This is a genomic window from Pseudomonas sp. 22085 (assembly GCF_052045815.1).
Lineage (GTDB): Bacteria > Pseudomonadota > Gammaproteobacteria > Pseudomonadales > Pseudomonadaceae > Aquipseudomonas > Aquipseudomonas glycinae.
Window position 1 is genome coordinate 167125 of record NZ_JBQEQA010000007.1, and the last position, 53930, is coordinate 221054.

A 53930-nucleotide genomic window follows, 5' to 3' on the forward strand; every position below is an offset into this window, starting at 1 on the left:
AGTATTCGGTGGAGCTGTTCTACCGGGGCGGCCGGCGCCTGAGTGTCAGCGACGAAGGCACGCGGCTGTTGCCGATGGTCAAAGCCTTGTTGCAGCAGGAAGCCGATATCGAGTTCTTCCTGCGCAACAGCGGCCAGGTGCAGGGCACGCTGCGCATCGCCGCCACCGCGCCGTATTACATCCTCGATCTGGTGAAGACCTTCCGCGAGCGTCTGCCGCAGGTGGAGGTGTCGGTGGAAATCGGCAACTCGCAGCAGGTGCTCGAAGCGCTGGAGGATTACCGGGTGGATGTCGCGGCGTCGTCGCAATTGCTCGACGATTCCCGGCTGATCCGCCGTGTGCTCGGCAGCGACCCGCTGGTGCTGGCGGTGCATCGCAATCATCCGCTGGCGGCGCACGATCATGTCACGCTGAGCGCGCTGGCCGGGCATACCTTGCTGATGCGCGAACCGGGTTCGACCACTCGACGGCTCACCGAAGAGTTGCTGGCCAGCGCCGGCGTCAGTTTCGGCCCGTTGCTGGAAATCGGCAGCCGCGAATCGATCCGCGAAGCAGTGCTGCGCAACATCGGCATCAGCATCATCGCCCGCCAGGAAGTGCCGCACGATCCGCAGTTGCGGGTGCTGACGCTCGAAAATGCGCCGCAGATCCCCGAATACCTTTACTGCCTCAAGGAACGCAAGAACGCCCGGTTGCCGGCGGCGTTTCTCGGACTGGCGCAGGAAATGTCCCCGGCTTGATCGTAATGATCGTTCCCACGCTCTGCGTGGGAATGCCTCATTGGACGCTCTGCGTCCGCTCTTGGGACGCGGAGCGTCCCGGGCTGCATTCCCACGCAGAGCGTGGGAACGATCCGCGATCCGCGGTGAACCAAAATCCCTGAATACCACTATCGGTCGTTTTTGCCTCACTGCCATATGACCGACGCATTACAACTCTAGGATTCGTCTCATCTGCTTGATGAGGCCTGTCCATGAACCCTGCAATCGCAACTGCCCTGACCAACCCCGGCGCACCGATGAAAGTGCGCGGCGTGCAGAAGCGTTTCGGCGCTTTCACGGCGCTGGATAACGTCTCCCTCGATGTCGCGGCCGGTGAGCTGGTGTGTCTGCTCGGCCCGTCGGGCTGTGGCAAGACAACATTGTTGCGTTGCATCGCCGGCCTGGAGAAACAGGACAGCGGCGAGTTGTATCTCGGCGAGCGCGACGTTTCCCACCTCGCGCCCCAGGCTCGGGACTACGGCATTCTGTTCCAGTCCTACGCGCTGTTCCCCAATCTGACCGTCGAAGCGAACATTGCCTACGGCCTCGCCGGCAGCGGTCGCGATGAAGTGCGCCGTCGCGTCGGTCAGATGCTGGAACTGGTCGGCCTCACCGGCAGTGAGAAAAAGTACCCGGGCCAGTTATCCGGTGGCCAGCAGCAACGGGTGGCGTTGGCCCGCGCCCTGGCCCCCGCGCCGTCGCTGTTGCTGCTCGACGAACCGATGTCGGCCCTCGATGCCCGGGTTCGCGAGCATCTGTGCACCGAGCTGCGTCAACTGCAACGCAACCTCGGCATCACCACCCTGATGGTCACCCACAATCAGGACGAAGCCATGTTGATGGCCGACCGCATCGCCGTGATGAACAACGGCAAGGTCGAGCAGTACGCCACCCCGCAGGACATCTACAACCGCCCGGCCACGCCGTTCGTGGCCGAGTTCGTCGGCAAGGGCAACTGGCTGCCGTTCCAGCGCAGCAGCGACAGCCACGCCAAGGTCGGCGGGATGAACCTGCGCCTGGCCGACGGCAGCGTCCACAGTCCGTCGGGCCGACTGTTCTGCCGCCCGGAAGCGATCAACGTCAATCCGCTGGTGCACGAAGAAAACCTGTTCCCGGCCAAAGTCCGCGAGATCACTTTCCTCGGCAACCGCTGCCGCATGAGCTTCGAGCTCGATCAATTGCCCGGCCACGCCTTGCTCGCTGAACTGGCACCGGAAGCCATGCCGCGCCTCGGCGCCCAGCAGATCATGGTCGCCTTGCCGCCACGCAGCCTGCAGGTGTTTGCCTGATGAACAGCAACTTCGCACTGCCGCTACCGCAAAAGCAGGCGCGGCAGATGTCCGGGGCCGAGGTCGGCGACCGGATCTTCGTCCTCGGCGGCAAACTCCTGCTGCTGGTGCTGCTCGGTGTGGCGGTGCTGTTGCCATTGCTGGCGATCTTCTGGCGCGGCTTCAGCAGCGAAGCCGGGCAGGGCGGTGGCTGGCTCGCCGCCAAGGAACTGGTGAGCAGCGACAATTTCCACTGGCTGCTCGGCAACAGCCTGAAGGTTTCCCTCAGCGTCGCGGCGATCGTCGTACCGCTGGCCTACCTGTTTGCCTACGCTTTGCAGCGCACGCTGATTCCCGGCAAAGGCCTCTGGCGCGGGATTTCGCTGCTGCCGCTGATGGCGCCGTCGATGTTGCCGGGGATCGCGTTGGTCTATCTGTTCGGCAATCAGGGGATGTTGCGCGGGCTGCTGGCGGACAACATCTATGGTTTCTGGGGCATTGTTCTGGGTGAGGTGATCTACACCTTCCCACACGCCTTGATGATTTTGCTGTCAGCCCTGTCGCTGGCGGACGCGCGACTGTTCGACGCTGCGTCGAGCATGGGCGCGGGGTCAGGGAAAGCCTTCCGCAGCATCACCTGGCCGGCGACCCGTCAGGCCGTGTTTGCCGCATTCTGTCTGGTGTTCACCCTGACCATCACCGATTTCGGTGTACCGGTGGTGGTCGGTGGCGACTATCAGGTGCTGGCGCTGGAAGCCTACAAAGCGGTGGTCGGCCAGCAGCAGTTCGGTCGCGGCGCGTTGATCGGCATGGTTCTGCTGCTGCCGGCACTGTTCAGTTTTGGCGTTGATGCCTGGCTGCGCAGGCGTCACGGCGACGCCATGAGCGGCCGCGCCCAGGTGTTCAAACCGGCGCCATCGAGGAAGCGCGATGCCTTTTATCTCAGCGTGGTCCTGCTGATCAGCGCCGCGTTGCTGCTGGTGTTCGGCATGGCGGTGTTCTCGTCGCTGGTGAAGTTCTGGCCGTACAACCTGTCGCTGTCGCTCAACCACTACCAGTTCAACGAGACCGCCGGCGGTGGCTGGCTGGCCTACGGCAACAGTTTGAAGATGGCGCTGGGCACGGCGTTGATCGGCAGCGTGCTGATCTTCACCGGCGCCTACCTGATGGAAAAGACCCGCAGCCAGCGCGGGCTGAATCTGACACTGCGCATGCTCAGTTTCGTACCGATGGCGGTGCCGGGCCTGGTGTTGGGTCTGGGTTACGTCTTCTTCTTCAACCTGACCGGCAACCCGCTGCACGTGCTGTACGGGACCATGACCCTGCTGATCGTCTGCACCATTGCTCACTATTTGACCACCGCGCAGATGACCGCCACCACCGCGCTGCGCCAGCTCGATGCCGAGTTCGAAGCCGCCGCGCTGTCGCTCAAGGCGCCGCTGTACCGGCATTACCTGCGGGTCACCGTGCCGATCTGCCTGCCGGCGCTGCTGGACATCGTGCGCTATCTGTTCGTCTCGGCCATGACCACCGTGTCCGCCGCGATTTTCCTCTACAGCCCCGACACCCTCCTCGCGGCGGTGGCGGTGCTGAATATGGATGACGCCGGCAACGTCGGCGGCGCGGCGGCGATGTCGACCCTGATTCTGTTCACCTCGGCGGGCGTGTCCTTGCTGCTGGCGTGGGCTTCGCGCGGCTTGCTGCGCCGTTCCCAGGCCTGGCGGCAAACGGCGCCCGGCCACTGATTCCATCCCGTTCAACTCCCCCTCAACTCAAAAGACAGGAAAACGATCATGTTCAAGCCTATGGCCCTGGCCGCTGCTGTGCTCGCTGCTTTCAGCCTGAATGCCTTCGCGGCAAAAACCGAGTTGACGGTGTACACCGCCCTCGAAGCCGAGCAGTTGAAGGCCTACAAAGAGGCCTTCGAAAAGGCCAACCCGGACGTCGAGATCAAGTGGGTGCGTGACTCCACCGGGATCATCACCGCCAAACTGCTGGCCGAAAAGGATCGCCCGCAGGCTGACGCGGTGTGGGGCCTGGCGGCGTCGAGCCTGGCGATCCTCGATCAGCAAGGCATGCTGCAAAGCTATGCGCCAAAGGATCTGGGCAAGATCGGCGCGAACTACCGCGACGCCGCCAACCCGCCAGCCTGGGTCGGCATGGACGTCTGGGCCGCAACCATTTGCTTCAACACCGTCGAGGCCGAAAAACAGGGCCTGACCAAACCGGTGAGCTGGCAGGACCTGACCAAGCCTGAGTACAAAGGCAAGATCGTGATGCCGAACCCGGCCTCGTCCGGCACCGGTTTCCTCGACGTCAGCGCCTGGCTGCAAACCTTCGGCGAGAAGCAGGGCTGGGCCTACATGGACGGCCTGCACCAGAACATCGGCCAGTACGTTCACTCCGGCTCCAAACCTTGCAAACTGGCGGCAGCGGGCGAATTCCCGATCGGGATTTCCTTCGAATACCCGGCCGTTCAGCTGAAGCGCCAGGGCGCGCCGTTGGACATCATCCTGCCGAAGGAAGGCCTGGGCTGGGAGATCGAGGCGACTGCCGTGATCAAAGGCACGCCGCATGAAGAAGCCGCGAAGAAACTGGCCGACTTCTCCGCCAGCGCCCCGGCGATGGACCTGTACAAGGAAAACTTCGCTGTCCTCGCCCAACCGGGCATCGCCAAGCCGCAGACCGAACTGCCGGCCGACTACGAGCAGCGCCTGATCAAGAACGACTTCGCCTGGGCCTCGAAGAACCGCGACGAGATCCTGAGCGAATGGCGCAAGCGCTATGACGGCAAGTCCGAGAAAGTCGCTGCCAAGTAAATCTTCTTACCCGATCGTTCCCTGACGGAACTTTGATCGTTCCCACGCTCCGCGTGGGAATGCAGCCAAGGACGCTCCGCGTCCTCTGTGACGCAGAGCGTCACGGTATTCATTCCCACGCAGAGCGTGGGAACGATCAACGTGGGAACGATCATTGAGGTAGCTGCATGACACAACACAAAGACTTGCTGATCGTCGGCGCCGGCATCCTGGGCCTGTCCCACGCTTATGCCGCCGCCCGGCGCGGTCTCAATGTCACGGTTTTCGAGCGCACCGCCACGCCGCTCAGCGCTTCGGTGCGCAACTTCGGCCAGGCGCTGGTCACCGGTCAGCCACCGGGTCCGATGCTCGAACTGGCCAAGGCCAGCCGCGACATCTGGGGCCAGTGGGCGCAGCTCGCCGGCCTGCAACTCAAGCGCAACGGCTCGTACCTGTTCGCCCGCTCCGAAGCCGAAGAGCTTCTGCTCGAAGCGTTCTGCGCCGGGCGCGCCGTCGAGCACGACTACCGCGTCGAGCTGCTGCGCGGTGCCGCGTTGCGCGATTTGTACGGCGGTCAGTTCAGCCATCACCGCGCCGCGCTGCATGGCATGGACGATCAGCAGCTGTATTCCCGGGAAGCGATTCCGGCGCTGATCGAATATCTGCGCCGCGAACTCAAGGTCGAGTTTCACTTCTCGACGCTGGTGCGCGACGTCGAACCGGGGCGTCTGCACAGCACCGCCGGGATCTTCTCCGCCGAACAGATCATCGTCTGCTCCGGCCACGATTATCAGACCTTGCTGGCCGAGCCGATTGCCGCCCTCGACCCGCAAATCTGCCGCCTGCAAATGCTCCGCGTCCGGCCGCAGATCGACCTGAACTTGCAACACGCCTTGCTCACCGGCCTCAGCTGCGTGCATTACGGCGCCTTCGCTGACCTGCCGGAAGCAGCGGAAGTGCAGGCGCAAATCCTGCGCGAACAACCGCACCTGCAGGCAAACGGCATTCACCTGCTGATCAGCCCGACACCTTATGGCGAGCTGATCATCGGCGATTCGCACCATTACGGCAGCGATCCATCACCGTTCAACGCCGAGCAGGTCGACAACTGGATGCTCGAACTGGCCGAGCACACCCTCGGCTGCAAGGTGCAAGTGGTCGAGCGCTGGCAGGGTGTCTATGGTTCCCGGGGACCGGGGCCGTTTTCATTCCTGCGTCCGGCGCCGGGGCTGAGTGTGGCGCTGATGCACAGCGGCGTCGGCATGAGCGTTGGCCCGGCCATGGCCGAGCGCAATGTTGCACAGCTTTTTGGAGAGCACTGATGTTGAGTCATGAGCAAGTCATCGATCGGGTGTTCGGCCTCTATGAGCGCTTCGGCGCCAGCGACTACATCGGCGAACCGGTGTCGCAGATCGAGCACATGTCCCAGGCAGCGCAACTGGCCATTGCCGAAGGCTTTGACGACGAAGTGGTGCTCGCTGCGTTCTTCCACGACATCGGCCATTTGTGTGCCGAAGGCGCGGAGAACATGGGCGGTTACGGCGTGGTCAGCCACGAACGCCTCGGCGCGGATTACTTGCGTGAGGCCGGCTTCAGCGAACGCATGGCGCGGCTGGTGGAATATCACGTCCAGGCCAAGCGCTATCTGACGCTCAGGAAATCGGGCTATTACCACCGCTTGAGCGAAGCCAGTCGCCGCACCCTGGAATATCAGGGCGGAGTGATGACCGAGGCTGAAGCCGATGCGTTCGAGCAGGATCCGTTGTGCGCCGTCAGTCTGCGGATGCGCCAGTGGGATGAGCTGGCGAAGGAGATGGCCGTGCCGGTGATGGATCTTGCGTTGTTGAAGGGCAAGGCTGTTACCGTGCTGTCCCGCGAGGCGCGCTGAACCTTCTTACGCCAAACCGGGAAACGGTGCATGGCGCGTGTTGCCCCTTCGGCCCAGACTGTTTTTTTGCCGAAGGAGCGCACGGATGCGTTTTATGAAAGTGATTGCCCGGGATCGATCCGGCAGCGGCGCAGGGGAAACTGTCCAGTTGCGCTTTCATCACACCGAACAGGATTGGCGCGAAGCCTCTGCCCGTGAAGTCGCGCAACTGCGCAGCTTCACCCGAACCTATCTGAAATGCGCCTGGTTCAACGCGGCCGACGAGGACACGCGACATCTGCGGATCTTCGCTCTGAACCCCGGCAGCGATGGAACGCCGGAATCAGTGAGGCTGCACTTTCACCAGGGCGAAACCATCGCTTACAAAGCCGCCGTCCACGACCTGGATAACGATGGCCGCTTCGAGGTTGTCCTGTGTTCGGACGTCGACAACGACGGGCGGGCCAATCGCACCGATCGCAGCCGGGTGACGGCGCTGGTCAAACAGTTCCTCAAGCTCGGCTGGTTCTAGAGTTCGAGAACCTTGCCGACCAGCTCGTCGATCTGTTCCTGACGCTGTGCCTGATTCAGTTTCGGATGCGAGTTGAGCGACGACCATTGCGGGTGGGCCCGGGCAATGTTCAGCGCCTCCGGCAACTTGCCCTCGCGCCAGGTCTTGTCCTGCGGCGTCGCCACCTGAACGGCATCCATCGCCGCATGGCCTCGGGCGTTCAGCGCTTGCAACAGTTGCCGCTGACGCAGGGCCAGCAGGCGCAACACGTTGTCGTCGACCGTCAGCTCTCGCTGCCCTTTGATCTTGCCGAGCAGGCGGTTGCCGTAGCTGCGGGCAGTTTGCAGGGCGCCGCCGGCAATGGCACCGGCCAGGGCGGCGGCACCCAGGGTGATGCCGCCGACCAGCAAATCCACACCCGCACCGGCTGCGGCTCCGGCGGCAATCCCGCCGCCGACCCGCACGCCGAGTTGCTTGAGGGTTTCCGGGTTGAACAGGTCATCGCCCCAGCGCCCGTCGAGCAGCGGCAGATCGCTGGCGGCGGCGTCCTGCGGGCGGAAGGCGTAGAGCTTGAGCAGCGCCTCGACGCAGCGTTGTTCGCGCTGGCGCACGGCTTTGCGCAGTTCGCTGATGGCCTGTTGTTCCTGCTCGGCGTTGCTCGCCACACTGCGTCTGCACGCGGCGCAGTCGATCAGCAATTCGGCGATCAGCCGTGCGGCGCTCTGCTCGCGGGCGAGGCGTTGGGCCTGTTGATCGGCGATCAGCCGTTCAAGTTGTGGGCGGGCGTTTTCCAGCAACAGTGCGAGGCTTTCATACAGCCGCCGCTCGCCATCTTCCGGCGGGGCGACGCTGTCGAAACGCACCAGCGCGTGCAGGCCGAGGCGTGCCAGTGCTTCACGCCAGTCCGGTTCACGATGGTTGGCGCTGCTGACGAAATTCAGCACCGGCAGCAGCGGCTTGCCGCAACTGGCCAGCACTTCCAGTTCGTCGCGGTACTTGGCCAGCACCGGTTCGCGGGCGTCAATCACGTACAGGCCGGCATCGGAATCGAGCAGTTGCCGCAGCACCTTGGCTTCCTGTTCGAAACGCTGGCGCGCTTCACTGCCATCGAGAAACCGCGCCAGCCGTGCCGGGCCGTCGAGGCGTTCGCCGGGGCGTTCCAGACGCTCGAGAAAATCCAGCAGGGCGATGGCGTCCTCCAGACCGGGCGTGTCGTAGAGGTCGAGCAACGGTTCGCCATCCACCGACAACCGTGCACCTTCGACATGCCGCGTGGTGCTCGGGCGATGGGAGACTTCGCCGAAGCCGACGTCGCGGGTCAGGGTGCGCAGCAGCGAAGTCTTGCCGACGTTGGTGTGGCCGACCACCGCCAGTTTCAGCGGCGCTTTCCAGGCATCAGTCATGTCCGTGCTCCAGCCAGTTCAACGGGGCGCAATCGGCGAACGGCAGTTCCAGTTGTTGCAACGCCACGTGCCAGTCACCGAGGCGTTCGGCATCCAGCGCTTGTCCTTGCGGCGCCTGCAACAACCAGACACGGGTCGCAGTGGCATTGCGCGCCAGCTCGGCAATCAGCGCCAGGCTGCCGCGATCCGGCGAACGTCGTGGGTCGCAGGCAATCGCGAGGCGCGCCGGCGGGAAGCGGCTGAGCTGTTCGAGCAGTTTGTTGCGCGATTCGCGACTGTCGAGGATGCCGGCGTTGCTGACGTTTTTCGGCAGTGTCGGCGGCCATGAGTGTTGATCGTCGAGTTCGATCGCCACCAGCAGCGCGCCGTCGCTGGCGTGTTCGCCGACGGTGCTTTCGACGCGGTGCAATTGCGCAGGCTCGGGGTCGGTGATGCCGAGGCGTTCGCTGGTCGGCATCAGGCGTTCGCGCAGTTGGGCGTAGCCGGGCAGGTTCAGGTCCAGCCGCAACGCCGCTTTGCCGCTGTTCCAGCGCCAGAAGCAAAACAGCGCCAACAGCAGGCGCGGCAGTACGCCGTACACCACCAGCACGCCGACCAGCCAGGTCGCCCAGGCCTGACGGGCGCTTTCGATGTTCAGCGCGGTGTCGCCGCTGGCGCGGATCATGTCCACGGTCGGCACGTTGAAGCCCAGCAGCGCCGGCAATGCGCCGAGGGCCTGGGTCATGTTGATGAACGTGTCGGCGCTGAGAATCGTGGTTTCCCAGACGAAGCCGTAGCGCCGGGTCGCCATCAACGTCAGCAGCAAAACCAGCGCGCTGACCATCGCCAGCAACCACAGGCCATTGACCAGCGTGCCGAGCGCCCAGCGATTGAGCTTCTTGCGTTGCAACATCAACAGCAGGGCCGGCGCCAGTTGGGCAGCCTTGGCATCGCGGGCGAGTTTTTCACTGAGCCACAGCCACAAGCGGCCGAGGGTGGTGCCGTGTTCGCCAGCGAAGATCAGCCCCAGCGACCAGCTCAGCAGCAGAATCAGGTTCAGCCCGAGCAGACTGCCCAGCGCCCAGAACACATTGACCGGCGTCTGGCCCAGTGCGGCGAAGGCCAGCCCTGCGCCGCTCAACACGGCGAAGATCGCCAGCAGCACCAGCGCCAGGCGTGCGCCTTGCAGCCAGTGCTTGAGTGCGGAGGTCAGGCCATCGCGCTCGGCCAGCCACAGGGCGCGGCGTTGAATGCGTCCCGGCAGATCGCCGCCGGCCGCGCGGGCCAGGCGATTGGCTTCCAGATCGTCAAGCGGGCCTGCGTGTTCTTCGCGCAGGCGCACGGTTTCGGTGAGCCAGAGGTTTTGCAGTGAAGTCAGTTCAGTCACGCGGCATCCCGTTGCTTGATTGAGCCGTGAGCATAACCGCTGTGGCGCTTATCGGGGTAAGGGCGGCTCTGGTATCCTCGCCGGCATGACTAAATCACTCCCCCTCAGCCTGATTGCAGCCCTCGGTGAAAACCGTGTGATCGGCATCGACAACAGCATGCCTTGGCACCTGCCGGGGGACTTCAAATACTTCAAGGCCACGACGCTCGGCAAGCCGATCATCATGGGTCGCAAGACCTGGGATTCGCTGGGTCGTCCGCTGCCGGGCCGCTTGAACATCGTGGTCAGCCGCCAGACCGATCTGGTGCTGGAAGGCGCGGAAGTCTATCCGTCGCTGGAAGCGGCCGTGGTTCGCGCCGAAGCGTGGGCGAAAGAGCAGGGCGTCGATGAGTTGATGCTGATTGGCGGGGCGCAGTTGTATGCGCAGGGGCTGGCGCAGGCGGATCGTCTGTATCTGACCCGTGTGGCACTGAGCCCGGAAGGCGATGCGTGGTTTCCGGAGTTCGATCTGAACCAGTGGAAACTGGTGTCGAACGTGCCGAATCCGGCTGAAGGCGACAAACCGGCTTACAACTTCGAAGTCTGGGAGCGGGTTTAGCTCAATGTGATCGTTCCCACGTCGAGGCGTCGAACCGTCCGCGTGGGAATGCAGCCCGTGACGCTCTGCGTCACTGGACGCGGAGCGTCCCTAGAGGCATTCCCACGCAGGAGCGTGGGAACGATCAGTATCAAGACTTATGCCTGAGCAAGCTCCGCATGCTCATCGGCATCCAGCAGTGCCTTGTCGGTCTGCTGCATCGCCTGGCTGGTAATCGCGCCAGCGGTGATCGAACCGCTCACGTTCAGCGCCGTGCGACCCATGTCGATCAGCGGCTCGACCGAAATCAGCAACGCCACCAGCGAAACCGGCAAGCCCATGGCCGGCAGCACGATCAGCGCGGCGAAGGTCGCACCGCCACCCACGCCCGCCACACCAGCCGAACTCAGGGTCACGATCGCCACCAGCGTCGCGATCCACAGCGGATCCAGCGGGTTGATGCCGACGGTTGGCGCAACCATTACCGCCAGCATCGCCGGGTACAGACCGGCGCAGCCGTTCTGGCCGATGGTCGCGCCGAACGAAGCAGCGAAGCTTGCCACCGATTGCGGAATGCCCAGACGACGGGTCTGCGCTTCGATGCTCAACGGAATGCTCGCTGCGCTGGAGCGGCTGGTGAACGCGAATGTCAGCACCGGCCAGATCTTGCGGAAGAAACGCAGCGGGTTGATCCCGGCCGCCGACACCAGCAAGCCGTGCACCACAAACATCAGGCCCAGGCCGAGGTACGAGACCACTACGAAACTGCCGAGCTTGATGATGTCCTGCAGGTTGGAACCGGCGACCACTTTGGTCATCAGCGCCAGCACGCCGTAGGGGGTCAGCTTCATCACCAGACGCACCAGGCGCATCACCCAGGCTTGCAGGGTGTCGATGGCGTTGATCACTTTCTGACCTTTCTCGACGTCATCCTTGAGCAGTTGCAGCGCGGCAACCCCCAGGAACGCAGCGAAAATCACCACGCTGATGATCGAGGTCGGCTTGGCCCGGGCCAGGTCGGCGAACGGGTTCTGCGGGATGAACGACAGCAGCAGTTGCGGCACATTCAGGTCGGCGACCTTGCCGGCGTAGTCGGTCTGAATGGTTTGCAGACGGGCCATTTCCTGCGTGCCGGCAACCAGGCCTTCGGCGGTCAGGCCGAACAGGTTGGTCAGGCCGATGCCGATCAGCGCCGCAATCGCGGTGGTGAACAGCAGCGTGCCGATGGTCAGGAAGCTGATCTTGCCCAGCGAAGAAGCGTTGTGCAGACGGGCCACGGCACTGAGGATCGAGGCGAATACCAGCGGGATCACGATCATTTGCAGCAGTTGCACGTAACCGTTGCCGACCAGATCAAACCAGCCGATCGAGGCTTTCAGCACCGGGTTGCCGGCACCGTAGATCGTGTGCAGCGCGACGCCGAATGCCACGCCCAGCACCAGCGCGAGCAGGACTTTTTTCGCCAGGCTCCACGAGGTGTGGCGGGTTTGCGCCAGGCCGAAGAGCAGGGCGAGGAACACCAGCAAGTTGAGAATCAGGGGCAGATTCATGAGAACTCCAGAAAAGACTTTGCCAACAGCCTTCCGGGGCTGTTGCGAACCGGCAAGCCTAACAGCTTGATTTCCAATGATTTAATACCGAAATCGAAGGTGGTTCGTCGTTTTTGGAATAAGCGCGTGTCGCTCTCGGGGATGCAACTGGCGCGAAACGGACGTGGACGGTCGCTGACAGACGAGGACTGTCACACATATTTGTTAGCGTCGAATTCTTTGACCCAGGGAGAAAGCGCCAATGAAGTTCACACCGAAATTTCTGGCTGTCGCACTGACTGTGGGGATGGGCCTGGCCACTCAGGCATTCGCCACCGACCTGAAACACTGGCCGGCCGATCAGGCCAAGGCGCTGGACGCGATGATCGCCGCCAACGCCAACAAGGGTAACTACGCGGTGTTCGACATGGACAACACCAGTTACCGCTACGACCTCGAAGAGTCGTTGCTGCCGTTCATGGAAAACAAGGGTCTGATCACCCGCGACAAGCTCGACCCCTCCCTCAAACTGATGCCGTTCAAGGACACCGCCGACCACAAGGAAAGCCTGTTCAGCTACTACTACCGCCTCTGCGAAGTCGACGATATGGTCTGCTATCCATGGGTCGCGCAAGTGTTTTCCGGCTTTACCCTCAAGGAACTCAAGGGCTACGTCGATGAGCTCATGGCCTCGGGCAAACCGGTGCCGGCGACTTATTACGAAGGTGATGTGGTCAAGAATCTGGATGTGAATCCGCCGAAGATCTTCACTGGCCAGAAAGAGCTGTACAACAAGCTGATGGAGAACGGCATCGAGGTCTACGTGATGACCGCCGCCTCCGAAGAACTGGTGCGCATGGTCGCGGCCGATCCGAAGTACGGCTACAACGTCAAACCGCAGAACGTGATCGGCGTGACCACGTTGCTTAAGAACCGCGAAACCGGCGAGCTGACCACCGCGCGCAAGCAGATCACCGCCGGCAAATATGACGAGAAAGCCAACCTCGGCCTCGAACTGACCCCGTACCTGTGGACCCCGGCGACCTGGATGGCCGGCAAGCACGCGGCAATTCTGACCTACATCGACGAGTGGAAAAAACCGGTACTGGTGGGTGGCGACACGCCGACCAGCGACGGCTACATGCTGTTCCATGATGTAGACGTGGCCAAGGGCGGCATTCACTTGTGGGTCAACCGCAAGGACAAATACATGACCCAGATCCAGGGCATGATGGCCAAACACGCGGCGGCCCAGGCGAAAGAAGGTTTGCCGGTGACGGCGGACAAGAACTGGGTGATCGTCAAACCGGAAGAAATCCAGTAATTGCTACGGTGATTACTCCCGAGCAGAGCGCGATGATCGTTCCCACGCTCTGCGTGGGAATGCAGCCCGTGACGCTCCGCGTCACTGGACGCAGAGCGTCCCTTGAGGCATTCCCACGCGGGAGCGTGGGAACGATCAAAACGATCAAACTGAAGGCAAAAAAATGCCCCGCACTTGGCGGGGCATTTTTATGCACGACGGTTAAGCATCACAGCCCGTCGAGCATCGCCTTGTTGCGCACCGCACCCTTGTCGGCACTGGTCGCCAGCAGGGCGTAGGCCTTGAGGGCAGTGGTCACTTTGCGAGGACGCTTCTCGACCGGTTTCCAGCCTTTCTTGTCCTGCTCGACCCGGCGTGCCGCCAGCTCTTCGTCGCTGATCAACAGGTTGATCGAGCGGTTCGGAATGTCGATCAGCACCTTGTCGCCGTCCTGCACCAGGCCGATCGCGCCGCCGGCCGCAGCCTCTGGCGAAGCGTGGCCGATGGACAGACCAGAAGTGCCGCCAGAGAAACGGCCGTCGGTCAGCAGGGCGCAGGCTTTGCCCAGGCCTTTGGATTTCAGGTACGAGGTCGGGTAGAGCATTTCCTGCATGCCCGGGCCGCCTTTCGGGCCTTCGTAGCGAATGATGACGATGTCGCCTTCCTTCACTTCGTCGGCGAGGATGCCGCGCACGGCGCTGTCCTGGCTTTCGAAGATCTTCGCGTTGCCTTCGAACACATGGATCGACTCGTCGACACCGGCGGTTTTCACCACGCAACCGTCCAGGGCGATGTTGCCGTACAGCACGGCCAGGCCGCCTTCTTTCGAATAGGCATGTTCGAAGCTGCGGATGCAGCCGTTTTCACGGTCGTCGTCCAGGGTTTCCCAACGGGTCGACTGGCTGAACGCGGTCTGCGTCGGGATACCCGCCGGACCGGCCTTGAAGAAATGGTGTACGGCTTCATCGTCGGTCTGGGTGATGTCCCACTTGGCGATGGCTTCTTCCATGCTGCGGCTGTGCACGGTCGGCAGGTCGGTGTGCAGCAGGCCGCCACGGGCCAGCGAACCGAGGATGCTGAAGATGCCGCCGGCGCGGTGCACGTCTTCCATGTGGTACTTCTGGATGTTCGGCGCAACCTTGCACAGTTGCGGCACCTTGCGCGACAGACGATCGATGTCGCGCAGGTCGAAGTCGATCTCGGCTTCCTGGGCAGCGGCCAGCAAGTGCAGGATGGTGTTGGTCGAACCGCCCATGGCGATGTCGAGCATCATCGCGTTCTCGAACGCCTTGAAGTTGGCGATGTTGCGCGGCAGTACCGACTCGTCGTTCTCGCCGTAGTAGCGTTTGCACAGTTCGACGATGGTGCGGCCGGCCTGCAGGAACAGTTGCTCGCGATCGCTGTGGGTGGCCAGGGTCGAACCGTTGCCCGGCAATGCAAGGCCAAGGGCTTCGGTCAGGCAGTTCATCGAGTTGGCGGTGAACATGCCGGAGCACGAACCGCAGGTCGGGCAGGCGCTGCGCTCGTACTCGGCAACCTTCTCGTCAGAAGCGCTGGAGTCGGCGGCGATCACCATGGCGTCGACGAGGTCGAGACCGTGGCTGGCCAGTTTGGTCTTGCCGGCTTCCATCGGACCGCCGGAGACGAAGATCACCGGGATGTTCAGGCGCAGGGCGGCCATCAGCATGCCGGGGGTGATCTTGTCGCAGTTCGAGATGCAGACGATGGCGTCGGCGCAGTGGGCGTTGACCATGTACTCGACGGAGTCGGCGATGATCTCGCGGCTCGGCAGCGAATACAGCATTCCGTCGTGGCCCATGGCGATGCCGTCATCCACGGCGATGGTGTTGAATTCTTTTGCAACGCCGCCAGCGCGTTCGATCTCACGGGCAACCAGCTGGCCCAGGTCCTTCAGGTGAACGTGGCCCGGTACGAACTGGGTAAAGGAGTTGGCAATGGCGATGATCGGCTTCTTGAAGTCGTCATCCTTCATCCCGGTGGCGCGCCACAGTGCGCGGGCGCCGGCCATGTTGCGGCCGTGGGTGGATGTTTTCGAGCGGTAATCTGGCATGGAGCACTCCGGGCGGCTAATCAGGTATCAAAGGGGAGTGAGCTTCTATTGACGTCTGGAACACTCAGAAATGGCCGTGTGTCCTGATGTTGCCGATGACGTTGCGGGATCGCCGCTGGTCTCAGCCTGAGCTCATAAACCCGCCGGGGATGAATGGCGATGAATCTCGCGATTCTACACCGCTGGCGTCAGGAGGGAATGGCGCAAAACGTTGTTCCAGTGCTGACGAAGCGTGCGGGATGACGACCGGCAGGGTTAATCGCTGTCCGGTTGCCCCACCAGATCGTTGCGACGGCTGATCCGCGCGTTCAACGCCAGTGCCACTCCGCTGAGTATCACGAAGCTGTAGCCCAGCGTGGATTGCAGGTTGGCAGGGCTCAGGCTGATCAACGCACTGATCAAGCCGCCGCAGATGAAGATCAGCGTGCTGCCGGCGGATGCAGACGTGCCAGCATTTTCGGGATACAGGCTCATAGCCCGCGACGTGGCGGCGGGCCGGGCGATGGTGGTGCCAGCGGTGCAGATCAACATCGGGATCAGCACCGTGGTCGGGGTCAGTGCGAAGTTCGATGCCAGGTACAGCATGGTCAGGCCGGCGAACAGGATCAGGCTCAGCCCGACAACAATTTGCTGGCTACCGTTGATGCGTCTGCTCAGTACGCTGGCGAGGATGCCCCCGATCACATACGCGGCGCCGTAGATCAGCAGGATCAGCGAGAAGTCATAAGCAGACAGTTGCAGGCGGTCCATGAAAATCAGCGGCGAAATCACGATGAACGAAAAGTGGCAGGCGAAGGCGAAGGCTGAAATCAGCCAGTAACCGACGAAGTCGAAGTCTCCCAGTACCCGCCGGTAAGCCCTCAGGAAATGGGTGGATGTACCACGGGCTGCCGGTCGGCTGTTGTCCAGAAACCACCATGCCTTGAGTAGCACGATGGCGGACAGTGCGGAGAACACCCAGAAGCTGCCGCGCCAGCCAAGCGCGGCCTGAAGCAAGGTTCCGGCCAATGGAGATACGGAAATGAAGATCCCGGTGGCGGTCACCATCAGGATCCGCAGGCGATCACGTTCCTCGCCTTCGAACAGATCCTGCACCAGCGCCTGTGACAGCACGAAACAGCCGCAACCCAGCGCCTGCACCACCCGAAAAACCAGAAACAGCGAATAATCCGAGGTCATCACGCATCCGAGGGCGCCGAGCATTGATACGCTCATGCCTGCGAGCAGCAGGCCTTTGCGTCCGATCACATCCGACAGGGGCCCGATCAGCAACTGGGCGAAGGCAATCCCGACCGCGAACAGGCTGATCGACAGGGCAATATCCGCCGGAGTGCTGCGAAAGTGCTCAGCCAGTGCCGGAAACGAAGGCAGCAGGACATCCAGCGGAAAGACGCCGAGCAGCACCATCGCCAGCAAAAGGCTGACAGCTCCGCGCCGCTGTCGTTGGGTCACCGCAGATTGTCCGTCATCCATCAATCAGTCCTGCCCTGGCAAAAAGTGTCTGGTTTTGAGGTTCGGCGAAAAATCCGGCTTTCTTCAGCGCGCTCATTGTGGCGAGGCTGCCGGTGCGTGCCCGCTGGCGACTGGCCTGGGCCGTTGTGATCGTGCCGAGAATCTCCATTACCGTGGTGCCTGCAATGTCCGCGCCGCAGAGGCTTTCCTGCAGCCAGTGCTCATCCACTTCGAAGAAGATTTCCAGAATGTCGAGCAAGGTCGTCGCGGTGAACGTTCGCTGCCTTGGGTCCAGGTGCAGCCAGAGATAGTGGAACACTTCGGTGAAATACCGGCTGTGGCGCGCTTCGTCGGTGAGGTGATCGCGCAACATGTCGTTGACGCCGGACACCAGACTGTCGCGGCAGACATCCAGCAGTTCACGGGCAATGATGGTTTCCGAGACGAAACCCAGTAAGAAGCACGCCAGCGGCCTTTGCTGCTGGTCTGTGCGTGCGATCAGCAGGTTCATCCGGGTGATTCGCCTGGGCATGACCGGACGCTTGGTGATGCCGTAGAGGCTGGCGATCTGCTCCGCCACCTGGTTGGAAAACAGGGCGTGGTAGCCCTCGTCGGTGTAGAGCTGGAGCGCGGCGGTTTTCATCGGCGCCGGCACCGCGACGGGCAGCTCGCCGTGGACAATGGTTTCGACGGCGCGATTGACGATCCGGTGTTCGAGCAGCGTGGTGTAGTCGAGAAAATGCACCAGATGCCGGGCCGTGAGCCGATGCAGCATCGAGCGGCCCGCTGCTTCGATGACCGGATGGGCCAGGTACGGTAGAAACGTCGGCGGAAACCAGTGCCGGGTCTCCAGTTGTTCCTGCACGTTGGCCGGCAAACGATAATCGTGGGTGCTGGTGCGGACCGAGGCGCGGGTGTTCCAGTCATTCAGGGAGAATTGAAAGACCGGCTCCCTGGAGAGAGCGCTCATGGCTGGGCCTCACGCAGCAGGTCGCGCATTTCCTGACACATCGCCTGGCCGTCGCTTTCCCCGCAACCGACGAAGAACAAGGGTTGTTCCGCACTGTTTTCGAACTTCAGCAATGTTTCGACCTGATCATCGGAAAACGCACCCGTGAGCCAGGTGTTCATGCCGAGCGCTGTAGCCACCAGTTGAAACGTCTGCGAAAGATGCCCGGCTTCGACGAGCGCCATTCGATAGGCGCGCGAGTGCGGGTATTTCCACCAGAGCCGGTCGAAGCGGGCGGTGATGAACAGCCCCAATGGCAGGTTATTGATGAAGTGCTGGCCCCCCAGCAGATTGCCAGGTGCGGTGTCGGGCAAAGGGTTGATGAAGCTCAGGGCGTGTTCGGCGGGGTGGTAGGCATAAACCCCAGGCGTCAGTCCGTCGACGTTCTGTACAAACACGAACCCGGCGCAGGCATTGAGGCCGCCCCCGGAAGGACTGCTGCGCCGCGCGCCAAGGCCTTCGGCGATGCTGTCGTCGCAGTCGGCTTCGCGCTCTCGCAGGTAACCGAGGGACAGGTAAAGCAAGGTGCCGACATCGTCCAGTGACACGGCGGTGCCGGTGAAGGAGCGGCAGGTCTTTCGCCGGATCAGTGAATTCGACAGGCTGTCGTCATTCAATACCAGCGGTGAGGGCAGGGCGATGAGTGCGTTCGGACCTGGATCCGCAAGGATGTCGTGCGCAGGTGCAGTGGCAAGCACTGTGTTGCAGTGTTCGAGGTATTGCCTGGACCATTCCTGAATGTTTCGGGGCGTGTACTCGCACGGAATATTCCGAGTCCCGATATGGTAGATCCTGGACAGTTCATCCCAGCCCCAGACAGGTGTCGGAACTTTTGAAGAAGTCAGTATTCCCGCATTCAATAACTGTGCGTCTATTATGTTGCTATTGTCATATAGGTCAGGGTCGTGGATAAGTTGCGCCAGTCTGGAGCAATGTTCCAGATCAAGTTCATGTTGAGTATGGTCTTTGTAATTCCAGACTATCTGGCCGGGCGTTCGTGGCAGTATGAATAAATAAGGATTTATATGCATGTTAGGGCACGCTGCTCTGGATAGGTGCTTTGTCAGAGGCGCTGGGTAGCCGGCTATACCCAGCGCCCACCTTACTTAACGGGCTTTAGGTGCGACCAGAAAAGCCAGGTTTGCGAGGGTGCGGGATTCCAGAGTAATTGCTTTCATGATTGAACTCCTTGTTCATTGTTGCTTCGTGGTTAGTGGGTGTCACCTCCGTGGTGACGACTTAATAATAGTTTGTAATGGATTAATCGCAAGCAAATATTAAGTAGGAATTGTCCAGTAATTTTGTCGGAGTGATCTATGGCTGGAAGTGAGTGTGTAAGTTAAATTCCAATAAATAAAACATGTAAGGAAATATCCTGCACATCGGCAGGACGATAAATGTAGGAAAACAAAGTTCAAGACAAAAAGAAGGGGAGCCCGTGGGCTCCCCTTTCGATAGCTTCAACGCCGTGCGTCTGTCAGCTGTTGGGCAGCAGGCGGCAGGTGATGCTCTTGATGTAGCGGGTTTCCGGGATGGCCGGGTGTACCGGGTGATCCGGGCCTTGGCCACCACGCTCCAGCAGCTGGATGTTGCGGTCCAGGTGACGGGCGCTGGTCAACAGGATGTTCTGCAGGTCATCTTCCGGCAGGTGCATCGAGCACGAAGCGCTGAACAGGATGCCGTCCTTGTTGAGCAGGCGCATGGCTTGCTCGTTCAGGCGACGGTACGCACCTTCACCGTTTTTCAGGTCTTTCTTGCGCTTGATGAACGCAGGCGGGTCGGCAACGATCACGTCGAAGCGCTCTTCGCTGGCCTTGAGTTCCTTCAGGGCTTCGAAGACGTCGCCTTCGATGCAGGTCATCTTGTCGGCGAAACCGTTCAGTGCGGCATTGCGCTCAACGCCGTCGAGGGCAAAGCCCGAGGCGTCGACGCAGAACACTTCGCTGGCGCCGAATGCGGCGGCTTGTACGCCCCAGCCACCGATGTAGCTGTACAGGTCCAGCACGCGTTTGCCTTTGGCGTAAGGGGCCAGGCGGGCGCGGTTCATGCGGTGGTCGTAGAACCAGCCGGTTTTCTGACCTTGAACCACCGGCGCTTCGAATTTCACGCCGTTCTCTTCCAGCGCCACCCACTCCGGCACCACGCCGAACACGGTTTCGGTGTAGCGCTCGAGGCCTTCGGCATCGCGGGCGGCGGAGTCGTTCTTGAACAGGATGCCGCTTGGCTTGAGCACTTGGGTCAGCGCCGCGATCACGTCATCTTTATGGGCTTCCATGGTTGCCGAGGCGAGCTGCACCACGAGGATGTCGCCGAAACGATCGACCACCAGGCCTGGCAGCAGGTCGGAATCACCGTAGACCAGACGATAGAACGGCTTGTCGAACAGGCGCTCGCGCAGTGACAGGGCCACGTTGAGCCGATGGACCAGCAGCGACTTGTCCAACGGCAGCTTGATGTCGCGCGACAGCAGGCGGGCGCAGATCAGGTTGTTCGGACTCATGGCGACGATGCCCAGCGGCTTGCCGCCGGCGGCTTCGAGAATCGCCTGGTCGCCGGCCTTGAAGCCGTGCAACGGGGTCGCGGCCACGTCGATTTCGTTGCTGTAGATCCACAGGTGACCGGCGCGCAGGCGACGGTCGGCGTTGGCTTTGAGGCGCAAGCTAGGCAGGGACATGACGTCGCTCCGGAAAAAAGAGCGGGAGTATACCGTGTTGCGCCTTATGCCGGGTTTGGTGTGCGATGAAACGCGGCAGACCCCGTCACGAGCAGGCCCGCCCCGCGTCTGTGGGCCTGAGCCCTATGCCGACAGCGCGTCGATCAGCGCATTGCTGAACGCCGGAATGTCGTCCGGTTGGCGGCTGCTGATCAGGTGGCCGTCTTTTACTACCTCCTGATCAACCCAGTTCGCCCCCGCATTCACCAGATCGTCCTTGACGGTCTTGTAGCTGGTCATGGTCTTGCCATTGACCAGTCCTGCCGAAATCAGCAGCCAGCTGCCATGGCAGATCACTGCGATCGGTTTGCCGGCGGAGGCACCGGTCTTGACCAGGTGCTGGGCGTCCTGGTCGATGCGGATGGTGTCAGAGTTCTGCACACCGCCCGGGAGCACCACGGCATCGTATTGATCGATGCTTGCGCTCTGGAAGGTCTGGTCGACCTTGAAGTCGTCCGCCGGTTTATCGTGGTTCCAGCCTTTGACGCTGCCAGCTTCGGCAGAGAGGATGTCAACCTGCGCTCCTGCCTGCTCAAGTGCCTGCTTGGGGCCGGTCAGTTCGACCTGCTCGAAACCATCGGTTACCAGAAAAGCGACGCGCTTGCCGCTGAGAGAAGTCGCCATCGTTAAGCTCCTGAGTCTGTTGGGAATACTGCCCGAGACAGACGTGAATCTGTTCCGGGCACTACAGATTCCGAAGGCTGGTGGAAAGTGAAAGTTCCTGCGAATTGCCCACTGGTGTGTCGTGCGTCGGTTTTTAGAGGTTAGAATCGCCGCCTGTCCCAGAGTGTGTACTTATGTCCCAAGAGCTGACCACCGAACAGATTCAACAGTCCCTGCAGGGCATCAGTGTGCCCGCGCAGCCGCAGATCATGGTGGATCTGCAAATGGAGCAGTACATGCCCGACCCCGACCTGGAGACGATCGCCAAGCTGATCTCCCAGGATCCCGGCCTGTCCGGCTCGCTGCTGAAAATCGTCAATTCGCCCTATTACGGCCTGAGCAACAAGATCACCTCGATCAAACGCGCGGTGAATCTGTTGGGCAGTCGCTCGATCATCAATCTGATCAACGCGATGTCGATCAAGGGCGAAATGAACGATGACACCATCGTCACCCTCAACCGTTTCTGGGACACCGCCCAGGACGTGGCCATGACCTGCCTGACCCTGGCCAAGCGCGTTGGCACCGAGGCGAGCGACGAGGCTTATGCCTTGGGCCTGTTCCACGACTGCGGCGTGCCGCTGATGCTTCAGCGTTTCCCCGACTACATGACCACGTTGGAGACGGCCTATGCCAATGCGAGTGCCGAGCGCCGGGTCGTGGACACCGAGAACGATGTCTACAACACCAACCATTCTGTGGTGGGTTACTACACCGCGAAGTCCTGGCGCCTGCCGGAGCATGTCAGCGCGGCCATCGCCAACCATCACAATGCCCTGGCGATCTTCAGCGACGAGACCTCGCGCAACAGTCAGATGAAAAACCTGCTGGCGATCCTGAAAATGGCCGAGCACATCTGCGCGTCCTACCGGGTACTGGGCAACCAGACCGAAGACTTCGAATGGCAGGCCGTCGGGCCGCTGGTGCTCGAATACATCGGCCTCTCGGATTACGACTTCGAAACGTTGAAGCAGACGATCCGCGAACTTGGCGCGCACTGATTCAAGAAGCTGATGATTCGAGGAACTGATGCCTGAACTGCCGGAAGTCGAAACCACCCGCCGCGGTATTGCTCCGCACCTGGAAGGCCAACGGGTCAGCCGGGTAATCGTGCGTGACCGGCGCTTACGCTGGCCGATTCCCGAAGACCTCGATGTGCGCCTGTCCGGGCAGCGCATCGTGCTGGTCGAGCGGCGCGCCAAGTATCTGCTGATCAACGCCGAAGTCGGCACGTTGATCAGCCACTTGGGCATGTCGGGCAACCTGCGGCTGGTTGAGGTCGGGATGCCGGCGGCCAAGCATGAGCATGTCGATATCGAGCTGGAGTCGGGCCTGGCCCTGCGCTACACCGATCCACGGCGCTTCGGGGCGATGCTCTGGAGCACCGACCCGCTCAATCACGAGTTGCTGATCCGCCTGGGTCCGGAGCCGTTGACCGATCTGTTCGATGGTGAGCGGTTGTATCAGCTATCACGCGGGCGCTCGATGGCGGTCAAGCCGTTCATCATGGACAACGCGGTGGTGGTGGGGGTCGGCAACATCTACGCGACCGAGGCGCTGTTCGCCGCCGGAATCGATCCGCGGCGAGAGGCCAAGGGCATTTCCCGGGCGCGGTATCTGAAGCTGGCGATCGAGATCAAACGCATCCTCGCGGCGGCCATTGAGCGCGGCGGCACCACGTTGCGTGATTTCATCGGTGGCGACGGGCAGCCGGGGTATTTCCAGCAGGAACTGTTTGTCTACGGTCGCGGCGGCGAGCACTGCAAGGTCTGCGGCACGGGCCTGCGGGAAATGAAGCTCGGCCAGCGCGCCAGCGTCTGGTGCCCGCGCTGCCAAAGCTGAACAAAGCGTCCGAAAAAGTCCTACGGTCTATAGTGAGTTGTCTCACTGTTCAGCCCGAAGGATCGTGCCATGAAGTCCTTGCAAACCCTCATCGTTGCCCTGCTGCTGTGCTTGAGCCTGACCGTTCAGGCCACGGAAGGCGGCAGCGGTGACCCTCGTTACGCCATCCAGAATCCACCGGCCTACGCCATGCTCGGCGATCTGCTGATTGCCCGACCATTGCTGGTGGTGGCAACGGTGATCGGTGCCGGGGCGTTCGTCGTGTCGTTGCCGTTCACCGCGCTGGGTGGCGGGATTGGCGATGCCGGGGAGGCGTTGGTAGTGGCGCCGGCGAAAGCGGCGTTCGTGCGTTGCCTGGGCTGCACCGGAGAGGGATTCGAGCAGCGTGAATGACACGATCGCAGCCGGGAGCTGCGATCGGATTCAGTGGCTCAAGCCTTGCCGGTGATCTTGCGGTACTTCTCCATCAACTGTTCTTCAGTCTCCGGATGGGCTTCGTCCAGTGGAATGCAATCCACCGGACAGACCTGCTGGCACTGCGGCTCGTCGTAGTGGCCGACGCATTGGGTGCACAGGTTCGGGTCGATCACGTAGATCTCTTCGCCTTGGGAGATGGCGGCGTTCGGGCACTCGGGTTCGCAGACGTCGCAGTTGATGCAATCGTCGGTGATGATCAGGGACATGCTAACTCCAGCCGGGGCGGGGAGCCCGGGCGCTATGAATCAATGCGCGCAATTGTGCCGCATTGGCGCCCGTAGTGCACGCGGGCGCCGTTTGAACGGTCGTTACTTCTTGAAGCGCAGGGTCAGGGCGTCGGCCACCGCCGGGTGGACGAACTTGCTGATGTCGCCGCCCAGGGCCGCGATTTCCCGCACCAGGGTCGAGGAAATGAACGAATAACGCTCGGACGGGGTGAGAAACAGGCTCTCCACATCCGGCGCCAACTGGCGGTTCATGTTGGCCAGCTGGAATTCGTACTCGAAGTCCGACACCGCGCGCAGGCCACGCAGGAACACGTTGGCGTTCTGCTCTTTGGCGAAATGCGCCAGCAGCGTCGAGAAGCCGACCACTTCCACGTTCGGCAGGTGTTTGGTGACCTCGCGGGCCAGCTCGACCCGTTGTTCCAGCGGGAACAGCGGATTCTTCTTGGGGCTGGCGGCGACGGCGATGATCACATGGTCGAACAGGCGCGAGGCGCGTTCGACCAGATCGCCATGGCCCTTGGTAATAGGGTCGAAGGTACCTGGGTACAACACTCGGTTCATCGCGTCGTCCTGGCGGGAATCCGTTGGGGAGTCGGATGGTATCGCAGCCGTCCCGGTGGGGAAAGTCGCCTGTTGGGTAAGAAAGCACTATAGACGATCGGAAATTTCGTCTTTTTCACGGGTTTCTCAACCGTTCGCCGAGGGATGTCGCCAGTTGCGCCGTCAGACCATACACCGACAACTGCGGGTTGGCGCCGATGCTGGTGGGGAACAGCGAGCCGTCATGAATCGACAGATTGCGCAGTTGATGATGGCGGCCGAGGCTGTCGGTGACGGCGGTTTTCGGGTCCTCGCCCATGGCGCAACCGCCCATGACGTGGGCGCTGCCCAGACGCGTGCGATACAACTCCAGACTCAGGCTGTCGATCAACGAGCGGGCCTCGGCCAGGCTGTTCACGTAGCGCGCATCGGCGTGCATCGGCATCACCGCTTTGGCGCCACCGGCGAACTGGATCTCGGCCATGCTGTGGAATGAGCGGCGCAGACCCTCCCAAGTGTAAGGCGACACCTGATAGTCGAGCACCGGCGAGCCGTCACCGCGCAGCTCGACACTGCCGCCCTGACTGTCCGGGTGAAAACCGTCGCGCAGCAGGGCCAGCATCGCGTGGGTGTGCGGCAGGTCCGCCATGTGTTGCGCGCTTTCCTGACCGAAACCGCCGAGCAATGTGGCAGCGAGCGCCGGGTGCAGCGGCGGCACTTCAAGTTTGTAGGCCATCGGGCCGGTGGTGCCGTCCCTCCACTGGAAATGGTCCGAGTAGATCGACTGCGGCGCGCCGTAGAACGGGTTGATGACCTCGTCGAAACGCCCGGCGGACATGTTCACCAGATGCAGGAAGGTGCGCTTGCCCAGCCGTTTGTGCGGATCCGGTGCATCCGAACGCATCAGCAGGGCAGGGCTGTTGATCCCGCCGCCGGCCAGCACGTAATGCCGCGCCTTGACGGTGATCGTGCGTCCAGTCGGCTCGACGCAACGTTCGTCCATCGCCACGCATTGCAGGCCGGTGACCTTGTCGCCGCGGATCAACAGTTTTTCGGCGCGGGCCAGATAAAGCAATTCTCCGCCCTTTTCCAGGGTTGCCGGAATGGTCGTGACCATCATCGATTGCTTGGCGTTGGTCGGACAGCCCATGCCGCAGTAGCCCAGATTCCAGCAGCCGCGCACGTTGCGCGGGATCACGTGCCAGCTGTAGCCGAGCTGTTCGCAGCCTTTGCGGATCACGTCGTTGTTGGCGTTGGGCGGCACCATCCACGGAGCGACGCCGAGACGCTGCTCCATTTTTTCGAACCACGGCGCCATGTCGGCGGGGCTGTGGCCTTTGACGTTGTGTTCCTTGGCCCAGTGTTCCAGGGTCGGCTCGGGGGTGCGAAAACTCGATGTCCAGTTGATCAGCGTGGTGCCGCCGACCGCACGCCCCTGAAGGATGGTGATCGCGCCGTCCTTGCTCATGCGGCCGATGCCTTCCTGATAGAGGCTGCTGTAGGCCTGGTCTTCCAGCAGTTTGAAATCGCTGCTGGTCTTGAGCGGGCCTTCTTCGATCAGTAGCACTTTGTATCCGGCGGCGCTGAGGATTTCCGCCGTGGTGCCGCCGCCGGCACCGCTGCCGATGATGGCCACGTCGGTTTCCAGGGTCAGGTCATCGTTCAGTTGTGCGCCGTTGTAGGTTTTCCAGCCACGGGCAAGGCCTTCGCGAAACGGGTCGGGTACGGGCATCGATCAGGTTCTCTTATTATTGTTTTGCGTGGGTCGCCAGGCTCAAACGGCGGGCGGGCCGGGGTAACCGCAATGGGCCCAGGATCCGTCGCGGGTGTACCAGGCCATCATCACCATTTGCAGCAATGAGCTGTGGCCCATGCGCAGCAGGTTCAGCGAGCTGTTTTCCCAACGTTCGAGGAAGTGGCGGATCGCTTCGGGGCTGGCGTTTTCCCAACTGCCCCAGATCCCGGTCAATGGTCCGCGCGTCACTGCCATGCCCAGCACATCGAACAGTTGCCGGGTGAGCTTGAGCATTTCCGGCGACAGGTGATCGAGGCTGTAATCCAGCGACTTCAGGGTGCCATCGACAGCGGCGGGCAGCTTTTCCACAGCAACGGCGCCATCCAGCATCACTGGAATCAGTGCGCGCAGAAACAGCAGATCGCCGCTGCGCAACGTGGCGAACCCGTTGGCTGAAACGCTCGAAGAACAGCCGCTGAGGCTGGCACCAAGGCCGGCGGTGGCGAGGAAAGCCGTGGCGCCGAGGCTGAATTTCAGCAGCCCACGGCGCGACAGGGCAGGTGTTTCGGTCAGGCTTAGGTGCATTGTTGTTATTACCCGGCGGTGACGTTAGCGAATGAACAGTTTCTGGATCAGTTTCTGAATGGATTTGCCGTAGGGCGGGTAGATCAGCTTCGCCGCGTTGAAGCGCTGTTTGACCAGCACGCCCTTGGCCTTGCTGAACGTCAGGAAACCTTCGTGCCCGTGGTAATGGCCCATGCCCGACGGGCCGATGCCGCCGAACGGCATGTCGTCCTGCGCCACATGCAGCAGCGTGTCGTTGAGGCAGACGCCACCGGAATGGGTTTCGCTGAGCACGCGTTTCTGTTCGCGTTTGTCGTAGCCGAAGTAGTAAAGAGCCAGAGGACGTGGCCGCTGATTGATGTAAGCAAATGCCTGATCCAGATCCTGATACGGCACGATCGGCAGCAGCGGGCCGAAGATCTCATCCTGCATCACCGTCATCTCGTCGCTGACATTCAGCAGCAAGCTGTGGGGCATGCGCCGGCCCTGGCCCTGGTCGAACAGCGGAATCAGCAGCGCGCCCTTGCTGGTGGCGTCGCTGAGGTAGCTGTTGAGCCGCGCCAATTGGCGCTCGTTGATGATGGCGGTGTAGTCCGGGTTGTCGGCAAGCGTCGGATAAAACCCGCGCACGGCCTGGCGATAGGCTTCGACGAATCCGCCGACGCGCTCTTCCGGCACCAGCACATAGTCAGGGGCAACGCAGGTCTGGCCGGCGTTGAGGGTCTTGCCGAAGGCGATGCGTTCGGCGGCGTCCTTGAGCGGAACGTCGCGGGAGACGATGGCCGGGGACTTGCCGCCCAGCTCCAGGGTCACCGGCGTCAGGTTCTCTGCCGCTGCCCGCATCACGTGCTTGCCGACGCTGGTAGAACCGGTGAACAGCAGGTGGTCGAAGCGCATTTTCGAAAATGCCACGCCGACATCAGCCTCGCCGAGCACCACGCACACCAGATCCTCGGGGAAGATCCGCGCCAGCAGTTCCTTGAGCAACAGGCCGGTGGCCGGGGTCGATTCGCTGAGTTTCAGCATCACCCGGTTGCCGGCCGCGAGGGCGCCGGTCAGCGGGCCGACGGCGAGAAACAGCGGGTAGTTCCACGGCACGATGACGCCGACCACTCCGAGGGGCTGATACACGACTTTCGCCGACGCCGGCTGGAAAGCCACACCCACTTTGCGTCGCGAAGGTTTCATCCACTGGCTGATGTGCTGGCTGGCGTAGTGAATGCCGTGCAGGCTCGGCATCAGTTCGGCGAGCAGGGTTTCATCGGCGCTGCGGTGGCTGAAGTCGGAGCTGATGGCGTCGATCAGGGCCTGCCGTTCGCTGCTCAGCAAATCGCGCAGGGCCTTGAGCCATTGCTGGCGCTGGGTTGCAGGCGGCATCGGGTTGGCGGCGTAGGCGGCGCGCTGCGCGTTGAACAGCCGGCTGAGCTCTTCCAGCGGCTGTTGCAGCGTTTGCAGGTAGGCAATATCGGCAGTCATTGTCAGCTCCGTAGGTATTGTTATGACGAGCTTTTTAGAGTCAATGCTCTAGAAAGTCAAATGGCTTCCTTGCGCATCCTGGTTTTATCCCGTTCCGGTTAGGTCGTAAGATGCCCCCCAACGCACTCTGAATTAAAGCTCAAGCCATGGCCCCACGGATCAAAACCAGCGAGCGCATCGTGCAGAACAGCCTCGAGCTGTTCAATCAGCAGGGCGAGCGCAGCATCAGCACCAATCACATCGCCGCCCACATGGAGATTTCTCCGGGCAATCTGTACTACCACTTCCCCAACAAGCAGGCGATCATCGCCGTGCTGTTCAGTGAGTACGAAAGCCTGGTGGACAGCTTCCTGCGTCCGCCCCAGGGCCGTGCCGCGACGGTCGAAGACAAGCGCTTCTATCTCAAGGAGCTGCTGTCGGCGATGTGGCGCTACCGCTTTCTGCACCGCGATCTCGAACACTTGCTCGACAGCGATCCGGATCTGGCCGCGCGTTATCGCCGCTTCTCCCAGCGCTGCGTAATCCAGGGCGCAGCGATCTACGAAGGCTTTGTCGCTGCCGGGATCCTGAAGATGGACCGAGTGCAGATCGAATCCCTGACCCTCAACGCGTGGATCATCCTCACCTCGTGGGTGCGCTTCCTGTGCACGACCCGGGAGAACTCCAATTACCTCAGTGAACAGGCCATCAAGCGTGGCGTGTATCAGGTGCTGGTGCTGGAAGCGGGGTTTGTCACCGAGCAGGCCCGCGATGAGGTCAACGCCTTGTTCGAAGAGTTCTACGTGCCGCTGGCCCAGGCCCTCGAAGAAAGACCGTAATTCCATTTCCTCACTGGAGTCGTTCGCTATGCCGATTGCGCAACTGATCAGCCCGACCGCACTGGATGCCCGCAAGGCGCAACCGGGGCTGGTGATTCTCGACTGCCGTTTTGCCCTCGAAGACCCGGATTACGGCCAGCGCAGCTACGCCGAGGGGCACATTGCCGGGGCACATTTCGCTGATCTTGAACGCGACCTCAGCGGCCCGGTCATCAAGGGCGTGACCGGCCGCCATCCGCTGCCGGAGCCGGCGGCGCTGATCGAACGCCTGCAAGCATTCGGCATCAACAATGACAGTGACGTGGTTTTGTATGACGACGGCCCGGGCGCCTATGCGGCGCGGGCCTGGTGGTTGCTGGCGTGGCTGGGCAAGCGCGACGGCGTGTTCATTCTCGATGGCGGGCTCAAGGCCTGGCATGCGGCGGGGCTGCCGTTGAGTCTTGATCCACCATCAGCGGGCCGGGGCAGCTTCAGCGGCCAGCCGGACATGAGCCTGCTGCTCAGCGCCCAGCAATTGCAACAGCGCCTCGGCCAGCCGGCCCTGACCCTGCTCGACGCCCGCGCGCTGCCGCGTTTCAAAGGCGAAGTGGAGCCGATCGACACGATCGCCGGGCACATTCCCGGCGCGCAATGCGCGGCGTTTACCGACAACCTGGGCAGCGACGGGCGTTTCCTGCCGGCCGATCAGCTCAAACAGCGTTTCGCCGCGAAACTCGGCGAGCGTTCGCCGAGCGATCTGGTGGCTTACTGCGGCTCCGGGGTGACGGCGTGTCACAACCTGTTCGCCCTGTGCCTGGCGGGTTACCCGTTGGGTTCGCTGTATGCCGGATCGTGGAGCGAGTGGATCAACGAGCCGTCGCGCGGTATCGCCACCGGCGAGTAAACGCTCAGCGATCCAGCCGCGCACTGCGATAGGCCGCCGGGCCTACGCCATAAACCTGTTTGAACTGCCGGCTCAGATGGCTCTGGTCGGCAAATCCCAACTGCGTGGCGACTTCCACCGGCAGGCAGCCGCTCTGCAGTAAACCCCGCGCGCAGGCGATCCGCTGCTGCATCAGCCAGCTGTGCGGCGGCATGCCGGTGGCGCGGCGGAAAACCCGGGCGAAGTGGAAGGGCGAGAGGTTCACGGCCGCCGCCAGTTCTTCCAGCGAGGGCGGCGCCGCCAGTTGCGCGTGCAGCAACTCCTTGGCCATCGCCACCGCGCGGTGCTCCTTGCCGGGGTTGCCGCTGATCTGCACCGCTGCGTGACGCTGCAATAGCAGCAGCATCATTTCCCGCCACACCGTTTGCTGTTGCAACGCGGTGGCGGGGCTTTCCAGCAAGCGATGCAACTGACAGAAACCGTTGACCAGATCCGGATCGCGATACAGCGTCGCAGCGAAGGCCGGCATCGGTTCGGTCGGCAGTTCCAGTTCATTCAACAGCGCGACGATTTGCCCGGTGTCGGGATAAAACGCCCGGTACAGCCAGCCGTCCTCGGTGCCCTTGTGGCCGTTATGCACTTCGTCCGGATTGATCAGCACCAGCGTACCGCTGCCCGCCAGGTGTTCGGCGCCGCGATAACGGTAGCGCTGGGCGCCGGCCATGATCATGCCGATCACATAACCGTCGTGGACGTGCGGGGCGAAACGGTGCTCGATGTAGCGCGCCGTCAACAGCTCGACCCCGGCCAGAGGCGCGGCCTGCCAGAAACGGATCGACTCGCCCTGATCGTTCATGACTCACTCGCGCCCCGCGTCGGCCAGCCACTGTGGAATCCGTCGTTCAAGGTAGTAACCCGGCTGGCGGAGCGTGCCGTCGACGAAGCCGACATGCCCGCCCTTGCTCTGCAATTCGAACGCGGTCGAACTCGACAGCTCGCTGGCCGAAGGCAGGCTGTGGGGGAACACGAACGGATCGTCCGCCGCCTGAATGATCAGGGTCGGCGTGCGGATCTCGCCGAGAAAGTAACGGCTCGACGCGCGGCGATAGTAATCCTCGGCATCGGCGAAACCGTGCAGAGGCGCCGTCACCCGGCCATCGAAATCCCAGAAGGTGCGCATGTTTTCCAGCGAGCCGAGGGCAGCCAGTGCAGCGAGACCGTCCTCGCGGCCGTCGTGCTGGAACTGGCGCTGCTTGTTCTTGATGTACGCCACCATCTCGCGCATGAAGTGCGCCTGATAGACCTTCGAGAAACCCTGGCCGATACGGTCGGCACATTGATCCAGGCGAAACGGCACCGACACCGCCACCGCACCGAACACGCCGCTGGCGCTGCCGGTTTCCCCCAGATGCTTGAGCAGCACGTTGCCGCCAAGGGAGTAGCCGACCGCATACAGCGGCGCCAGTGGCCGCTTGGCTTTCAGGTGGCGGAGGGTTTCGGCGAGGTCTTCGCTGGCGCCGGAATGATAGCTGCGCGGCAACAGGTTCGGCTCGCCGGAGCAGCCGCGCCAGTTCAGTGCGACACTGGCCCAGCCTTGCGCGGCGAGCGCTGCCTGGATTCCGGCCACGTAAGGCGAATTGGAAGAACCGGTCAGGCCGTGCAACACCAGCACCAATGGCGCCTCGGCGCTGTGCGGGCCATACCAGTCGAGATCCAGGAAATCGCCGTCGTCCAGCCACAGCCGTTCGCGCTGGCGATCAAGGTGCACGGTTTTACGCCACAGCGGCCCCCACAAGGTTTGCAGGTGCGGATTGCCGAGGCCGAAGGCGGGGATGAACGTTTTTGACGAAGGGGACACGATTGCTCTCGATGCAGCGCAGCGAGCCTCGGCTGAGACTCGCCGCTTTTTCAGGCCGGTCGGTTAACCGGCGATCACTGCCATACGTTGCCACAACGCGTAGTACACCCGCCCGGATTTCTGCTCGCGGTGCAGGCGCCAGTTGCCCGGCAGGCCGAGGGTCGATGGCGCGGTTTCGCTTTCAGTGTAGATCCACGAATCATCGGCCAGCCATTGGCGCTCTTCCAGCAGCGTGCACACCGCTGGCAGCAGGTTCTGGTTGAACGGGGGGTCGAGGAATACCAGGTCGAACGCGGTCGCGGTCTGCGTTTCCAGGTAGCGCAGCGCATCGGCGGTCTGCACCTGGCCGTTGGTGCAGCGCAGGGTGCCGAGGTGTTCTTTCAGGCTGGAGACCGCGACGTGGCTGGCATCCAGCGCCTGGCCCATGGCCGCGCCACGGGACAGCGCTTCGAGAAACAGCGCGCCGCTACCGGCGAACGGGTCGAGTACCTTGGCCCCGGCAACGTACGGCGCAAGCCAGTTGAACAGGGTTTCACGCACCCGGTCCGGCGTCGGACGAAGACCTGGGGCATCAGGGAAGCTCAGCTTTCGGCTGCGCCATTCGCCGCCGATGATGCGCAACTGGTTCACCCCGTTGTGCAGTTTTTGTACAGGTTTCTTTGGACTGGCCATTAATGCTCCGGAACCCCGAGCGGCTGCTCGGCAGGTTTATCAGATGGGGCCGGTAACGGCTTTTGCGGCACGGTCGGGCCAGCGCTGACGATGACCAGTTTATCCGTGCTCAAGTGTTTGTTCAGAACGTCGCGAACCTGCTCGACCGTCAGGCTCTGGGACTGACGCATGAAGTCGTCCAGATAGCTCAGCGGCAGGTTGTAGAAACCCATGGCGCCGAGCTGGCCGACGATATCGGCGTTGCTCGCGGTGGACAGCGGGAAGCTGCCGGCCAGTTCGCGCTTGGCGTCGTCCAGTTCTTTCTGGGTCGGGCCGGTCTTGAGGTAGTCGGCGAGCACGTCCTGCACCAGTTTCAGGGTGCCCTCGCTCATTTCCGCGCGGGTCTGCAGGTTGATCATGAACGGGCCGCGAGCCTGCATCGGGCTGACGGCCGAATACACGCCGTAGGTCAGGCCGCGTTTCTCGCGCACTTCACTCATCAGCCGGGTGCCGAAACCGCCACCGCCGAGGATCTGGTTGCCCATCGACAGCGCGGCGTAGTCCGGGTCGTCGCGGTCGATGCCCAGTTGCGCGATCATCAGGTTGGTCTGCTTCGACGGAAACTCGATGTGGCCGATGCCGGCTTTCGGCTCGGTCGGTTGCTCGACTTTCGCCAGCGCCGGGCCTTTTGGCAGCGCAGCGGACACCTGATTGGCAATCGCCTCGGCTTCGCTGCGGGACAGATCGCCCACCAGCGCAATCACCACGTTGCCGGCTGCATAGGCCTTGGCGTGGAACTCACGCAGTTGCGCCAGCGTGATCTTCGGCACGCTCTGCGCATTGCCGTCGCTGGAATGGGCGTACGGGTGATCGCCGTACAGACGCTTCATCAGCTCCAGGCTGGCGAGTTTGCCAGGGTTCTGTTTCTGGTATTCGAAACCGGCGAGCATCTGGTTCTTGATGCGCGCGAAGGAATCGGCCGGGAAGGTCGGTTTGCCCACCACTTCCGAGAACAGTTTCAGCGCCGGCTCGCGTTTGTCGGCAGCGCTCAGACTGCGCAGCGACGCGATGGCCATGTCTTTATAGGCGCCGTTGCCGAAATCCGCGCCCAGGCCTTCGAAACCTTGAGCGATGGCACCGACATCCTTGCCCGCCACACCTTCGTTGAGCATGGCGTTGGTCAGCAGGGCCAGACCTGGCGCGTTGCCGTCCTGGCTGCTGCCGGCGGCAAAGATCAGGCGCATGTCGAACATCGGCAGTTCGCGAGCCTCGACGAACAGCACCTTGGCGCCTTCGGCGGTGTTCCAGGTCTGCACGTCGAGCTTGCGGCTGGCCGGGGCCTTGCCGTCGAGTTCGGCCAGCGATTGCAGCTTCTGGCTGGACTTGGCGTTATCCAGCGCTTCGCTGGCCTTGGTGTTGTCGCTCGGCACCAGATAGAACGCAGCGGAGCCGATGATGGCCACGGCGATCAGGCCGAGCAGCAGACGTGGGGTTTTGCGCTCACTCATGAGTCGTCTCCAGTGGCAGGACGTGGGCGACGCTGAGACGTTCGCGGGTGAAATACAGCTTGGCGGCATTCTGGATGTCTTGCGGGGTGACGCTTTCCAGGTCGGCCAGTTCGGTGTCCATCAGCTTCCACGACAGACCGACGGTTTCCAGCTGGCCGATGGCGGTGGCCTGGCTGGTGATCGAGTCGCGCTCGAAGACCAGACCGGCGATGACCTGCGCACGCACGCGTTCCAGTTCTTCAGCGGACGGCGCGGTGGTTTTCAGCTGTTCCAGCAGTTTCCACAGACCGGCTTCAGCCTGGGCCATGGTCTTTTTCTTCTGGGTGTTCGGCGTGGCCGACAGGGTGAACAGGCTGTCGCCGCGGGTGTAGGCGTCGTAGCTCGACGAGCCGCCGGACACCAACTCTTCGCCGCGCTCCAGTTGGGTCGGGATGCGACCGCTGTAGCCGCCGTCCAGCAATGCCGAAATCAGGCGCAAGGCGTTGACCGAGCGTTTGTCTTCGGCGGTGGCGATGCTCGGGACGTTGAAACCGAGCATCAGGCTCGGCAGTTGAGTCTGCACGTGCAGGGTGATCTGGCGTTCACCCGGTTCGGCCAGTTCCAGCGGCTTTTTCGCCGGCGGCACGTCGCGTTTCGCGATTGGCCCGAAGTAGCGCTGGGCGAGGGTCTTCACCTCGTCCGGGGTCACGTCACCGACCACCACCAGCGTGGCGTTGTTCGGCACGTACCAGGACTGATACCAGTGACGCAGTTCTTCGACTTTCATCCGCTCAAGGTCAGCCATCCAGCCGATGGTCGGCGTGTGATAGCCGCTGGCCGGGTAGGCCATGGCCTTGTAGCGCTCGTAGGCCTTGGCCATCGGCTTGTCGTCGGTGCGCAGGCGGCGCTCTTCCTTGATGACTTCGATTTCCTTGGCGAACTCGTCGGCCGGCAGGCGCAGGTTGGCCATGCGGTCGGCTTCCAGTTCGAAGGCCACGCCCAGACGGTCGCGGGCCAGCACCTGGTAATAAGCGGTGAAATCGTCGCTGGTGAACGCATTCTCTTCGGCGCCGAGGTCACGCAGGATCAGCGAGGCTTCGCCGGGACCGACTTTCTCGCTGCCCTTGAACATCATGTGCTCGAGGGCGTGGGACAGACCGGTCTGGCCCGGGGTTTCGTAGCTGGAACCAACCTTGTACCAGACCTGCGACACCACCACCGGCGCGCGATGGTCTTCGCGCACGACGACCTTCAGGCCGTTGTCGAGAGTGAATTCATGGGTCGGTTGCGGGTCGGCCGCCAGGGCCGAAAGGGGCAGGCAGACTGTGCTGAGCAGCAGGCCTGCGGCGCGGCGGGCTAGAGCATTCATTCGTTTTTAAACCTGTTGGGCTGCCCGCTTGGTCTTAGCGTCGGCGGGCGAGAGGGTGCTAGGATACTGATCCGTTTTACCGGCGACCACGCCTATCCGGTTTTGAAACTTGATCAGGTTGTATGGGTTTGCGGCAGAAGGCTTTGGTTTATCAGCTAAACTTCGCTTTTTCGCCGATTTTGCCGGCCAGTCCTTCATTAAAACGATTCCTTTGAGGTGCCGTTGGTGCCTCGACAAAATGTTGCGCGTGAACAAGCTGGGTGAAACACAGTCTGTTCTGCATCGAATATTTATTTGCCGGGGCGCCCCTGTGGCGCGTCGCTACCGTGAGATAGCCGTCCTCCATGTTTGGTTCCAACGACGACAAGAAGACCCCAGCTGCGGCTGGCGAGAAGAAAAGCCTGTTCGGATGGCTGCGCAAGAAACCGCAGGAACCCGTCGTCGAACAGCCGACTGCCATTCCTGAACCGGCCCCTGCGCCCGCTCCCGTAATAGAAGAAGCGCCGGCACCGGTCGTGCTGCCGATCGCCGAGCCGGTGCTGCAACCGGTGGCCGAGGTCGAGCCTGAAGCGCCGGCTGCCGCCGAGTTGCCGCTGACCCCGGCCAGCGAACCGTGGCTGAGCTTACCGGTGGCGGAAGAGCCGGTGGCGCTGGTTGAAGAGGCCGCGCCGCACGTTACACCGCCGATTCCTGCGCCGGTGGCGTTCGCCCCCGAGCCTGTCCCGGCGCCGGTGGTCGAAGCTGCGCCTGTCATTCCAGAGCCTGTGGTTGCTGCCCCGGTTACGCCGATTGTTGAAGCGCCCGAACCTGCACCTGCACCTGCACCGGTCGCCGTAGCGCCAGTCGCTCCTGTGGAAATCCAGGCTGAAACCCCGGTAGAAGCCCCGCGCACCGAAGAAACCAAAGCCGGCTTCTTCGCGCGTCTCAAGCAAGGTCTGTCCAAGACCAGCGCCAGTATTGGCGAGGGCATGGCCAGCCTGTTCCTCGGCAAGAAAGCCATCGATGACGATCTGCTCGACGAGCTCGAAACCCGCCTGCTGACGGCCGACGTTGGCGTCGAGGCAACATCGGTGATCATCCAGCGCCTGACCCAGAAGGTCGCACGTAAAGAGCTGGCCGATTCCGACGCCCTGTATAAATCCCTGCAGGCCGAGCTGGCCGCAATGCTCAAACCGGTCGAGCAGCCGCTGAAGATCGCTTCCCGGAACAAGCCGTTCGTGATTCTGGTGGTCGGCGTCAACGGCGCCGGCAAGACCACCACCATCGGCAAACTGGCGAAGAAACTGCAACTGGAAGGCAAGAAAGTCATGCTGGCCGCCGGTGATACCTTCCGTGCTGCGGCTGTCGAGCAGTTGCAGGTCTGGGGCGAACGCAACAAGATTCCGGTGATCGCCCAGCACACGGGCGCGGACTCGGCTTCGGTGATTTTCGATGCCGTGCAGGCCGCCAAGGCTCGTGGCATCGACGTGCTGATCGCCGACACCGCCGGTCGTCTGCACACCAAAGACAACCTGATGGAAGAGCTGAAGAAGGTTCGCCGGGTGATCGGCAAGCTCGACGCCGATGCCCCGCACGAAGTGCTGCTGGTGCTGGACGCCGGCACCGGCCAGAACGCCATCAATCAGGCCAAGCAATTCAACCAGACCGTCGAACTGACCGGCCTGGCGCTGACCAAGCTCGACGGGACCGCCAAGGGCGGGGTGATTTTCGCCCTGGCCAAGCAGTTCGGCCTGCCGATCCGCTACATCGGCGTCGGTGAAGGCATCGACGATCTGCGTACCTTTGAAGCCGAACCCTTTGTCCAGGCACTGTTTGCCGAGCGGGAGCGTTCATGATTCGTTTCGAACAGGTCGGTAAACGCTACCCGAACGGTCACGTCGGCTTGCATGAGCTGAGCTTTCGAGTCCGTCGGGGCGAGTTCCTGTTTGTCACCGGCCACTCCGGTGCCGGTAAATCCACGCTGTTGCGCCTGCTGCTGGCGATGGAACGTCCAACCAGCGGCAAACTGCTGCTGGCCGGGCAGGACCTGAGCACCATCAGCAATGCGCAGATTCCGTTCCTGCGTCGGCAGATCGGTGTGGTGTTCCAGAACCATCAACTGTTGTTCGATCGCACGGTGTTCAACAACGTCGCGCTGCCGTTGCAGATTCTCGGGCTGTCCAAGGTCGAAATCGCCAAGCGCGTCGATTCGGCGCTGGAGCGCGTGGCGCTGTCGGACAAGGCCGATCTGTATCCGGGCGACCTGTCCACCGGTCAGCAACAGCGCGTCGGCATTGCCCGGGCCATCGTTCACCGTCCGGCCCTGCTGCTGGCGGACGAACCGACCGGTAACCTCGACCCGCGTCTCGCGGCCGAGATCATGGGCGTGTTCGAAGATATCAACCGTCTGGGCACCAGCGTGCTGATCGCCAGTCACGACCTGGCGCTGATCGCGCGCATGCGCCATCGCATGCTGACCCTGCAACGCGGCCGATTGATCGGCGACGGGGAGGCCGGCGTATGAGTGCAACACGCAGTCCGAAGGTTTCCGAGCGCGTGGCCCCGAAGGCCGCCGATCCGCAACCGCCAAAGAAGAAAAAGCACGACGATGACGACGGCCCGGATTTCGCCACGTTGTTCCGTGCCTGGATCGAAAGCCATCGCGCCAGCTGGATCGACAGCCTGCGCCGTCTCGGCAAGCAGCCGATCGGCAGCTTCTTCACCTGCATGGTGATGGCAGTTGCGCTGAGTCTGCCGATGGGCCTTTCGTTGTTGCTGAACAATGTCGAGCGCCTGGGCGGCTCGTGGCAGCGCGCGGCGCAGATCTCGCTGTACCTGGAGCTCAAGGCGACTCCGGCTCAGGGCGAAGCGTTGCGCGACCAGATCAAGGGTATGCCGGGCGTAGCTGATGCCGAATATGTCGGCCGCGACCAGGCGCTCGAAGAGTTCCAGCAGCAGTCCGGCTTGGGCGAAGCCCTGCGCGAGCTGCCGGAAAACCCGCTGCCGGGCGTGGTACTGGTGACGCCGAACGAGGTCGACAAGTCGACCCTGGAAGCATTAAGACAAAAACTTTCCGAGCTGCCCAAGGTACAACAGGCGCAACTTGATCTAGTCTGGGTCGAGCGTCTGGCCGCCATCCTCAAGCTCGGCGACCGTTTCGTGTTCGGTCTGACGGTGTTGCTGGTTTCCGCATTACTTTTGGTGATAGGCAATACCATTCGTCTTCATATTGAAAACCGCCGCACCGAGATAGAAGTGATTAAACTCGTCGGCGGCACTGACAGCTATGTGCGTCGCCCCTTTCTTTATATGGGCGCGCTGTATGGCTTCGGTGCGGGGCTGCTGTCCTGGGGTGTATTGGCGTTTGGCCTGAACTGGCTGAACGATGCGGTGGTCGGGCTGGCCGGCTTGTACGGCAGCGATTTCGCACTGGCCGGCGTGCCAGTTGCCGACGGTCTGTCGCTCTTGCTTGGCGCGGTGCTGTTGGGTTATATCGGTGCATGGATTGCAGTCGCACGTCATCTCAGGGAGCTGGCGCCGAAGTAGAATCTTTTTTTGCGCGTGATTGACCTTTCAGTGGTTAAGGAAACTTTCATTTGAGTTTCCGGTCAATTTTTCGCAATGCTGAAAAGCATGAGTATGTAAGTCGGAGGTTTTTCCGTATGTCCAATTCTTTGCAACCTGCGTATGCATTGGTTCCAGGCGCAAACCTGGAAGCCTACGTGCACACCGTCAACAGCATTCCTTTGCTGACGCCGGAGCAGGAGCGTGAACTGGCCGAGAGTCTCTACTATGAGCAGGATCTGGGGGCGGCTCGGCAGATGGTGCTCGCCCACCTGCGGTTTGTCGTACACATCGCCCGTAGCTATTCCGGCTACGGTCTGGCTCAGGCTGACCTGATCCAGGAAGGCAACGTCGGCCTGATGAAGGCCGTGAAGCGTTTCAACCCGGAAATGGGCGTGCGTCTGGTGTCCTTCGCGGTGCACTGGATCAAGGCCGAGATTCACGAGTTCATCCTGCGCAACTGGCGGATCGTGAAGGTCGCGACCACCAAGGCCCAGCGCAAGCTGTTCTTCAACCTGCGCAGCCAGAAGAAACGTCTGGCCTGGCTGAACAACGAGGAAGTCCACCGTGTGGCGGAAAGCCTCGGCGTCGAGCCGCGTGAAGTGCGTGAGATGGAAAGTCGCCTGACCGGCCATGACATGGCCTTCGACCCGGCTGCGGAAGCGGACGACGACAGTGCTTTCCAGTCGCCGGCCAACTACCTGGAAGACCACCGGTACGACCCGGCGCGTCAACTGGAAGATGCCGACTGGAGCGACAACTCCAATCACAACCTGCACGAAGCGCTGGAAGTGCTGGACGAACGCAGTCGCGACATCCTCTACCAGCGCTGGCTGGCAGAAGAGAAAGCCACGCTGCACGACCTGGCGCAGAAGTACAACGTGTCGGCCGAGCGGATCCGTCAGCTCGAGAAGAGCGCGATGAACAAGCTCAAATTGTCGATTGCCGCATAACCGGCAGTCCGACAATAAAAAACGCCCCGATCAGTGATGATCGGGGCGTTTTTGTTTGCCTGTCGGAAAGTCATTGGGCCCAGGGCGCCCGACGTGAATCATTGAGTGTCAGCAGGTAGCTGTCGCCCCCCAGCTGGCTCATCTGCTGGCGAATCCAGCCGGCGCGGCGCGACACATAAGCGGTCGGATGACTGGCGCTCCAGACCCGGGGATTCGGCAGCACGGCCGCCAGATAACTCGCCTGCTGCCGGGACAATGACCTGGCGCTCACGCCAAAGTGATGCCTTGCCGCCGCTTCGGCACCAAACACGCCGTCATCCCACTCGACGCTGTTCAGGTACACCTCGAGAATCCGCTGCTTGGGCCAGAACACTTCGATCAGTGCGGTAAACCATGCTTCCAGGCCTTTGCGCAGGTAGCTGCGACCTGACCACAAAAACAGGTTTTTCGATACTTGCTGGCTCAAGGTGCTGGCGCCACGAATCGAGCCGCCGAGTTCGTTGTGGGCCAGTGCGGCCTTGATTGCACGCAGGTCAAACCCCCAGTGCTCGGGGAATTTCTGGTCTTCGCCGGCAATCACCGCGACCTTCAGGTCATCGGAGATCTCGTCCCACGGTTTCCAGGTGCGTTGCAGATCGATCGGCTCGCCGTCGACCCAGGATTCGATCTTGCGCTCGATCATCAGCGCCGTGCCCGGTGGCGGCACGAAGCGAAACACCAGCACCAGCAATACGCTGCCACCCGCGAACCAGAGCAGGGCCTTCGTGAAACGACGGAGAAATAAACGCAGCATAGAGATGGCTTGGCCGAACCGGTTGAGCGGGCCATTATACAGACCCTACCGATCGAGTCTGACTGGAGTTCTACATGCTGCGTAGCTTTCTGATGCTGGCTGCCTTCTTTGGTTTCACCGGTGTCGGCCTCGGCGCATTCGCCGCCCATGGCCTGAAAAACCGCCTGACCCCGGAGTACCTGGCGATCTTCCACACCGGCGTCACTTATCAGCTGGTGCACGCACTGGCGCTGTTCGGCGTGGCGCTGCTGGCCACGCAGCTTCAGGGGCGTCTGGTCGCCTGGGCCGGCATCTCGTTCACCGTCGGCATCCTGCTGTTCTCCGGCAGCCTGTACCTGTTGACCACCCTCGGCATCGGCAAGCTCGGCATCATCACCCCGTTCGGTGGCCTGGCGTTCCTGATTGGCTGGCTGTGCCTCGGACTCGCCGCCTGGCGCCTGCAGCCAACCGCTTGACGCTTGGTGCTGACCTTTAGGTCATGATCGGGCTAGAATGCCACCCCCTAAAAAGTGATGGCGGCGTTGCGCATGCGCATTCAGTTGAACGGTGAATCCTTTGAACTGCCCGACGGTGAAACCGTTGCGGCCCTGCTGACCCGTCTGGACCTGACCGGACGCCGCGTCGCGGTCGAACTCAATCTGGATATCGTCCCGCGCAGCCAGCATGCCGACACCACTTTGAACGACGGCGACAACGTCGAAGTCGTGCACGCGATCGGCGGCGGCTAGTCGCCAGGCCTGCATGGGCCGACAATTCTGCAAGACCCTCACTCCAACAGAGGATTCCCCATGAGCATCGTTCGTAGCGACAAGCCTTTCGTTCTGGCCGGTCGTACTTACCAGTCGCGTTTGCTGGTCGGTACCGGCAAGTACCGTGACATGGAAGAAACCCGCCTGGCCATCGAAGCCTCGGGTGCCGAGATCGTCACCTTCGCGGTGCGCCGCACCAACCTGGGCCAGATCGAAGGCGAGCCGAACCTGCTCGAAGTGCTGTCGCCGGATCGCTACACCTTCCTGCCGAACACCGCCGGCTGCTACGACGCGGTCGAGGCCGTGCGCACCTGCCGCCTGGCGCGTGAGCTGCTCGACGGCCACAACCTGGTGAAGCTGGAAGTGCTGGCCGACCAGAAAACCCTGTTCCCCAACGTGATCGAAACCCTCAAGGCCGCCGAAGTGCTGGTCAAGGAAGGCTTCGACGTGATGGTTTACACCAGCGACGACCCGATCATCGCCCGGCAATTGGCGGAAATCGGCTGCATCGCGGTCATGCCGCTGGCCGGTCTGATCGGTTCGGGCCTGGGGATCTGCAACCCGTACAACCTGCAGATCATCCTCGAAGAAGCCAAAATTCCGGTGCTGGTGGATGCCGGTGTCGGTACCGCTTCCGACGCCACCATCTCCATGGAACTGGGCTGTGACGCCGTGCTGATGAACTCGGCCATCGCCCATGCTCAGCAGCCGATCATGATGGCCGAAGCCATGAAACACGCGATCGTCGCGGGCCGCCTGGCCTACCTCGCCGGCCGCATGCCGAAAAAACTCTATGCCAGCGCCTCTTCGCCGCTGGATGGTCTGATCAAGTAAGAGCTATTGATGACTGAATCGAACGACACGCCAATCCAGACGGAAGAAGGCGACGAGCGCCAACACCGCCGCATCAAGAGTTTCGTGATGCGCGCCGGGCGCATGACCGAAGGCCAGCAGCGCGGCCTGGATCAGGGCGCGCCGAAGTTCGTCCTGCCGCTGGCCGATGCGCCGGTGGATTTCGACCAGGTGTTCGGCCGTTCCGCGCCGCGTTCGCTGGAGATCGGTTTCGGCATGGGCCACTCGCTGCTGGAAATGGCCGCCGCTGCGCCGGAGCAGGATTTCATCGGTGTCGAGGTTCACCGTCCGGGTGTCGGCGCACTGCTCAACGGCGTGCTGACTCAGGGCCTGACCAACCTGCGGGTCTACGACTGCGACGCGATCGAAGTGCTCAACCGCTGCATCGCCGACAACAGCCTCGATCGCCTGATGCTGTTCTTCCCGGATCCGTGGCACAAGAGCCGTCACCACAAGCGCCGTATCGTTCAGGCGTCCTTCGCTGAACTGGTGCGCAGCAAGCTGAAGGTTGGCGGCATTCTGCACATGGCCACCGACTGGGAGCCGTACGCCGAATACATGCTGGAAGTGATGAACGTCGCCCCGGGCTATCGCAACCTTGCCGAAGACGGCAAGTGCGTACCCCGCCCGGCCGAACGCCCGATCACCAAGTTCGAACGCCGCGGCGAACGTCTTGGGCATGGCGTGTGGGATCTGAAGTTCGAAAAGCTCGCTTAAGCCTTACGCAGTGATCGTTCCCACGTCGAGGCGTCGAACCGTCTGCGTGGGAACGCCTCGATGGACGCTCCGTGTCCGCTTCAGGGACGCAGAGCGTCCCGGGCTGCATTCCCACGCGGAGCGTGGGAACGAGCACGTGGAGATCAGCGGCGGTCGGCGACCACGCCAATCAACACCAGCACCACCAACAACACCGGCGCCAGGCTGTAGTTGTTGAACTGGCTCAGCCCCTTCACCACCCACGGCGTCGCGTAGATCAGCGCCGCGCCGCTGCCGATCATGCACAGCAGGGCCATCAGCGGCACACGCAGGGCGCCGGCAATGCTACCCAGGCGTTGCTCGACCCAGCCCTTGAAGTCGGCGCCGAACAGCACCAGCAGACAGCCCACCAGCGCCAGCGCGATTTCCGAGAGGTTGCTGCGGCTCCAGCGGGACACGGTGGCGAGCAGGTCGAGTATCAAATCCATGCGGTTTCCTTAAGAGCGGTCAGCTCAGAAATTTCTGCAGCAAGTCGTTGAGGAACAGTTGTCCGCGCTCGGTGGCCGCCAGACGTGACGGTTCGACCTGCAACAGACCGCTTTGTTCGGCCTCGCGCCGGTGTTCGTCGAGGCTCTCCAGCGGCAGGCCGGTGCGCTCCGGGTACAGGCGCGATTCGACGCCGGCGGTCAGGCGCAGGGCGTTCATCAGGAACTCGAACGGCATCTCGTCGTTGGTCAGGGCTTTCTCGCCGGCCTGGAAGCTTTTGGCCGGGTTGAGGTAGTCCTTCGGCAGGCGCGTCTTCCAGGTGCGCACGATGCGCCCGTCCGGATGGCTGAGCTTGCCGTGGGCGCCGGCGCCGATGCCGATGAAGTCGCCGAAGCTCCAGTAATTGAGGTTATGCCGCGCCGGGCGACCCGGTTGGGCGTAGGCCGAAACTTCGTACTGCGCGTAACCGTGCTCGGCCAGCAGTGCCTGTCCGGCCTCTTGAATGTCCCACAGCGTGTCGTCTTCCGGCAGCACCGGCGGCTGGTTCCAGAACACGGTGTTCGGCTCCAGCGTCAGCTGATACCAGGAAATGTGGGTCGGCTTCAGGTCGATCGCCTGGTGCAGGTCGCTCAGGGCATCCTCCAGCGACTGGTCCGGCAAGCCGTGCATCAAGTCGAGGTTGAAGTTATCGAACCCGGCCTGGCGCGCCATGCCGGCGGCGCGTACCGCTTCGTCGCCGTTGTGGATGCGGCCGAGGGCCTTGAGCTTTTCCTGCTGGAAGCTCTGGATACCGATCGACAGGCGATTGATCCCCAGTTTGCGGTAGGCGACGAACTTCTCCTGTTCGAAGGTTCCGGGGTTGGCTTCCAGGGTAATTTCGATGTCGTCGGCAAACGGGATGCGTTGTTTCACACCTTCCAGCAAGCGGCCAAAGGCTTCGGCGCTGAACAGGCTCGGCGTGCCGCCGCCAAAGAAGATCGAACTCAACTCACGGCCATACACCGCGTGCAGATCCTGATCGAGGTCGGCCAGCATCGCATCGACGTACTCCTGTTCCGGCAGCACCGGGCTGGCGGTGTGGGAGTTGAAGTCGCAATAGGGGCATTTGCGCACACACCACGGGATGTGGATGTACAGCGCCAGGGGCGGCAGCGTCGGCAACGGCGCCCGAGACGAGGAGGCGGCGCCGCCGATAATCAGCGACGACGCGGAGGAACTATCGGTCATTTCAAGCCCAGACGCTGGCGCAGCAGATCCATTGCACGGGCGCGGTGGCTGATCTGGTTCTTGTCGCTCGGGCTCAGTTCGGCGCTGGACACATTACGCTCCGGCACCCAGAACAACGGGTCGTAGCCGAAACCGTGCTCACCGCTGGCGGCGGTCAGAATGCGCCCGTGCCACAGGCCTTCGCAGAGGATCGGCAGCGGATCGTCGGCGTGACGCACCAGTGCCAATACGCAGACGAACTGCGCGCCGCGTTCGGCTTCCGGCACGTCCTTCAAGGCGTCGAGCAGTTTGGCGTTGTTCGCCGCATCGCCCTTGCCGTCGGCGTAGCGCGCCGAGTAGATGCCCGGCGCACCGCCAAGGAAATCCACCGCCAGACCCGAGTCGTCGGCCAGCGCCGGCAGACCGGAAATGCGCGCGGCATTGCGGGCCTTGAGGATCGCGTTCTCGACGAACGACAGGCCGGTTTCTTCCGGCTCCACGCTGCTGAATTCGCCAATCGAGCGCAATTGCACCGATTCGCCGAGCATGGCCTGGAGTTCCTTGAGTTTGCCGGCGTTATGGCTGGCCAGTACGAGTTGCTTGAGATTGATCATTGGCCAGGGAAAAGCTCTTGGTTGAAATTGAGGGTGTTGATCTTGTCGCCGGTCTGCACCTTGATTTCAAAGGTGCGGGTTTCCTGCTGCTCCACCGGGTACTGGGCGATGTAATAGATCGCGCCCTGTTCGGTGATCTGGCGGAAAGTCAGCGGCACGCTCTGACTGGTCAGGTCCTTGACGGTGCCGCTGACCTGGGCGATCAGCGGCTTGCCGTCCTTGATCACCGAGACATTGATCACGCCCTGGTTCTTGCTGCGGATCAGCTCGGCCGCCTTGGCGATGTCCGGCGTCAGGAAGGTCGAGTTGAAGGTGTTGTAATGCACGGTGACATCACCGAACACTTCCTTGCGTTCGCCCTTGATGGCATCGGCGGCCACGGCCGACAGGCTCAGGCAGGCGGCCAATAGCGCGGTAATCAAGCGTCCCATGTTCGTTCTCCTCGCAATGTCGTGGTTCAGACCGCGATTCTGTGATCCGCAAGCCCCGGGCTGCTGACGCGGTAGATACCGATCTCACCTAACAGATTAGGCCATAGCTTACTGGCCCACCCGTGGCGGTGCTGTTGATCCACGGCAAGCCGATCAATGACCTTCGCCTCACGTTCGCGACAAAGTTCTTCAAAGTCTTCGAAGGTGCAGAAGTGGATGTTCGGCGTGTTGTACCAGGTGTACGGCAGGAATTCCGACACCGGCATCCGGCCTTTGCTCGCCAGGTACCAGCGGCAGCGCCAGTGACCGAAATTCGGGAACGTGATGATGCACTGGCGACCGACCCGTAGCATTTCGTCGAGGATCTTGTCCGGGTAATGCACGGCTTGCAGGGCCTGGGTCATCACCACGATGTCGAAGCTGTTGCTGGCGAAGTTGCCCAGGCCCTTGTCCAGGTCCTGTTCGATGACGTTGATGCCCTTGGCCACGCACTCGGCGATGTTGTCCGGGTCGTTTTCCAGGCCGTAGCCGGTGACCTGCTTGTGGTCGCGCAGCCAGGTCAGCAACTCGCCGTCACCGCAGCCGAGGTCGAGCACGCGGCTGCCGGCGGGGATCCATTCCTGGATGATTTCCAGATCAGCTCTCATGGCTTTCTCACAACGTAATGCGGTTCATGTAATTGCCGAACGCCTGCAAGTAGCGCGGGATCGGAATCAGGAAGGCGTCGTGGCCTTGCGGCGCGTCGATTTCCAGGTAGCTGACGTCTTTGCGCGCCGCCATCAGCGCATCCACCAGTTCTCGCGAGCGGGCCGGGGAGAAGCGCCAGTCGGTGGTGAACGACATCACGCAGAACTTGGCTTTTGCACCTTCGAAGGTTTTCGCCAGGTTATCGTTGAAGTTCGCCGCCGGATCGAAGTAGTCCAGCGCCTTGGTCATCAACAGATAGGTGTTGGCATCGAAGCGCCCGGAGAACTCTTCGCCCTGATAGCGCAGGTAGCTTTCGACCTGGAACTCGACGCTGTGGAAGTCGTAGTTGAGCTTTTCGCTCTTCAGGCCGCGACCGAATTTCTCGCCCATGGAGTCGTCGGACAGGTACGTGATGTGCCCGACCATCCGCGCCAGCATCAGGCCGCGCTTGGGGATCACGCCGTGTTCCTGGAACGAGCCGCCGTGGAATTCCGGGTCGGTGAGGATCGCCTGGCGCGCCACTTCGTTGAAGGCGATGTTCTGCGCCGACAGCTTGGGGGCCGAGGCGATGGCCAGGCAGTGGCGAACGCGATCCGGATACGTGATGGTCCATTGCAGCGCCTGCATGCCGCCCAGGCTGCCGCCGATCACCGCCGCCCACTGGCCGATGCCGAGCAGGTCGGCCAGGCGTGCCTGGCTGTGCACCCAGTCTTCCACGGTCAGCACCGGGAAGTCGGCGCCGAACGGCTTGCCGGTTTCCGGATTGAGGCTGCTCGGACCGGTAGAACCATTGCAACCGCCGAGGTTGTTCAGGCTGACCACGAAGAACTTGTTGGTGTCGATCGGTTTGCCGGGGCCGATGCAGCTGTCCCACCAACCGGGCTTGCGGTCGTCGACGCTGTGGTAACCCGCAGCATGGTGGTGGCCGGACAAGGCGTGGCAGATCAGCACGGCGTTGCTCGCTTGCGCGTTCAGCGTGCCGTAGGTTTCGTAGATCAGGTCATAATCGGCCAGCGAACGGCCGCAGGCCAGGGCCAGCGGTTCGCTGAAGTGCGCCGTTTGCGGCGTCACCAGACCAACAGAATCGGGGGGAAAGGCAGCTGGCATCGACCCTGCTCTCGTTGAAATGAGGCGTAAGTCTAAAGACCGGTGGGGTTAGCGGCAAGCAACGATCAGGCCTGATTTGCGCTCGTTCCCACGCTCTGCATGGGAATGCCTCATCGGACGCTCCGCGTCCGCTTCGGCGGGGGACGCGGAGCGTCCCGGGATGCATTCCCACGCGGACGGTTCGACGCCTCGACGTGGGAACGATCAGCGCACTAGTCCGGGCAAGTCCGGCAGCTTTTTCGGTGCGCTGATGCGCACTCGCTTCTGCCGGTTCAGCTCACCACTGAGCAAACTGACCTGGCTCTTGGAAACCCCAAAAGCCTTGGCCAGAAACCCCATCAGGTACGCATTGGCCTTGCCCTCGACCGGCGGCGCGGTCAGGCGGATTTTCAGGCGATCACCGTGCAGCCCGCAGAAATCATCGCTGCGGGCGGCCGGTTGCAGGTGACATTCCAGAATCAGGTCGTCACCGTCCCAGCGAAACCAGCTCACATCAGCAGGCGCAGGATTTCCGGCATCATCGTCATCGCCGCGAGGTTGTTGATCACCAGCATGTCGATCAGCTTCAGCACGAGGAAGGCGAAGATCGGCGACAGGTCCAGACCGCCGAGGTTCGGCAGGATGCGGCGGAACGGCGCCAGGGCCGGTTCACAGATCTGGTTCACCAGCTCGGCGCCCGGATTGTGGCTGCCCGGTGCGACCCAGGACAGGATGATGCTGATGATCATGGCCCAGAAGAAAATCTTCAGGAACAGCGCCGTCACGCCGATCAGCGACCAGATCAACAGTTGCAGCGGGTTACCGGTGGTGCCGTAGGTCAGCAGCAGGGTCAGCGCCATCAGCGCCAGTTGCACGAGGATCGCCAGCACCAGCGACGACATGTCGAGGCCGAACAGGCTCGGGATGATCCGGCGTAGTGGCTTGAGCAGCGGCTGAGTGGCCTTGACCACGAACTGGCACAGCGGGTTGTAGAAGTTCGCCCGCACCAGTTGCAGGACGAAGCGCAGCAGCACGATCAGCAGGTACAGGCTGCCGAGGGTTTGCAGCACATAGACCGCTGCGGTGTTCAATCCAATCATGTAAGGCTCCTTATTTGCCCAGTTGTTCGGCCATTTCGGCCGAGCGGTGCGCGGCGGCGCCGAGTGCTTTTTCCACCAGGGCTTCGAAGCCGCCGGCCTGGAACGATTTGATCGCAGCTTCCGTGGTGCCGGCCGGCGAGGTCACGCGGCGGCGCAGTTCGGCCGCGTCGACGTCGCTGGATACCGCCATGTGCGCGGCGCCCAGCGCGGTCTGCAAGGTCAGCTGCTCGGCGGTTTCCTTCGGCAGGCCGAGTTTGACGCCGGCGGCGGTCATGGCTTCGATCAGCAGGAAGAAGTACGCCGGGCCGGAACCGGAGACAGCGGTGACCGCGTCCAGTTGCTGCTCTTCGTTCAGCCACAGGGCGATGCCCACGGCGGACAGCAGTTCTTCAGCCTGTTGGCGTTGTTCGGCGCTCACTTTGCCTGTGGCGTACAGGCCGCTCACGCCCTGACGCAGCAGCGCCGGGGTGTTCGGCATGCAGCGCACGATCGGCTGCTTGCCGAGCCAGGCCGTCATGCTGGCGCAGGTGATGCCGGCGGCGATGGAGACCACCAGTTGATTCGGTTTCAGGCTTGGGCGAATCGCTTCGCACACAAGCTTCATGGCTTGTGGCTTGACTGCCAGCACGACAACGTCGGCGCCGTCGATGGCCTGGGCGTTGTCGGCGAAGGTTTCGATGCCATGTTCGGCGCTGACTTTGGCGCGGGTTTCTTCACCCGGATCGCTGGCGCGAATCTGTGCAGCTTCCAGACCCTTGGCCCGCAGGCCGCCGATCAGGCTGGCGGCCATGTTGCCGGCACCGATAAAGGCAATACGTGTGTTGCTCATGTCAGGTCCTTATCTGGAAATGGTCAAGATTGGGAATAGTCACGGGCGCCGAACAGGGCCGTACCGATACGGACCCAGGTCGCGCCCTGGGCAATGGCCGACTCGAGGTCGTGGCTCATGCCCATGGAAAGTGTGTCGAGCGGCAGATCGAGGCCGGCCTGCAACTTCTGAACGGCGGCGAATGCCGCGTCCTGCTCGGCGCGATCTTCGGTCGGCTCGGGAATTGCCATCAGCCCGCGCAGCTTCAGGCGCGGCAGGGCGCTGATGGCCTGGGCCAGGGCCGGCAGATCTTGCGGGGTGCAGCCGGACTTGCTGGCTTCACCGCTGACGTTGACCTGAATGCAGATGTTCAGCGGCGGCAGATCCGCCGGGCGTTGTTCGGACAGGCGTTGGGCGATTTTCAGACGATCCACGGAGTGCACCCAGGCGAAATGCTCGGCAATCGAGCGGGTCTTGTTCGACTGAATGGGGCCGATGAAGTGCCAGATCAAGGGCAGGTCGGCCAGTTCGAGCTGTTTGGCCAGGGCTTCCTGCAGGTAGTTCTCGCCAAAGTCGCGCAGGCCGGCGGCATACGCTTCACGCAGGGCTTCGGACGGTTTGGTCTTGCTCACGGCCAGTAGCTGGACGCTGTTTTCATCGCGTCCAGCGGCAACGGTGGCGGCATGAATACGCGAACTAACCTGGAGAATGTTGTCTGCTATCGTGGACATCAAGAGGCGCCAGCGGTCTGAAGGTTCGCGGCATTCTACTGGAATTGAGGGACGCTATGGATATCACTGAACTGCTGGCCTTCAGCGCCAAACAGGGCGCTTCCGACCTGCACCTGTCGGCCGGTCTGCCGCCGATGATCCGCGTGGATGGCGATGTGCGGCGGATCAATCTGCCGGCACTGGATCACAAGCAAGTGCACGAGCTGATCTACGACATCATGAACGACACCCAGCGGGTGGACTTCGAGAAACATCTGGAAACCGACTTTTCCTTCGAAGTCCCCGGGGTGGCGCGCTTTCGGGTCAATGCCTTCAACCAGAACCGGGGCGCCGGGGCGGTGTTCCGGACCATTCCGTCGAAAGTGCTGACCATGGAAGACCTGGCCATGGGCGACGTCTTTCGCAAGATCACCGATGCGCCGCGCGGGCTGGTGCTGGTGACCGGGCCGACCGGCTCCGGCAAGTCGACGACGCTGGCGGCAATGATCGATTACCTCAACACCCATCGCCATCACCACATCCTGACCATTGAAGACCCGATCGAATTTGTCCACGAATCGCGCAAATGCCTGATCAATCAGCGCGAAGTCCATCGCGATACCCGCAGTTTCGCCACCGCATTGCGTTCGGCGCTGCGTGAGGATCCGGACGTGATCCTGGTGGGCGAGATGCGCGATCTGGAAACCATCCGCCTGGCGCTGACCGCCGCCGAGACCGGGCACCTGGTGTTCGGAACGCTGCACACCACCTCGGCAGCCAAGACCATCGACCGTGTCGTGGACGTGTTCCCCGGGGACGAAAAGTCCATGGTGCGCTCGATGCTCTCGGAATCGTTGCTGGCGGTGGTGTCGCAGATGCTGATCAAGAAGATCGGCGGCGGCCGGGTGGCGGCGCACGAGATCATGCTGGGCACGTCGGCGATCCGTAACCTGATCCGCGAGGACAAGGTGGCGCAGATGTATTCGGCGATTCAGACCGGCGGCTCGCTGGGGATGCAGACACTCGACATGTGCCTGAAGGATCTGGTGACCAAGGGCTTGATCAGCCGCGAACATGCACGTGAGAAGGCGCGTACGCCGGATAACTTCTAGGCAAAAAAAATCGCAGCCCGTGGGCTGCGATTTTTTTGTTCTGATCGTTCCCACGCTCTGCGTGGGAATGCAGCCCGGGACGCTCTGCGTCCCTGCCGAAGCGGACGCGGAGCGTCCATTGAGGCATTCCCACGCGGACGGTTCGACGCCTCGACGTGGGAACGATCGGTATGGTGTTAGCGCTGTACGACGCGCATCTGCCCCGATTCTTTCGGCAATACGCGTTTGGCCACCACGTAATGCTTTTCCCAGTACGGCTTGTTCAGTGTGTCGATGCTCACCGCTTTGCCGCGCCGTGGCGCATGGATGAAACGGTCGTTGCCCAGGTAGATGGCAACGTGATTGACCCGACGGCTCTTGATGTTGAAGAAAATCAGGTCGCCCGGCTTCAGGTCCTTGCGTTCGACTTTCTCGCCGTGACCGCTGGCCATGGCGTTCGAGGTGCGTGGCAGGTCGAACGTGGCGTCGTTGAACGCATACTTCACCAGACCGCTGCAGTCGAAGCCTTTACTCGGGCTGCTGCCGCCCCAACGGTATGGCGTACCGAGGACGTTTACCGCGCGACTGAGGACATTACTGCTTTCCTTGGTCGCCATCGGTGGCACCAGCTTGCTGCGGCCGGTGCTGCTCAGCGTGGTGTGCTTGACCTGTTTGCCTTTGTTCGAAGGAGCAGAGGCATGGGATTTAGGGGTGAAACCGTTAACGTTGGGAAGACGTTGCTCACGATTGGTGGCGTGGGCGGCCAGTGGCATTAATAGGCAAATGGTTAGCCATGTCTTGAAAAATGGACGCATTAGGCAGGGCTCTTGGTGTGTTAGCGCGCAACTTTATAACAGCTTTTTTGTCACTTCCGAGGCCGTTGGTCGATTCAATCGGGAGCCAACGGAACCAAATAAGCGGCAAAAAGACGCAATTGTCGGACAGAAGTCCGGTGCTATAAGGCTTCGACGGGACACACGGTAGCATTTGCCATACGTCGGCTACCTGTAAAAAAGTCACAAAGAATTAAAGAATATTTATCTATCGCGTGTATCGAGGTCTTAATGAACGGCTATCAGCTGCCCCGTGTGAAGGAAAAAGACACCCACAGTAAGGTGATCGGTTACCTGTTGTGGATTTTCGGTTTCACAGGCTCCCACCGCTTCTATTACGGGAAGCCAGTGACCGGCACGATCTGGTTTTTCACCTTCGGGTTGTTGGGGATCGGCTGGCTGATCGACGTGTTCCTGATCCCGGCGATGGATCGCGAAGCCGACCTGCGCTTTGCTGCGGGACCGATCGAATACAACGTGGCGTGGATTCTGCTGACATTCCTCGGGGTGTTCGGCGTGCACCGGATGTATCAGGGCAAGTGGATCAGCGGGGTGGTGTACCTGCTGACCGGCGGGTTGTTCTTTCTGGGGGTGCTGTATGACTTCTGGACGCTGAACGATCAGGTGTCGGTGCGTAATGCCGAAGGGCGCGGTGCCTTTCAGTAAGTCATCGCTGGCAAGCCAGCTCCCACAGGTTCTGTGTGTAACCTGGGATTTGTGACTGCACAAATCCCTGTGGGAGCGAGCTTGCTCGCGATTGGGGGCAACTCGGTATCAAGCCTGATGGCTGATCCGGCCATCCACCAAGGTGTAACGCACCACACCCGGCAGGCTATGGCCGAGGAACGGGCAGTTCTCGCCCTTCGATAGCCAGGTTTCGCCGGCAACGGTCGAAGCCTTCGGATCGAACAGCACGATATCCGCCGCGCCACCCACCGCCAGTTTGCCCGCCGGCAGGCGCAGGGCTTCGGCCGGGCCGGTGCTCAGGCGGGCCAGCAGGGTCGGCAGGTCCAGCAGGCCATCCTCGACCAGCGTCATCGCCAGCGGCAGCAACAGCTCGACGCTGCTGATGCCGGGCTCGGTCGCGCCGAACGGTGCCAGTTTGGCATCGCGCTCGTGGGGCTGGTGATGGCTGGAAATCGCCGAGACCACGCCGGACTTCACCGCTTCACGCAGGCCGTCGCGGTCGGCGCGGGTGCGCAGCGGCGGTTGCACGTGATACAGGCTGCTGAAGTCGATCAGCGCTTCGTCCGTCAGGATCAGCTGATACAGGGCGACATCCGCCGTGACTTTCAAACCACGGGCCTGGGCCTGAGCGATCAGGGCCACGCCGCGAGCGCTGGTCAGCTGGCTGAAGTGCGCACGCACGCCGGTCTGTTCGACCAGCAGCAGATCCCGGGCCAAAGCCACGGTTTCAGCGGTTTCCGGAATGCCCGGCAGGCCGAGGAAGCTGGCGGTGGCGCCTTCGTGGGCCAGGCCGCCGTCGGCGAGGTCGTGATCCTGCGAGTTGAAAATCACCGTCAGGTCGAACGTTGCCGCGTAATCCAGCGCCCGGCACAGGGTGCGGGTGTTGCGGAAGCTTTCCAGGCCGTTGCCGAACGCTACGCAACCGGCGTCGCGCAGGGCCACCAGTTCGGCCAGCTGTTCGCCATCCAGACCTTTGCTCAGCGCGCCGATCGGGAACACTTTGGTGTTGCCGGCCTCGCGGGCGCGGTCGAGGATCAGTTCGGCCACGGCCGAGGTGTCGAGCACCGGTCTGGTTTTCGGCGGGCAGCACAGGCTGGTCACGCCGCCGGCCGCTGCGGCGCGGGTTTCGCTGGCAATGGTGCCTTTGCGGCTGTAGCCCGGCTCGCGCAGGGCGACGTTGAGGTCGACCAGCCCCGGAGCGGCCACCAGGCCTGTGGCATCGATGGTTTCGACGGCGGTGAAGCCGGCCGGTGCCGCGCCGAGGGCGACGATCTTGCAGGCTTCAACGTGAATATCGGTGATTTGATCCAGGCCGCTGCTTGGATCGATGACGCGGGCGCCGAGAATGCTGAGCTTCACTGGGCGTTCTCCTGCTCGAATTGGCGCTGGGCAGTCTGTCCGCTCATGG

Annotated in this window: 58 protein-coding genes (2 of these 58 only partly in view); 24 read left to right on the forward strand and 34 right to left on the reverse strand. The window is 62.2% G+C overall.

The window, feature by feature from the left end; genetic code table 11:
- The 7 genes from ACTJK7_RS10760 to ACTJK7_RS10790 form a co-directional block, all read left to right on the forward strand.
- Positions 1-740 carry the 3' portion of a LysR family transcriptional regulator gene (locus ACTJK7_RS10760; protein WP_108563493.1) on the forward strand. Its footprint begins 124 nt before the window's first position, so only the last 740 of its 864 coding nucleotides appear in the window; the start codon falls outside the window, past its left edge; the stop codon is at positions 738-740.
- A 233-nt stretch (positions 741-973) separates the two neighbouring features.
- Positions 974-2050, forward strand: a complete 1077-nt coding sequence (locus ACTJK7_RS10765; protein WP_440779491.1) for a putative 2-aminoethylphosphonate ABC transporter ATP-binding protein — start codon at positions 974-976, stop codon at positions 2048-2050.
- The gene (locus ACTJK7_RS10770) at positions 2050-3774 is read left to right on the forward strand and encodes a putative 2-aminoethylphosphonate ABC transporter permease subunit (RefSeq protein WP_440779493.1); all 1725 of its coding nucleotides are present in this window, start codon (positions 2050-2052) and stop codon (positions 3772-3774) included. Before ACTJK7_RS10765 ends, ACTJK7_RS10770 begins: the two co-directional genes overlap by 1 nt.
- 48 nt (positions 3775-3822) lie before the next feature.
- Complete coding sequence (locus tag ACTJK7_RS10775) at positions 3823-4848, forward strand: putative 2-aminoethylphosphonate ABC transporter substrate-binding protein (protein WP_108563491.1); 1026 nt, start codon at positions 3823-3825, stop codon at positions 4846-4848.
- 167 nt (positions 4849-5015) lie between these two features.
- Positions 5016-6149 carry a TIGR03364 family FAD-dependent oxidoreductase gene (locus ACTJK7_RS10780; protein WP_440779495.1) on the forward strand — a complete coding sequence of 378 codons (1134 nt, stop codon included), beginning with the start codon at positions 5016-5018 and terminating at the stop codon, positions 6147-6149.
- A complete protein-coding gene (locus tag ACTJK7_RS10785) occupies positions 6149-6715 on the forward strand; it encodes a phosphonate degradation HD-domain oxygenase (RefSeq protein ID WP_440779497.1) in 567 nt (188 codons plus the stop codon). The genes ACTJK7_RS10780 and ACTJK7_RS10785 overlap by 1 nt, the downstream gene beginning before the upstream one ends.
- 85 nt (positions 6716-6800) lie before the next feature.
- On the forward strand, positions 6801-7226 hold the full coding sequence (locus tag ACTJK7_RS10790; RefSeq protein WP_440779499.1) for a hypothetical protein: 426 nt from the start codon (positions 6801-6803) through the stop codon (positions 7224-7226).
- Here ACTJK7_RS10790 and ACTJK7_RS10795 read toward each other — a convergent pair.
- A complete protein-coding gene (locus ACTJK7_RS10795) occupies positions 7223-8608 on the reverse strand; it encodes a GTPase/DUF3482 domain-containing protein (protein ID WP_440779500.1) in 1386 nt (461 codons plus the stop codon). The two genes, ACTJK7_RS10790 and ACTJK7_RS10795, sit on opposite strands and share 4 nt — an antisense overlap.
- Positions 8601-9974, reverse strand: coding sequence for a DUF2868 domain-containing protein (locus ACTJK7_RS10800; RefSeq protein ID WP_440779502.1), 1374 nt, complete (start codon positions 9972-9974; stop codon positions 8601-8603). Before ACTJK7_RS10800 ends, ACTJK7_RS10795 begins: the two co-directional genes overlap by 8 nt.
- 85 nt (positions 9975-10059) lie before the next feature.
- Between ACTJK7_RS10800 and ACTJK7_RS10805 the strand changes: the two genes are divergently transcribed.
- Entirely contained in the window at positions 10060-10572 is a 513-nt protein-coding gene (locus tag ACTJK7_RS10805; RefSeq protein WP_236195679.1) for a dihydrofolate reductase, read from the forward strand.
- 137 nt (positions 10573-10709) lie between these two features.
- On the opposite strand, the gene ACTJK7_RS10810 is transcribed toward ACTJK7_RS10805, so the two are convergent.
- Positions 10710-12101: an L-cystine transporter gene (locus ACTJK7_RS10810; protein WP_007953434.1), complete on the reverse strand. Its 1392-nt coding sequence runs from the start codon at positions 12099-12101 to the stop codon at positions 10710-10712.
- 241 nt (positions 12102-12342) lie between these two features.
- On the opposite strand from ACTJK7_RS10810, the gene ACTJK7_RS10815 reads away from it, so the two are divergent.
- Positions 12343-13404: a phosphorylcholine phosphatase gene (locus ACTJK7_RS10815; protein WP_011336406.1), complete on the forward strand. Its 1062-nt coding sequence runs from the start codon at positions 12343-12345 to the stop codon at positions 13402-13404.
- A gap of 208 nt (positions 13405-13612) precedes the next feature.
- On the opposite strand, the gene ilvD is transcribed toward ACTJK7_RS10815, so the two are convergent.
- The 6 genes from ilvD to ACTJK7_RS10845 form a co-directional block, all read right to left on the reverse strand.
- Positions 13613-15454 (reverse strand): dihydroxy-acid dehydratase, encoded by a 1842-nt coding sequence (ilvD, locus tag ACTJK7_RS10820; protein WP_064380052.1) that lies wholly within the window; start codon positions 15452-15454, stop codon positions 13613-13615.
- 255 nt (positions 15455-15709) lie between these two features.
- Positions 15710-16927 (reverse strand): multidrug effflux MFS transporter, encoded by a 1218-nt coding sequence (locus tag ACTJK7_RS10825; protein ID WP_108563483.1) that lies wholly within the window; start codon positions 16925-16927, stop codon positions 15710-15712.
- Entirely contained in the window at positions 16920-17876 is a 957-nt protein-coding gene (locus ACTJK7_RS10830) for a diiron oxygenase (protein WP_108563482.1), read from the reverse strand. Before ACTJK7_RS10830 ends, ACTJK7_RS10825 begins: the two co-directional genes overlap by 8 nt.
- Positions 17873-18946 carry a SagB family peptide dehydrogenase gene (locus ACTJK7_RS10835; RefSeq protein WP_323150993.1) on the reverse strand — a complete coding sequence of 358 codons (1074 nt, stop codon included), beginning with the start codon at positions 18944-18946 and terminating at the stop codon, positions 17873-17875. Before ACTJK7_RS10835 ends, ACTJK7_RS10830 begins: the two co-directional genes overlap by 4 nt.
- A 446-nt stretch (positions 18947-19392) precedes the next feature.
- On the reverse strand, positions 19393-20589 hold the full coding sequence (locus ACTJK7_RS10840) for a class I SAM-dependent rRNA methyltransferase (protein ID WP_039767907.1): 1197 nt from the start codon (positions 20587-20589) through the stop codon (positions 19393-19395).
- A 123-nt stretch (positions 20590-20712) separates the two neighbouring features.
- On the reverse strand, positions 20713-21252 hold the full coding sequence (locus ACTJK7_RS10845) for a type 1 glutamine amidotransferase domain-containing protein (protein WP_108563480.1): 540 nt from the start codon (positions 21250-21252) through the stop codon (positions 20713-20715).
- A 227-nt stretch (positions 21253-21479) separates the two neighbouring features.
- Between ACTJK7_RS10845 and ACTJK7_RS10850 the strand changes: the two genes are divergently transcribed.
- The 3 genes from ACTJK7_RS10850 (at position 21480) to ACTJK7_RS10860 (ending at position 23526) form a co-directional block, all read left to right on the forward strand.
- Positions 21480-22292 carry an HDOD domain-containing protein gene (locus tag ACTJK7_RS10850; RefSeq protein WP_166673436.1) on the forward strand — a complete coding sequence of 271 codons (813 nt, stop codon included), beginning with the start codon at positions 21480-21482 and terminating at the stop codon, positions 22290-22292.
- 28 nt (positions 22293-22320) lie between these two features.
- Positions 22321-23133, forward strand: coding sequence for a bifunctional DNA-formamidopyrimidine glycosylase/DNA-(apurinic or apyrimidinic site) lyase (mutM, locus tag ACTJK7_RS10855; protein ID WP_007953423.1), 813 nt, complete (start codon positions 22321-22323; stop codon positions 23131-23133).
- Positions 23134-23202: 69 nt separating this feature from the next.
- Positions 23203-23526 (forward strand): hypothetical protein, encoded by a 324-nt coding sequence (locus ACTJK7_RS10860; RefSeq protein ID WP_011336397.1) that lies wholly within the window; start codon positions 23203-23205, stop codon positions 23524-23526.
- 38 nt (positions 23527-23564) lie between these two features.
- Here the strand turns inward: ACTJK7_RS10860 and ACTJK7_RS10865 are convergent, their stop codons facing one another.
- The 5 genes from ACTJK7_RS10865 to ACTJK7_RS10885 form a co-directional block, all read right to left on the reverse strand.
- Positions 23565-23816, reverse strand: coding sequence for a YfhL family 4Fe-4S dicluster ferredoxin (locus tag ACTJK7_RS10865; RefSeq protein WP_003195146.1), 252 nt, complete (start codon positions 23814-23816; stop codon positions 23565-23567).
- Between the two features lie 102 nt (positions 23817-23918).
- On the reverse strand, positions 23919-24398 hold the full coding sequence (coaD, locus tag ACTJK7_RS10870; protein WP_003229157.1) for a pantetheine-phosphate adenylyltransferase: 480 nt from the start codon (positions 24396-24398) through the stop codon (positions 23919-23921).
- Between the two features lie 115 nt (positions 24399-24513).
- On the reverse strand, positions 24514-26109 hold the full coding sequence (locus ACTJK7_RS10875) for a GMC family oxidoreductase (RefSeq protein WP_108563479.1): 1596 nt from the start codon (positions 26107-26109) through the stop codon (positions 24514-24516).
- Positions 26110-26151: 42 nt separating this feature from the next.
- Positions 26152-26697, reverse strand: a complete 546-nt coding sequence (locus ACTJK7_RS10880; protein ID WP_440779505.1) for a twin-arginine translocation pathway signal protein — start codon at positions 26695-26697, stop codon at positions 26152-26154.
- A 24-nt stretch (positions 26698-26721) separates the two neighbouring features.
- On the reverse strand, positions 26722-28152 hold the full coding sequence (locus tag ACTJK7_RS10885) for a coniferyl aldehyde dehydrogenase (RefSeq protein WP_440779507.1): 1431 nt from the start codon (positions 28150-28152) through the stop codon (positions 26722-26724).
- 146 nt (positions 28153-28298) lie between these two features.
- Here ACTJK7_RS10885 and ACTJK7_RS10890 point away from each other — a divergent pair, with 146 nt between their 5' ends.
- Complete coding sequence (locus ACTJK7_RS10890) at positions 28299-28970, forward strand: TetR/AcrR family transcriptional regulator (RefSeq protein ID WP_011336393.1); 672 nt, start codon at positions 28299-28301, stop codon at positions 28968-28970.
- 28 nt (positions 28971-28998) lie between these two features.
- Entirely contained in the window at positions 28999-29853 is an 855-nt protein-coding gene (locus ACTJK7_RS10895) for a sulfurtransferase (RefSeq protein ID WP_440779509.1), read from the forward strand.
- Positions 29854-29857: 4 nt separating this feature from the next.
- Here the strand turns inward: ACTJK7_RS10895 and ACTJK7_RS10900 are convergent, their stop codons facing one another.
- The 6 genes from ACTJK7_RS10900 to ACTJK7_RS10925 all read right to left on the reverse strand — a co-directional run bounded on the left by ACTJK7_RS10900 (position 29858) and on the right by ACTJK7_RS10925 (position 35395).
- On the reverse strand, positions 29858-30688 hold the full coding sequence (locus tag ACTJK7_RS10900) for an AraC family ligand binding domain-containing protein (RefSeq protein WP_440779510.1): 831 nt from the start codon (positions 30686-30688) through the stop codon (positions 29858-29860).
- A gap of 3 nt (positions 30689-30691) precedes the next feature.
- Positions 30692-31690, reverse strand: coding sequence for a hydrolase (locus ACTJK7_RS10905; protein WP_323150997.1), 999 nt, complete (start codon positions 31688-31690; stop codon positions 30692-30694).
- A gap of 63 nt (positions 31691-31753) precedes the next feature.
- Entirely contained in the window at positions 31754-32362 is a 609-nt protein-coding gene (gene rsmD, locus ACTJK7_RS10910) for a 16S rRNA (guanine(966)-N(2))-methyltransferase RsmD (protein ID WP_064380079.1), read from the reverse strand.
- Positions 32362-33849 carry a M16 family metallopeptidase gene (locus tag ACTJK7_RS10915; RefSeq protein WP_323150998.1) on the reverse strand — a complete coding sequence of 496 codons (1488 nt, stop codon included), beginning with the start codon at positions 33847-33849 and terminating at the stop codon, positions 32362-32364. The genes rsmD and ACTJK7_RS10915 overlap by 1 nt, the downstream gene beginning before the upstream one ends.
- Entirely contained in the window at positions 33842-35197 is a 1356-nt protein-coding gene (locus ACTJK7_RS10920) for a M16 family metallopeptidase (RefSeq protein ID WP_064380081.1), read from the reverse strand. Before ACTJK7_RS10920 ends, ACTJK7_RS10915 begins: the two co-directional genes overlap by 8 nt.
- A 6-nt stretch (positions 35198-35203) precedes the next feature.
- Positions 35204-35395 carry a hypothetical protein gene (locus ACTJK7_RS10925; protein WP_064380084.1) on the reverse strand — a complete coding sequence of 64 codons (192 nt, stop codon included), beginning with the start codon at positions 35393-35395 and terminating at the stop codon, positions 35204-35206.
- Positions 35396-35541: 146 nt separating this feature from the next.
- Here ACTJK7_RS10925 and ftsY point away from each other — a divergent pair, with 146 nt between their 5' ends.
- The 4 genes from ftsY (at position 35542) to rpoH (ending at position 39693) form a co-directional block, all read left to right on the forward strand.
- Positions 35542-37032 carry a signal recognition particle-docking protein FtsY gene (gene ftsY, locus ACTJK7_RS10930; RefSeq protein WP_440779512.1) on the forward strand — a complete coding sequence of 497 codons (1491 nt, stop codon included), beginning with the start codon at positions 35542-35544 and terminating at the stop codon, positions 37030-37032.
- The gene (gene ftsE / locus ACTJK7_RS10935; protein WP_064380087.1) at positions 37029-37700 is read left to right on the forward strand and encodes a cell division ATP-binding protein FtsE; all 672 of its coding nucleotides are present in this window, start codon (positions 37029-37031) and stop codon (positions 37698-37700) included. Before ftsY ends, ftsE begins: the two co-directional genes overlap by 4 nt.
- Positions 37697-38722: a permease-like cell division protein FtsX gene (ftsX, locus tag ACTJK7_RS10940; protein WP_323151001.1), complete on the forward strand. Its 1026-nt coding sequence runs from the start codon at positions 37697-37699 to the stop codon at positions 38720-38722. The genes ftsE and ftsX overlap by 4 nt, the downstream gene beginning before the upstream one ends.
- Positions 38723-38838: 116 nt before the next feature.
- Complete coding sequence (gene rpoH / locus ACTJK7_RS10945) at positions 38839-39693, forward strand: RNA polymerase sigma factor RpoH (RefSeq protein ID WP_007953393.1); 855 nt, start codon at positions 38839-38841, stop codon at positions 39691-39693.
- Between the two features lie 70 nt (positions 39694-39763).
- On the opposite strand, the gene mtgA is transcribed toward rpoH, so the two are convergent.
- Positions 39764-40486: a monofunctional biosynthetic peptidoglycan transglycosylase gene (gene mtgA, locus ACTJK7_RS10950; RefSeq protein ID WP_440779513.1), complete on the reverse strand. Its 723-nt coding sequence runs from the start codon at positions 40484-40486 to the stop codon at positions 39764-39766.
- A 74-nt stretch (positions 40487-40560) separates the two neighbouring features.
- On the opposite strand from mtgA, the gene ACTJK7_RS10955 reads away from it, so the two are divergent.
- The 4 genes from ACTJK7_RS10955 (at position 40561) to trmB (ending at position 42804) form a co-directional block, all read left to right on the forward strand.
- Positions 40561-40941: a DUF423 domain-containing protein gene (locus ACTJK7_RS10955; RefSeq protein WP_169432306.1), complete on the forward strand. Its 381-nt coding sequence runs from the start codon at positions 40561-40563 to the stop codon at positions 40939-40941.
- A 72-nt stretch (positions 40942-41013) separates the two neighbouring features.
- Positions 41014-41214 (forward strand): sulfur carrier protein ThiS, encoded by a 201-nt coding sequence (gene thiS / locus ACTJK7_RS10960; RefSeq protein WP_007953386.1) that lies wholly within the window; start codon positions 41014-41016, stop codon positions 41212-41214.
- A gap of 60 nt (positions 41215-41274) precedes the next feature.
- The gene (locus ACTJK7_RS10965; RefSeq protein ID WP_007953385.1) at positions 41275-42069 is read left to right on the forward strand and encodes a thiazole synthase; all 795 of its coding nucleotides are present in this window, start codon (positions 41275-41277) and stop codon (positions 42067-42069) included.
- Positions 42070-42078: 9 nt separating this feature from the next.
- Positions 42079-42804: a tRNA (guanosine(46)-N7)-methyltransferase TrmB gene (gene trmB / locus ACTJK7_RS10970; protein WP_011336382.1), complete on the forward strand. Its 726-nt coding sequence runs from the start codon at positions 42079-42081 to the stop codon at positions 42802-42804.
- Positions 42805-42947: 143 nt separating this feature from the next.
- Here the strand turns inward: trmB and ACTJK7_RS10975 are convergent, their stop codons facing one another.
- The 10 genes from ACTJK7_RS10975 to ACTJK7_RS11020 all read right to left on the reverse strand — a co-directional run bounded on the left by ACTJK7_RS10975 (position 42948) and on the right by ACTJK7_RS11020 (position 49932).
- A complete protein-coding gene (locus tag ACTJK7_RS10975) occupies positions 42948-43271 on the reverse strand; it encodes a DUF3392 domain-containing protein (RefSeq protein WP_011336381.1) in 324 nt (107 codons plus the stop codon).
- A 19-nt stretch (positions 43272-43290) separates the two neighbouring features.
- A complete protein-coding gene (gene hemW / locus ACTJK7_RS10980; protein ID WP_323151003.1) occupies positions 43291-44496 on the reverse strand; it encodes a radical SAM family heme chaperone HemW in 1206 nt (401 codons plus the stop codon).
- Positions 44493-45089: an RdgB/HAM1 family non-canonical purine NTP pyrophosphatase gene (rdgB, locus tag ACTJK7_RS10985; protein WP_007953366.1), complete on the reverse strand. Its 597-nt coding sequence runs from the start codon at positions 45087-45089 to the stop codon at positions 44493-44495. The genes hemW and rdgB overlap by 4 nt, the downstream gene beginning before the upstream one ends.
- On the reverse strand, positions 45086-45520 hold the full coding sequence (locus tag ACTJK7_RS10990) for a DUF4426 domain-containing protein (RefSeq protein ID WP_085646974.1): 435 nt from the start codon (positions 45518-45520) through the stop codon (positions 45086-45088). Before ACTJK7_RS10990 ends, rdgB begins: the two co-directional genes overlap by 4 nt.
- Positions 45521-45546: 26 nt before the next feature.
- Positions 45547-46167 carry a methionine biosynthesis protein MetW gene (metW, locus tag ACTJK7_RS10995; protein WP_011336377.1) on the reverse strand — a complete coding sequence of 207 codons (621 nt, stop codon included), beginning with the start codon at positions 46165-46167 and terminating at the stop codon, positions 45547-45549.
- A 7-nt stretch (positions 46168-46174) separates the two neighbouring features.
- Positions 46175-47314, reverse strand: coding sequence for a homoserine O-succinyltransferase MetX (gene metX, locus ACTJK7_RS11000; protein ID WP_011336376.1), 1140 nt, complete (start codon positions 47312-47314; stop codon positions 46175-46177).
- A gap of 204 nt (positions 47315-47518) precedes the next feature.
- A complete protein-coding gene (locus ACTJK7_RS11005) occupies positions 47519-47806 on the reverse strand; it encodes a DUF167 domain-containing protein (protein WP_085611977.1) in 288 nt (95 codons plus the stop codon).
- Positions 47803-48393 carry a YggT family protein gene (locus ACTJK7_RS11010; RefSeq protein WP_011336374.1) on the reverse strand — a complete coding sequence of 197 codons (591 nt, stop codon included), beginning with the start codon at positions 48391-48393 and terminating at the stop codon, positions 47803-47805. The genes ACTJK7_RS11005 and ACTJK7_RS11010 overlap by 4 nt, the downstream gene beginning before the upstream one ends.
- A 10-nt stretch (positions 48394-48403) precedes the next feature.
- Positions 48404-49222, reverse strand: a complete 819-nt coding sequence (gene proC, locus ACTJK7_RS11015) for a pyrroline-5-carboxylate reductase (protein ID WP_440779518.1) — start codon at positions 49220-49222, stop codon at positions 48404-48406.
- Between the two features lie 23 nt (positions 49223-49245).
- On the reverse strand, positions 49246-49932 hold the full coding sequence (locus ACTJK7_RS11020) for a YggS family pyridoxal phosphate-dependent enzyme (protein ID WP_236195695.1): 687 nt from the start codon (positions 49930-49932) through the stop codon (positions 49246-49248).
- Between the two features lie 56 nt (positions 49933-49988).
- Here ACTJK7_RS11020 and ACTJK7_RS11025 point away from each other — a divergent pair, with 56 nt between their 5' ends.
- The gene (locus ACTJK7_RS11025) at positions 49989-51023 is read left to right on the forward strand and encodes a type IV pilus twitching motility protein PilT (RefSeq protein ID WP_440779521.1); all 1035 of its coding nucleotides are present in this window, start codon (positions 49989-49991) and stop codon (positions 51021-51023) included.
- 176 nt (positions 51024-51199) lie between these two features.
- On the opposite strand, the gene ACTJK7_RS11030 is transcribed toward ACTJK7_RS11025, so the two are convergent.
- A complete protein-coding gene (locus ACTJK7_RS11030) occupies positions 51200-51817 on the reverse strand; it encodes a C40 family peptidase (RefSeq protein ID WP_108563468.1) in 618 nt (205 codons plus the stop codon).
- A 249-nt stretch (positions 51818-52066) separates the two neighbouring features.
- On the opposite strand from ACTJK7_RS11030, the gene ACTJK7_RS11035 reads away from it, so the two are divergent.
- The gene (locus tag ACTJK7_RS11035; RefSeq protein ID WP_323151004.1) at positions 52067-52501 is read left to right on the forward strand and encodes a TM2 domain-containing protein; all 435 of its coding nucleotides are present in this window, start codon (positions 52067-52069) and stop codon (positions 52499-52501) included.
- 108 nt (positions 52502-52609) lie between these two features.
- Here the strand turns inward: ACTJK7_RS11035 and ACTJK7_RS11040 are convergent, their stop codons facing one another.
- Positions 52610-53881, reverse strand: a complete 1272-nt coding sequence (locus ACTJK7_RS11040) for a dihydroorotase (protein WP_440779523.1) — start codon at positions 53879-53881, stop codon at positions 52610-52612.
- A protein-coding gene (locus ACTJK7_RS11045; protein ID WP_007913665.1) for an aspartate carbamoyltransferase catalytic subunit crosses the window boundary here: on the reverse strand, positions 53878-53930 show its final stretch. 952 nt of this gene lie beyond the right edge of the window; only the last 53 of its 1005 coding nucleotides appear in the window; its start codon lies off the right edge, out of view; its stop codon occupies positions 53878-53880. Before ACTJK7_RS11045 ends, ACTJK7_RS11040 begins: the two co-directional genes overlap by 4 nt.

Bases quoted from the DNA above. Each gene is read 5' to 3' on its own strand.
- ACTJK7_RS10765 (WP_440779491.1), top strand. From the start codon at position 974: ATGAACCCTGCAATCGCAACTGCCCTGACCAACCCCGGCGCACCGATG.
- ACTJK7_RS10770 (WP_440779493.1), top strand. From the start codon at position 2,050: ATGAACAGCAACTTCGCACTGCCGCTACCGCAAAAGCAGGCGCGGCAG.
- ACTJK7_RS10775 (WP_108563491.1), top strand. From the start codon at position 3,823: ATGTTCAAGCCTATGGCCCTGGCCGCTGCTGTGCTCGCTGCTTTCAGC.
- ACTJK7_RS10780 (WP_440779495.1), top strand. From the start codon at position 5,016: ATGACACAACACAAAGACTTGCTGATCGTCGGCGCCGGCATCCTGGGC.
- ACTJK7_RS10785 (WP_440779497.1), top strand. From the start codon at position 6,149: ATGTTGAGTCATGAGCAAGTCATCGATCGGGTGTTCGGCCTCTATGAG.
- ACTJK7_RS10790 (WP_440779499.1), top strand. From the start codon at position 6,801: ATGCGTTTTATGAAAGTGATTGCCCGGGATCGATCCGGCAGCGGCGCA.
- ACTJK7_RS10795 (WP_440779500.1), bottom strand. From the start codon at position 8,608: ATGACTGATGCCTGGAAAGCGCCGCTGAAACTGGCGGTGGTCGGCCAC.
- ACTJK7_RS10805 (WP_236195679.1), top strand. From the start codon at position 10,060: ATGACTAAATCACTCCCCCTCAGCCTGATTGCAGCCCTCGGTGAAAAC.
- ACTJK7_RS10810 (WP_007953434.1), bottom strand. From the start codon at position 12,101: ATGAATCTGCCCCTGATTCTCAACTTGCTGGTGTTCCTCGCCCTGCTC.
- ACTJK7_RS10815 (WP_011336406.1), top strand. From the start codon at position 12,343: ATGAAGTTCACACCGAAATTTCTGGCTGTCGCACTGACTGTGGGGATG.
- ilvD (WP_064380052.1), bottom strand. From the start codon at position 15,454: ATGCCAGATTACCGCTCGAAAACATCCACCCACGGCCGCAACATGGCC.
- ACTJK7_RS10825 (WP_108563483.1), bottom strand. From the start codon at position 16,927: ATGGATGACGGACAATCTGCGGTGACCCAACGACAGCGGCGCGGAGCT.
- ACTJK7_RS10830 (WP_108563482.1), bottom strand. From the start codon at position 17,876: ATGAGCGCTCTCTCCAGGGAGCCGGTCTTTCAATTCTCCCTGAATGAC.
- ACTJK7_RS10835 (WP_323150993.1), bottom strand. From the start codon at position 18,946: ATGCATATAAATCCTTATTTATTCATACTGCCACGAACGCCCGGCCAG.
- ACTJK7_RS10840 (WP_039767907.1), bottom strand. From the start codon at position 20,589: ATGTCCCTGCCTAGCTTGCGCCTCAAAGCCAACGCCGACCGTCGCCTG.
- ACTJK7_RS10845 (WP_108563480.1), bottom strand. From the start codon at position 21,252: ATGGCGACTTCTCTCAGCGGCAAGCGCGTCGCTTTTCTGGTAACCGAT.
- mutM (WP_007953423.1), top strand. From the start codon at position 22,321: ATGCCTGAACTGCCGGAAGTCGAAACCACCCGCCGCGGTATTGCTCCG.
- ACTJK7_RS10860 (WP_011336397.1), top strand. From the start codon at position 23,203: ATGAAGTCCTTGCAAACCCTCATCGTTGCCCTGCTGCTGTGCTTGAGC.
- ACTJK7_RS10865 (WP_003195146.1), bottom strand. From the start codon at position 23,816: ATGTCCCTGATCATCACCGACGATTGCATCAACTGCGACGTCTGCGAA.
- coaD (WP_003229157.1), bottom strand. From the start codon at position 24,398: ATGAACCGAGTGTTGTACCCAGGTACCTTCGACCCTATTACCAAGGGC.
- ACTJK7_RS10875 (WP_108563479.1), bottom strand. From the start codon at position 26,109: ATGCCCGTACCCGACCCGTTTCGCGAAGGCCTTGCCCGTGGCTGGAAA.
- ACTJK7_RS10880 (WP_440779505.1), bottom strand. From the start codon at position 26,697: ATGCACCTAAGCCTGACCGAAACACCTGCCCTGTCGCGCCGTGGGCTG.
- ACTJK7_RS10885 (WP_440779507.1), bottom strand. From the start codon at position 28,152: ATGACTGCCGATATTGCCTACCTGCAAACGCTGCAACAGCCGCTGGAA.
- ACTJK7_RS10890 (WP_011336393.1), top strand. From the start codon at position 28,299: ATGGCCCCACGGATCAAAACCAGCGAGCGCATCGTGCAGAACAGCCTC.
- ACTJK7_RS10895 (WP_440779509.1), top strand. From the start codon at position 28,999: ATGCCGATTGCGCAACTGATCAGCCCGACCGCACTGGATGCCCGCAAG.
- ACTJK7_RS10900 (WP_440779510.1), bottom strand. From the start codon at position 30,688: ATGAACGATCAGGGCGAGTCGATCCGTTTCTGGCAGGCCGCGCCTCTG.
- rsmD (WP_064380079.1), bottom strand. From the start codon at position 32,362: ATGGCCAGTCCAAAGAAACCTGTACAAAAACTGCACAACGGGGTGAAC.
- ACTJK7_RS10915 (WP_323150998.1), bottom strand. From the start codon at position 33,849: ATGAGTGAGCGCAAAACCCCACGTCTGCTGCTCGGCCTGATCGCCGTG.
- ACTJK7_RS10920 (WP_064380081.1), bottom strand. From the start codon at position 35,197: ATGAATGCTCTAGCCCGCCGCGCCGCAGGCCTGCTGCTCAGCACAGTC.
- ACTJK7_RS10925 (WP_064380084.1), bottom strand. From the start codon at position 35,395: ATGAAGGACTGGCCGGCAAAATCGGCGAAAAAGCGAAGTTTAGCTGAT.
- ftsY (WP_440779512.1), top strand. From the start codon at position 35,542: ATGTTTGGTTCCAACGACGACAAGAAGACCCCAGCTGCGGCTGGCGAG.
- ftsE (WP_064380087.1), top strand. From the start codon at position 37,029: ATGATTCGTTTCGAACAGGTCGGTAAACGCTACCCGAACGGTCACGTC.
- ftsX (WP_323151001.1), top strand. From the start codon at position 37,697: ATGAGTGCAACACGCAGTCCGAAGGTTTCCGAGCGCGTGGCCCCGAAG.
- rpoH (WP_007953393.1), top strand. From the start codon at position 38,839: ATGTCCAATTCTTTGCAACCTGCGTATGCATTGGTTCCAGGCGCAAAC.
- mtgA (WP_440779513.1), bottom strand. From the start codon at position 40,486: ATGCTGCGTTTATTTCTCCGTCGTTTCACGAAGGCCCTGCTCTGGTTC.
- ACTJK7_RS10955 (WP_169432306.1), top strand. From the start codon at position 40,561: ATGCTGCGTAGCTTTCTGATGCTGGCTGCCTTCTTTGGTTTCACCGGT.
- thiS (WP_007953386.1), top strand. From the start codon at position 41,014: ATGCGCATTCAGTTGAACGGTGAATCCTTTGAACTGCCCGACGGTGAA.
- ACTJK7_RS10965 (WP_007953385.1), top strand. From the start codon at position 41,275: ATGAGCATCGTTCGTAGCGACAAGCCTTTCGTTCTGGCCGGTCGTACT.
- trmB (WP_011336382.1), top strand. From the start codon at position 42,079: ATGACTGAATCGAACGACACGCCAATCCAGACGGAAGAAGGCGACGAG.
- ACTJK7_RS10975 (WP_011336381.1), bottom strand. From the start codon at position 43,271: ATGGATTTGATACTCGACCTGCTCGCCACCGTGTCCCGCTGGAGCCGC.
- hemW (WP_323151003.1), bottom strand. From the start codon at position 44,496: ATGACCGATAGTTCCTCCGCGTCGTCGCTGATTATCGGCGGCGCCGCC.
- rdgB (WP_007953366.1), bottom strand. From the start codon at position 45,089: ATGATCAATCTCAAGCAACTCGTACTGGCCAGCCATAACGCCGGCAAA.
- ACTJK7_RS10990 (WP_085646974.1), bottom strand. From the start codon at position 45,520: ATGGGACGCTTGATTACCGCGCTATTGGCCGCCTGCCTGAGCCTGTCG.
- metW (WP_011336377.1), bottom strand. From the start codon at position 46,167: ATGAGAGCTGATCTGGAAATCATCCAGGAATGGATCCCCGCCGGCAGC.
- metX (WP_011336376.1), bottom strand. From the start codon at position 47,314: ATGCCAGCTGCCTTTCCCCCCGATTCTGTTGGTCTGGTGACGCCGCAA.
- ACTJK7_RS11010 (WP_011336374.1), bottom strand. From the start codon at position 48,393: ATGATTGGATTGAACACCGCAGCGGTCTATGTGCTGCAAACCCTCGGC.
- proC (WP_440779518.1), bottom strand. From the start codon at position 49,222: ATGAGCAACACACGTATTGCCTTTATCGGTGCCGGCAACATGGCCGCC.
- ACTJK7_RS11020 (WP_236195695.1), bottom strand. From the start codon at position 49,932: ATGTCCACGATAGCAGACAACATTCTCCAGGTTAGTTCGCGTATTCAT.
- ACTJK7_RS11025 (WP_440779521.1), top strand. From the start codon at position 49,989: ATGGATATCACTGAACTGCTGGCCTTCAGCGCCAAACAGGGCGCTTCC.
- ACTJK7_RS11030 (WP_108563468.1), bottom strand. From the start codon at position 51,817: ATGCGTCCATTTTTCAAGACATGGCTAACCATTTGCCTATTAATGCCA.
- ACTJK7_RS11035 (WP_323151004.1), top strand. From the start codon at position 52,067: ATGAACGGCTATCAGCTGCCCCGTGTGAAGGAAAAAGACACCCACAGT.